The following is a 57,671-nucleotide window of genomic DNA, read 5'->3' as shown; positions in this document are numbered from 1 at the left end:
AGAACGGAGAAGTCACTCAACCTTGGGAGGAGCGATGAATGGAAGAAGCGGTAACACCTCTGATATTGTCGGTCAGGAGTCAAATTGTAGGGGGTGGTTGGTGTGAGCAGCCAGCAGCAGAACGAAGAGTCCCAAGAGAACTCACTAGACAGAGACGGAACTCCAGAACTCCGAACCATCGCGGCGCGGCTGGAGGCTCACTCGAAGCGGATCGAATCTCTCGAAGACGAACGTGAGGACGTGGGCAAGGAACACGACGCGCTCCGTGGCGAGGTCGAAGAGCTCCGACAGGAGAACGAGGACCTTCGAGCGGAGATCGAGCGCTTGGACGCGCGAACTGACCTGCTGTCTTTCGTCGAGAACAGCGACGAGATGACCGCGAAGCAGCGTCGTATCGCGCTCATCCAACATCTGAAGAAGGCGGCTGAGAAGGAGCGTGAGCGCGGCCGGGATGCGAAGGCGTCGATGAATAAGGAAGAGGCTGAGGCGGCGCTAAAGTACCCCGACATCGACCGCACGACGTTCTATGACGACCTTCGGAAGGCACCACGTCTCATCGGGATGAACGACGTCCTCTGGTACGAGAGCAACTCTGGCGGGGAGAGTCGGCTGAAGTTGAATCTGGAGAATGGTGATCTTCCTGGCGACGTCGTCGGTCACCCTAGGAGGAACGGAGGCGAGTAACTGTGGGAGCCCCACAACACCTCGGAGGTGGGAAGCCCCCGCCGACGGGGATGGTCTCAGACGGTATCCTCTGAGGCCTTAGAATTTGTACGGTAGAGTCGGTTGTAAATAAATGTCGGTTAGCTGACGGTATGCTCGCTGACCGCTCGCTCCGCTCGCTCCGGTCGAGGAACCGCACCCCGGCAAGGGTGTTGTGGGGCTCCAACAAATCGATATGAGAGCAGAACACCAAGAAATCACCGAACGTCTGATAGGATTCCTCCGGGACTACTACCGGGAGGAAGTTGCACAGCTCGCTCAGCACTACCCGCGAGAGCAACGCTCACTCCACGTGAGCTACGATGATGTTTTCCGATTCGACCCCGACCTCGCGGACGACATCCACGAGCATCCGCGAGAGATGCTGGAGTACTTCGAAGAGGCGCTCCGACTGTACGACCTGCCCGTGGACGTCAGCCTCTCCGACGCCCACGTCCGCATTCACGACCTCCCAGACAATGACGTTCTAGACGTCGCAGAGGTTCCGCGTCACGAGAACATCGGGAGGCTGCTGGGGATTCGCGGCCAGGTCCAGAAGGTCAGCGCTGTGAAGCCGCGCATCGTCGAAGCCACCTTCGAGTGCCAGCGTTGCGGGACCCAGACGAGTATCCCGCAGGCCGGCGACCAGCTTCAGGAACCGCACGAGTGTCAGGGGTGCGAACGACAGGGCCCGTTCCGGCTCAACTCGTCGGCCAGCACGTGGACCGACCACCAGTTCGCCCGCGTTCAGCAGCCGCCCGAGCGCACGAAAGGTGGTGAGGGCGAGACCATCGATGTCCATCTCGAAGACGACATCATTCAGGAGTTCGACGCCGGTGATCGCGTCACCCTCACCGGTGTTCTCGACATCGAGGAGCCGAAGGGTGATCAGACGCGCGACTTCGACACCACCGTAGACGGGCAGGCAGTCGTCCGAGAGGAGAGTTCGTACGAAGACATCGACGTCTCCGAGCACCTGGACGAGATCGAGGCCATTGCCGCCGGCGAGCATGGTGACCCGTACAACCTGCTGGTTCAGTCGATCAACCCGGAGCACGAGGGAGACGAGGACGTGAAGCTCGCCATCGCTCTCCAGATGTTCGGCGGGTGGTCCCGCGGTGGGCAGAAGCGCGGTGACTCCCACATCCTCCTGATGGGTGACCCTGGTTGCGGAAAATCGACCTTCCTTCAGGCGGTCGATGAACTCGCACCGCGCTCGACGTACGCCTCCGGAAAAGGGGCCACGGCGGCGGGGTTAACCGCGGCGGCGGTAGCCGACGACTTCGGCGACGCCGAATGGGGCCTCGAAGCCGGCGCTCTCGTCCTCGCTGACGGCGGCGTCGCATGCATCGACGAGATAGACAAGGTCAACGACAGTGTTGTCTCGTCACTCCACGACGCCCTGGAGAGTCAGCTGGTCCGGATAAACAAAGCGGGCATCAACGCGACGCTGAACGCCCGGACGGCGCTGCTGGCGGGGGGAAATCCGGAACACGGACGGTTCAACCCCTACCAGCCAATTGCTCAGCAACTCGATCTCGGTCCGACGCTGATGTCTCGATTCGATCTGATGTTCATGGTCTCCGACTCGCCCGACGAGGAGGCCGACCGAGAGGTCATCGACCACATGATGCGGTCCCGGCGGGCGGCGGCGAAGAAGGAGCTCGGTGAGAATCTCACCGAGGAAGAGCAGAAGAGCATCGAGCCGGAGATCTCCCGCGAGACGCTGCGTGCGTACATCGCCTATGCGAAGGAAGAGGTGACGCCGTACCTGCGGGAGACGGAAACGGAGGCGCGCGAGTACCTCCGTGAGGAGTTCCTGAAGCTCCGTCTCGCCAACGCCGACGAGGAGGACAACCCAGTGCCGGTGACCTACCGACAGGAGGAAGCCATCGAGCGCCTCGCTGAAGCGTCTGCACGAGTGCGTCTCTCCGACGAAGTCCGGCGGGAAGACGTGGATCGCGCCCTCTCACTGGTTCGGAAGTCGATGGAGCAGGTCGGTATCGACCCCGAGAGTGGGCAGTTCGATGCGGACGTCGTCGAGACGGGGCAGAGCAAGAGCCAACGCGACCGGCGAAAGCAGGTTCTTGCCGTCATCGAGGATCAGAACGGGGCAACCGTCGAAGCGGTCACAGACATCATCGACATGGACGAGACGAAGGTCGAGCGCGACATCGACTCGCTGAAGCAGCGCGGTCAGGTCTACGAGATAGACGGCGAACTGAGGAAGTCGTAGTCTAGAGCGGCTGGGTTCTGCTTTTCCCCGGGTAGACGTCCCACGATGTTCTTTCTGAGGCGGTGATAACCACCCGGTGCGACGACGTTGTCGAAGACACGTATCACGTTCGCGTCCTCACGATCCACGCGAGCAAGGGAGCCGAGGCCACGGACGACTGCTGCTTCGATGGAATCACAGGGGAGATTGCCCGCGAGATGGATCGGTCGGACGAGACGCGCCAGAACGAAGCCCGGACGTGGTACGTCGGCCTAAGTAGAGCGTCAGAGCGGCTGCACCTAATGTACGACGCCTTCCCCGGTGCCATCGATCATCTGCCGGGGAATCTCGCGCCGCAGGCGGCGGCGTCCGCTCGACGGCAGGCGAGCGAAGCGATGACGGACGGGGGTGCTGACGACCGATGACAACAGAGAGGAGTGCGTCGACACGCCCTCCAGACGCGTCGGCGGTCACGGGGAGTCCGGTACGCGTTGACGAGGTGACTGACGAGCACGTCGTGTTGGAGCTACCTGACTCGGTGCACGACGCCGACCGTGTGATTCCACAGGATCTGATCGGGTTCGGGCAGACGACCCGGAACTGGTTCTGCTGGGATCTGGAACAAAAGCAACCGCGTGCCCCATTCAACGACGGCTATGCAGGGACGGTGAAGTGGGGCCGGGATTCGGTTTCGTGGGACAACCGAGTCGGCGGACGGTTCGGCGACGTGATGGAGGCGCTGAACGGAACCGTGAACGGCCACGTCGATCCGGCGTGGTACCTGGGGGACGACAGACCACGGCGAGGCCGTGGAGCCACGTCCGTTGTACCCGATGGTGATCGTGCCCCACGCAGACTTCCAGCCTGACGACGGGCCGCTTATGCTCGTCGATCTGGACGACGTGATCGACGTTCGGGACGACGGCACGGGTATGATGACCCGGGAGGCGTGGGACATCATCCAGTCCCTCGGCGGATACGCGGAGGTGTCACCGTCGATGACACGTAGCGAGCGGAAGCCCATCCCTTTAGGGGTAGGTGTAAGCGACAGCATGGCTTGGCAATCCACGCGCTATTACTCGTCTGGAGGTTCCACCGCTTCCAACCCCGCTTCGATAATCTCCTGATAGGCTTCTTCGAGGCTCACGTCCTGCTGTTCGGCGTAGTCTTTCACGCGCCCGTTCAACGTGTGCGAAATGTCGATGTTCGGTCGCATCGCCTATGTCCAAAAGACATTTAGACATAGAACTACAAATGTCTGTTGTCGTGAGGCGAACCAACACATTCGCGGTGCGCCCGCTCTCCACGCAGGACGAGCAACTGCTCCACGAGCTGTTGGACGCCTCCGCCAGCCTGTGGAACGAACTCACCTACGAACGTCGCCAGAACTTCTTTGACGGCGAGTCGGTGTGGGATACCGCCGACTACCGCAAGCAGTACGTCGGTGTCCTTGGCTCTGCCACCGCTCAACAGGTCATCCGCAAGAACAGCGAGGCGTGGCGGTCGTTCTTCGCTGCCCGAGAGGATGGCGAGGACGCCGCCCCGCCCGGATACTGGGGCAACGAAGATGAGGGTCGGGAACTCCGCACGTTCATCCGCAACGACCAGTACACCCTCGAAATCGGCGAACGGAGCCGCCTCGAAATCCCTGTCGGCCAAGACTTAAAAGACGAGTACGGACTTGGCTACCAGGAGCGCCTACGCCTCGAAGTCGCTGGCAACCCGAAATGGGAGGGCGAACAGGGTCGGTTGGAACTGTACTACGACGAGGTCGAAGACACGTTCAGGGCCATTCAACCCGTTACCGTACCTGATTCTCGACGGGATTCACCACTAGCCGAGGAATCGGCTGCCTTGGACGTTGGCGCGAACAACCTCGTCGCCTGTACTACCACAACCGGCCAGCAGTACCTCTACGAGGGCCGCGACCTGTTCGTCCGCTTCCGCGAAACCACCGAGGAGATCGCCCGCTTGCAATCGAAACTCCGCGAGGGCCGGTACAGCAGTCGCCGGATTCGACGCCTCTACCGCAAGCGGACACGCCGACGCGACCACGCACAGGACACGCTCGTGCGGGACTTGATGGAACGACTGTACGACGAGGGCGTTGCCACCGTATACGTGGGCCACCTCAACGATGTGCTGTCGGAACATTGGTCGGCGCGAGTGAACGAGAAAACGCACCAATTCTGGGCGTATCGCTCGTTCATCGACCGTCTCGCCACGACCGCCGAGGAGTATGGCATCACGGTCGAAATCGAGTCAGAAGCATACACGACGGCGGAGTGCCCCGTGTGTGGCGAGCGAGACGAGACAGAGCGGGCCGGCGACGTGTTCCGGTGTTCGTGTGGCTACGAGGGACACGCCGACCTCGGTGCCTCGCGGACGTTCCTCGAACGACAGGCTGGCAAAGAAGTCGGGTCGATGGCACGGCCCGTGCGCCTCAAGTGGGACGACCATACGTGGTCGGAGTCGTCACGCTCTCCCGAGAGGGCAAGTCCCAACGAGGAGCGCACAAACCAGAGTACCGACGACGGGAAACTTGCCTCCGTGGGTACGGCATAGCCAACATCCCACCGGAGGAATCCCTCCCCTTTAGGGGTGGGAGGATGTCAAGAAGATCCGCCTACGGTAGCGTTGACAGGTGTTTGTGAGGTTCAGAACCTGGATTATTCAGAGGAGGGGCCGCTCGATAGCGGGACATACGAGATTGCTCGGGGGCTGTACGATGCGATGAGCTATTGATTACCAGGTGCCGTCGATAGCACGCTGATAGGCAGTTTCTGCCTGGGCAGCTACTGCGTCCCAGTCGTATCGCTGCGCGCGTTCGACGGGGTTCGTCGGTGGACGTTCACCACCTAATGCGGCGTCGAGTGTCTTCGTCAGGGACTCAACCGTAGGATCGACGAGGAAGCCTGCGTCGTCGATGACTTCGTCCGCAGCCGAATCAGGATGGTCGGCGGCGATGACGGTACAGTCGGCGGCCATCGCTTCGACGAACGTGATGCCGAATCCCTCGCGGGTGCTCGGAGACGCGAAGACGTCGGCGGCGCGCATATGGCCAAGCACGTCATCGTAGTCGTCGAGGAAGCCGAGGAATTCGACCCGGTCGGCGTGAGTCAATGTCTCCTGCGCTCTTTCGAGGCGTTCGCGTTCGGGACCGTCACCGACGATACCCAGCGTGGCGTCGTGATCGTCGGCGACTTGGTCGAAGGCATCCAGAAGCACGTCCACGTTCTTGTGTTCGATGAGTCTGCCAGCGAAGAGCACGTCGTAACCCTGTTCGGGGAGCGGGGCGCTTCTGACCTGATCGACGTCGATGCCGTTCGGAACGATTTCGATGGTCTCACGGGCGGGGCCAATAGCGGCGAGACGGTCAGCCGTGATGGACGAGATCGCTATCGGATGTTGTGGTGTGCGTGCGGTGACGTGCTCGGTGAGCTTACCGAACGGGGCGAGGTGACCGAGATACTCCTCCCAGTAATCGCCCCAGACCTCGTGCCACGTGGTTACGAGTGGTGTATCCGTGCGAAGACTGGCGAGTTTCGTGGCGAGCACCGGGAAGTACGGGAAGACGCTGGCGACGACGACGTCGTGTTCGTCGCGGCGGAGGTGTCTGCGGAGTTGGGGAAGTGCGCGAGCTGCGAAGTCTATGGCTTCCGTGATGGAACGTCGATCTCCGTCGTAGAGGTCGGCTTCGGGGGCGACTGCGCGCAGCGTCATTCCCTCGTGGGTGATCTGTTCGGGGCCGTCCCAGAAGTGGCGGCCATAGATGGTGACGTCGTGGCCCTCGTCGGCGAGTCGAGTGCCGATTTCGTGGATTCGCTTCTCGGCCCCGCCGGTGACGAAGGGGTAGACGACGTTCGACACGAAAGCCACGCGCATTATCCGATATGCTGGGAGTATGGGATAATGTCTTTTCGATGTGCCGACAGGCCAACGAATGGATCGTAGCGAAGAGTAACGCGGCTTGATGATTCTTGGTGGATATTGTTCGCGTAACACCTATGTCCCATCATGTTTTCCATCGATACAATGAGTGAGGACTGGGAGAATGTTATCTTGCTTTCTGCGGACGCGCTCCGCGCAGACCACCTCTCCTGCTACGGGTACCACCGCGATACGTCGCCCGTACTAGATGAACTCGCGGAGGAGAGTATCCGGTTCACGAACGCGTATAGCGCGAGTTCGCACACGCGAGAGGCAGTTCCAGCGCTTTTGACCGGGAAATACCCTGACGTCGCTATTGACTCGAAGTACCACCTCGCTTCTGACACTATTGCGTCAACGCTCTCCGAAGAGGGGTTTGCGACAGCAGGGTTTCACTCGAACCCGTTTGTCTCACGGGCGTACGGTTTCGACCGGGGCTTCGATGTTTTCGACGACGATCTCCATCTCGGCCAACACAAGCTAATCGCGCTTGCACAACGCGCGCTTGACAAGTTTCGGAACCGCCACTACGCGCGAGCTGAGGAGATCAACGAGCGTTCGTTAAACTGGATCGATTCACTCGACGACGGAGAGTCATTCTTCCTCTGGAACCACTATATGGACACGCACGGTCCGTACGAACCTCCTGGGGAATACGCGACGCTGTACTCGGACCAAGGCTTGTCAGGCCGGGACGCACAGTCGCTGTACCAGCGTGCTATTGACAATCCTGAGTCTATTACTGAGGAGGAACAGCAGCTGTTGATTGATCTGTACGACGCCGAGATTCGGTACAACGACGAGTATATCGGTGCGTTTCTAGACGAACTTCGTGACCGGGGATTACTGGAGCGGTCGCTACTTGTCGTCACGGCTGACCACGGTGACGCGTTTGGAGAACACGGCTACTACGAACACCCACGGTATTTACACGACGAAATTACCCACGTGCCACTGTTTATGCGACCTCCAAACGGCGATAGCGAATCAGTAGAGGCACCTGTGAGCACTCTAGATGTCGTGGCAACTATCGAAGAAACAGTCGGACGCGACAGTACCGATGGTGTATCGTTGTTCGACGCTTCAAGCGACAGGCGGGTTTTCTCCCAAGCTCGTGGAGAGGACGAACACAGTCATCTCCGGCGATACGCTGTTCGCACTCGTGAGGACAAATGTTTCTGCGAACGAGATCGGGATAGTGGCGCAATAGAGTTCACGGAGAGCTCTGACCGGTCGCTTCACTCCGAGCTTGAAGCGTATGTTGAACAGCGCGTTCGCATCGAGAACGGCGACGAGATCGGCGAGGATGAGGACGTTGACGAAGAGATTGAGCAACGGTTGAGCGCTCTGGGGTACAAAGAGTAGTATGTATGACACTCTACGCGTCTGCCTCATCTCAAAACAGTTTCCTCCAGGTGTCGGGGGTGCGGAGACGTACGCGCACGAACTCGCCAACGGGCTTGCCGAGCGGGGTCATAATGTGGACGTGTTTACGCAGTGGATTGACAGTCCGGACGAGAAGGCAGACGTTCATGAGAATGTCTCCGTTCATCGGATCTGTAAGGCAAGACGGAAGCTCGTCACGTTCGAGACGCTGTGGTTCAGCTTCACAGCACGGCGAGAAATCGATTTCGAGGCATACGATATCGTTCACGGTACGATGATGCCTGCCTCAACGGTCGCAGTGACAGCATTCAATGACATTGAGACGCCCGTAGTATTGACGAGTCACGGGACGTCAATCGGGGAAGCAAAGGCGGTCGCGCTAGAGACGCCCGCGGACTACTTGCTGAAGTACTTCTTCCATCCGATGAACGTCGTGATGGACTACGTGGCGAGTCGTGACGCTGACAAGGTGATTGCAATCAGCGATCACGCTTACGACCAGTTGACGACGAGCTACCGACTTAGTGAGGGCGATGTTGAGATGGTTCCCCACGGCGTGGACACGGACTGGTTCCATCCGCGTGAAGAGCGGCATCCAGCTGTTGATTCAGAGAAGATGTCGTTACTCTACGTTGGACGGCTCGGCGCTCGGAAAGGACTTGGCCTGGCGTTGCGGGCGCTCGCGCGAGTGGAATCCGACGACGTGGAGTTTCTCATCGCCGGTACCGGGCGGCATGAAGAGCGACTCCGTAAGTTGGCACAGGAGTTAGGAATTCAAGAGCAGGTACGTTTCCTCGGGTACGTTGACGATGGTGATCTCCCAGAGTTGTACTCTTCTGCCGATGTATTCATCCTCCCGTCCAAATATGAGGGGTTCGGACTTGTGTTGCTTGAAGCGATAGCCTGTGGGACGCCGGTGATCGGCGCGGATGCTGGTGGAATTCCTACGGCGGTTGATGACGGCGTAGATGGGTGCGTGGTGGAGCGAAACGAAGGTTCGTTAGCAGGGGCAATCAAAGAGATGATACAGGACGATCAGATGCGAGAGGAAATGGAAAAAGCATCAATTCAGGACAGGAAGTCACGTTCGTGGGATCGAGCGATTCAGCAGACTGAGAACGTGTACTCTGCGTTCACACGGAAGGGGACGCAGAAGGAGGCATGATAGAATGACTACTACCCGTGATTCCGTTACTGACTTCGTTGGATCCCTTGAGGATGATATATCTCGAATCGCCATCTGCGGGACGTCGTATAGCGATATCGGTGGCGTCGCACGGGTGATTGAACAACAAGCTGTCGAGTTACGTGATGAGGGGTACGACATCGAGATATTCACGCTAGAGGGGACGAGAAAACCGCCAGAAGATGTTTCCCTCCACGCCCTCGGTCATTTCGAGACAAGTCCGTACAAAGAGGTCGATAAGTTACTTACGCTCGCCAGTCTCAGTGCTCTCAACTTCGTTCGGTCAGCAAATCGTTTCGATTTGATTATTGCACACCGATTTCCGTTCTCGACGCTCGGGCATGCGGCCAAGGTGATTCACAACGTTCCTTACGTGTACTGGTCGCATCCGTCAGGATCGTCGGACGAACTCTTCGAAGGGCTGGCCCATATCTGGGCACGAGTCCAACATCACCTCGAAACCAAGAACTATGCCGTCCGAAAGGCCGATTACCTCTGTGCGGTGAGCGAGGAGTCCGGGGAGTATATTGAAGCGAAAACTGGACGTGAGTCAATCGTCGTTCCGAACACGATTACTGAATCGAGATTTGAGGATGTTGCGGATGAGGAGACGATTAACGAACGATTCGACCTCACACCCGAAGATACCGTCGTACTTCATGTTGGCCGGATTTCCCCCCGCAAGAACATCCATAGACTGATAGAAGCATTCCAAGCGGCCAGGGAAGAAGAGACCGAGTGTAAACTCCTCCTCGTCGGTGAAGAGAGTATGCCTGAGTACTCCGAGCGTGTCCGGGAACTAGCGGGCGATGATGTCGTCTTAACGGGATTCGTTGACGATGAGACACTCGCGGGGGTTTATAAAAGGAGCGACGTCTACGCAACGTGTTCACTCTCGGAGGGCTGGGGGCTTCCGCTCTCTGAGGCGAGCTACTTCGATTTAGAGATCGTTGCCTTCGAGTCGATCCCTGCCGTAAAATCACTGAGTAACACTCATCAAGTCGCCGAAGAGAACTATGGCGAGTTCAGCGAAAAGCTAAATGCCGTACTTGACGCAGGAACTATGACTACCGAAGAAGATGATTGAACAGCGGGCGTGCCTGCTCTCTGACAGGGGATCACAGTAATGGCAACCACCCAAGTAACTCGAACAGAGCTGTTCCGGACTGCCGTAATATCGGCCATTGCTCCGAACACTCATCAGTCAATTCGTTTCTCTGGGTTTCTAACGATACTCTACGCGGTGAGCGTTTTCCTTCCAGAACCGCTGCCGGGGACGACAGCTATCCAGGCGGCTCTTGGATTTGTCCTACTGACGTTCGTGCCGGGATTGCTGATCTTGCGCGTCATACGAGATCGATTCCGGCCGATTGATATGTTGTATGCGGTGGCGCTGAGCGTCGCCTTTTCGATGTTCGTCGCCTGGCTGGCGAACGCAGTGTATATGCAGTTTCAGATCATTTCGAAGCCGTTCAACGGGACCACTCTCGTCTGGATTTACGTCAGTGTAATCGGCGCACTTACTGTCTCAGCGTGGTATCTGACCCGGAATCAGTCCCCCGTTGATGAGATATGTCGCGTCTTTAGTTATGTCTACGAATATAACATCAAAGTCGTTTTATTATTGTTTACACTCCCGGTTTTCGGTATCTCTGGTGCGTTATTCATCAATCGCGTCGGCGAGAACAGCATAGCGCTCTCAGTCCTTGCTGCGTGTGCCGTTCTCCCTCTACTTGTCCTCCAATTCGACGGAAAGCGACGATATCTAGGACTATCGATACTGGTGATCTCCTTTGCTCTCGTGTTACAGCGTGCCCTCCTTGCGACGCATCTCGCCTTCGGCGACGGAATGGCTGAATATAGTATCGCTCAGAATATTCTCAGTACTGGCTACTGGGTCCCGACGGGAACGATAGGGGCGATGGTTCGGATCGGGCCGATGCAGGCCGCCTACAAGCTAGTAATGGACATTCCGCTTCTGAGGGTGTTCAAAATCGCCCATCCAGTTGTGTTCGCATTCACACCTGTAATCGGTTACCTACTTTCAGTGCGGTACTTCTCAAAGGAAGTGGCATTTCTCGGAGGGGTACTGTACGTCTTTCTACCGGAGACGTATCGGCTGCTCCCGCGAAATACGCGAACTGGTGCCGCGATTTTCTTTACTGCTATTCTCGTCGCCATCGTTCTCGATAGCGGTATTCAGAAGCGGTATCGGAATTTCCTCGCGCTCGCGTTCTTTTGGGCGTTGATTACCTCTCACTACGGGATCGGCCCCCTTGTGTTGCTGTTGATTATTCCAGCATACGTCTGCTATCGAATCCTCAGATATTTCGGGGGTGAACCGCAACCGATGGCTGAATTCACGGGGCTCACACTCTACGTCGTGTTGACGTTCGGGTGGTACGCCTACATAACTAGAGACACCTTCAGCTTCGTCGGTAGCGTCCTTATCGGCCGTGCACTGAGCTTTCTCACACCAACAACAAACACTGCCGCAACGAACGCGATTTCATTTGATATGCCCTCACTTTCGTTCAAGGTGTTTTTCTACTCTCACTTGATTATCGCTGCCCTCACGTGTCTCACAATCGGTGTCCTCTCGCTTGTCTACCTGCTACGGGTACTCTCAATAGAGCACCAAGTCATCACTCGGATAGAAGATATTATCGCGGACGATGCTTCTGGTGTAGTCCAAAATGGAGCGTATTTAAGTATAGTGCTCGGTCTAGCAGTGCTATTTCCGCTCTCATTCGGACCAAACGTTTTGAGCTCGGCACGTACGTTCGGGCTTCTGATGGTATTCTTAGGACCATTTGCGATTTTCGCTGTGTGCCTCCCCAAGTTAAGTCGAGGCCGATTTGTTCCGGCAGGTGTCTTACTTATGATTCTTATGTTGTTGTCGTCCGGGTTCGTCGCTGCGACGGTGACTCACGACGCGTCGCGGGTACCAAACTTCGATAGAGATCGAATTATACAGTCCGGCGATCCAATAGAACAATTCGCTCTATATCGAGTGTACACTCCTGAAAGTGGTCTATTCGCGTCTTCGTTTATTGCGGAATACATTCCCGACGAGGGTACGGTGTATAAGAGTAAGTTGGGGGCGTATTCAACAGAGCTTAAAGCACCTGATGAAACTGATCCCAATATTCAGAGTATAAAGGATCCAGAGGATCTTGATGAGGAGTATACGTACATCACTCAGGCAGATACGACGAGTGGAACAATAACAACGGGTTTCAACGGGTTTGTATACTACGAATACTTCGATCTGCCAAAGCTCACAACTAAAAACAAAGTATATACGAACGGTCTATCGAAAGTATATAGATAGCTTCCAAAATAAGAGAGCCTGTCATAGAACGCGTTACGTACGAAGCAGCAGGGTGCGGAAAGTGTGTCCAGCACAACCGCAACCCTGCAAGATGCAGCTTCGGGAGACGACTTCTTGAATGCGGCGGCAACCGAGACAGTAGTACCGCTGTTCGAGCACCTTGAGTTCGAGTTTCTACTGGAACACTCAATCAGATGAGTCGTAACTTCCACAAATGAAGCGTGCAATTGGTTCGACGCGATCCTAAGTTACGACTCATCGGTATGAGCGACACGCGAAACACCGACGACCCGAAAATATTGAGTATAAAGTCGCGTCGCTGAATATAGCGAAATGTTCAGCTGAAGCAATCGACGCTAGATGAGACGTGCGATCGCCGCCGGGAGCAGGTATTCCTCACGCTGTGCCACGCCTCGTCGTCGCAATCACCAACTATGAACGAGGAGGCAATCCGGGAAGTGCCGTGACTACGGTGTGAGAACTCTTCTATGAAACCATACTCTAGCCAGCCAGGGAGAAATAAACTGGTCTGAGAAGTTGTCGGGATGTCATTCTAATTGGTGGATAAATGAGCGCAACCCCTGTGTAAACGATTGCCCCAAAGGCGATAATGCCTGCCAGGTCGAACAGAGTATTAATCTTAGACACAGAACGTATGTAATGGACTAGAATCCCCATAATTATAGATGAGATTATACCCCCCTACCTCTTTTAGCGGGAGATTAATATCTATGAATCGGTTTAAGTAATAGATGTGAAGAGTAGTATTCGCGGCAAATGATATTGTTGTGGCGATTGCAGCTCCGACAATCCCGAACTCCCATATCAAAACTATATTTAGCAATAAATTCAACGATATTGAAGCGATTGTGGCATAGGCGGCCAAATCAGGCCGATCAATAGCTGTAAGAGCGCTACTAGCGAAAACATGTATAGACTGGAATATCTTTCGCCAGTCAGAATGATCAGTGCAACCCACGCTACGACGAACTCCTCTCCAAATAGAATTGACAAGATATCTTTTGAAAGAACTGTAGTGCCAACGAATGCTGGAATCACAAGCAATAATGAAGGCAACAATGCACGTGGTATAGCTGACTCAATTTTATGCAAAGCGCCTTCGGAGTCCCATTTACTGAATTGCGGGAATAAGACAGTAGAAACCGCCTGACTGAACAATATAACAACAAGAGACACACGCCACGCGTTTTCATACGCTCCAATTTCAGCACGCGATATACCAATTCCAAAAGAGACAAAGAATGTGAGAATGATGACGTCCATCCAGCTATACAAATACCCGCCAACCGCAGTTACAACACTAAACCTTCCATAGTCCAAAAGTGATCAGGAATGCTTAAGCGTCGGCCGTTTAATCGGCGTTGAAACTTTCCACCAGCCAGCAATCAGCATAAGGACTGAGCCGCACAAGTAGCCATAGACGAGAGAATATACCCCGTACCCATGGGTGTATAGAATATATCCGATTATAAGCCAGCTGAGTGGTTGGAGGACCTCTATGATGGCTGTCTCCCCTACTCTTAGCTCTCCACGAAGGACACTTAACGAGAACTGACCTGCTTCGTGAGCAAATAAAGTAAGAACTAACAGTATAGCAAGGTCAGCACCGAGGAATTCATTAATATCCTTCAAAGACAACAATTGATGCGGCGACAACCGCTATGAGAGGAACGCGTAGCGCAATTGAGGATCCAAGATACGAACCGGAGTCCTCTCCTTCACTGATTCTCTTCTGTGTAGCATTTGATAGCCCGAAATTCGCGGGGATGCCCAAAACCCCTAGTACCGCAATAAACGGGTAGTAAACTCCAAGTGGTGACGCTCCCAGCTCACGAGAAAAGATCACGACCGCGGAAAAGCTAGCCACGGATTTACAGATTCGCGCACCCATAATTTTCAGACTGGACTTGGCGATATTCATGCTAATCTAGTGGAGATTGTGCAGCAACCCTATGTCAGAAGCTGGCATCTTTATACATAAACCCTACTATCAGTCCCCGCCATCGTATTTATCACTCGTTTCCTAACAGAAGAGGACTTATTACGACGGCATAGCACACTCCCTACAATGGTTTCCAATCAAGATATCTGCTTCGTCCAGACAGCGGCGCCCGGAGAGGGTGGACATATGCACTCCATCCATCAGAAGATGGCAAATAGTGTCGGGGCCGACATTCAGACTGTCCATCGTCGACCACTTCCCGGTCTTCTGAATGGATCGGTCGTCTCAGATGCGTTATTCTCAGTTGAAGATTTTGATACTAACTACGACATTTTCGTTTTTGAGTCTCCGAGCACCCTGTACCTCCTTCCAAAATTATCCGATAATTTAGAGACTGCTGAAGTCGTCTATCTACATACTAATGTCCGATTCGCCGGTCAGAAGATGTATCCATTAATGGAACATAGCTTACTAGTTCGGTTGGTCGGGAAAGCAAACCAAACCATAGATGCACTCGTTTTGAAGTACTTAGCGAGAAAGCATGTTGACGGAATTATTACTGTATCAAATTTGTTCGCTGATGACTGCTCTGATTGGTTTGACGGGCCGATCTCTGTTGCTACTCCCTTTATCGAAGCAGAAAAAGAGCAAAAACTCTCCCAGACTAGTCCACAACTGGATGGTAAGCAAGCTGTCTATGTCGGCCATGATCGCGGTCACAAGGGGTTGGATATCCTGGTTGAGGCTTGGCCAGCAGTAAGACGCACACACCCCGAGGCAGAACTGCATCTGTATGGCGAAGATCATGCGGATTGGTATAACTCGTTTAACGGAGTCACAGTTCTGGGATATGCGGACTCTCTTTCAGATGCTTTTTCGGGAGCTAGTCTCTTCGTTCATCCCGCACGTCTAGATGCGCATCCCGTTACGCCAATCGAAGCCATGTATGGGGGTGTCCCTGCAACCGTGACTAGAAAGACGGGATCTCGTGGGGCCGTTTCTCAAGTCAGCCAAAACTTAGTCGTGGATCGAACCGATGCTGAAGAGATCGCGTCGGTCGTTAATTGGTATTTTAACCAAGAGTTGGAACAACGAAAACGGATGCGGAAGCGTTCAAAGCAAGTGGCCTCAAGGTTTACCGAATCAGCGCGCAAGAGTGAATTCAGACACGCGCTCCAAAGAGTGATAAAGTGAAAACTGAGCACTTTCGGGTAATTAGAGATTGTATCCCCTTTCTGAACTCAGCCTGTTTTATATTTGACAAAGGGGCTGATTTTGAATAGTTGTACGTGTTTAGCCCCGTCTGATTTCGTCACTGTCTCGTAGGTGGTGGCCTGTGACAGATACATGGTCTGTCAGCAGGGAGTCAGTCTACATTCTCAGGGATGGTCTCCGCTGCCCGGAGACCATCCCGTCGGCCCTGCTGTCGTCGTTTCGAGGTGGAATCGATGAGCTGGGACGATCTCTCCAAGGACGAACTCCTCTCGCGGTTTCTCCAGATGGAGGAGCGAATCGACGAGCTGGAAGAGAAGATTGCCCAGAAGGACAAGCGGATCGAGGAACAGAACGAACGGATCGAAGAGCAGCAAGAGCGGATCGAAGAGCAGCAAGAGCGGATCGAAGAACTCGAAACACGTCTCCGGAAGTACGAGAATCCACACACTCCACCCAGTAAGCGACGGTCGGGGACCGACGAGTCCCCGACCTCGCAGGACGACGAAGACGACGATGTCCGAACTGATGGTGGTACTCCCGGTCGAAAGGACGGTCACAACCCGGAGTGGCGCTCTCCGCCCGATCCTGATGAAGAAATCGAGGTCACCTCTGACTGTTGTCCCGAGTGTGGCGACCACTTCGACGAGTCGGTGGGCGTCAGCCCCCGACTCGTCGAGGAAGTCCCGGATCCACAGCCACCAGAAGTCACCCAGTACAACCGACACCGCTACCAATGCGACTCCTGTGGAACTGAGACGGTTGCGACTCACCCCGACTGCCCCGATGAGGGGCAGTTCGGGGTGAACGTCATCGCGCAATCTGCCCTGTCACGGTACGATCACCGCCTTCCCTACCGGAAAATCACGGACCGCTTCGAGCAACTTCACGGACTCGAACTCTCAGGTGCATCCGCGTGGCACGCGACCGAGCGCGCTGCGCGCGCCGGTCGCTGTGAGTACGAGCAGATCCGTCGAGAGATTCAGGAGGCTGAAATCGTCCACGTTGACGAAACCGGCATCAAGCGTGACGGTGACCAAGCGTGGATCTGGACGTTTCGGACGGACGAGCATACGCTGTACGCGGTCAGAGAGAGTCGTGGGAGTGATGTTCCCGCGGAAGTCCTTGGCGAGGACTTCGCGGGAACGGTCATCTGTGATGGGTGGACGGCGTATCCAGCGTTCAGCAGTACGCTTCAGCGGTGCTGGGCACATCTTCTCCGGGAGGCTGAAGACGTTGCTAGTGACCACGAGGAGGCAGAACCGGTGTACCGGTATCTCAAGCAGATGTTCGTCGGTCTCCAGTCGTGGCTGGAGACCGACCCAGATCCTCGTGCGAGAGCACAGATGCATCGAGCGTGTCAGGACGGCCTCAGATCGCTCGTTGAGCGGTCAGTGACCGACGAACCAGTGGCAACACTCCTCGGGAAGATCGAAGGTGGACTCGACCACTGGCTCACCTTCGTCGGTGAGCCAGCGGTCTCCCCGACGAACAATGCCGCAGAAAACGCCCTTCGTGAACCTGTTGTTCTCCGGAAAATCATCGGAACACTCCGGAACGACCGTGGCATGTTCGTTCACGAGACGATCTTGTCCCTGCTGGCGACGTGGCGCCAGCAGGGACGCAACCCATACGAGGAACTTACGCGGGTTGTCCACGACAACGAAATGATCTCACGAGAGCAGACTGTGCCGGTTGTTGAGACCTCGGGGTAAACACGTACGAATAGTTTTTAGAACACCGGTACTCCTCACTTGCCAAATCTGGGTTCCTAGTGTTAAGATGTAACTATTTATGAGTCGGCATACAAGCGCAGAGCATGAGCCTGGTATCCGTTATAATTCCCACATACTATCGGGACAGGAGCTTACGAGAAGCTGTTGAAAGCGCCCTTGCACAAACTTATGACGATATCGAGGTCATCGTCGTGGATGACTCCGGCGAGGAGTATGCGAAGCCCATCGTAGCTGGTTATGACGTCCGATATATCCCCCATAGTAAAAATATGGGCGGCAATCCAGCACGAAACACGGGATATGAATCCGCTCAGGGCGAATACATTCAGTTCCTAGATGACGATGACGTGATCCTTGATCGAAAAATTGAACAGCAAGTAGATTTGTTAGAACGGACAAAATCAGTTGGTGTGGCCTATGGTGGTATTATTGACCGCAATGGCTGTCAAATATCTCCGGATGAAGACGAGCGAGAGAACTCACTAGAATTAGCACTTCAGTTTTTCTGGCCCACAACAATTACCTCCTCATTGCTAATCTCAGACGAAGTCCTTGCAAATATCACCCCTCTTAAGAACCGGCCTGCAGCGGATGATATTGGTATGAAAATTGAGTTAGCAAAGGAGACGGACTTTGGTTTTGTAGACTCTATACTCACAAGAATCGGTGATTCTGTTGATAGCCGCTCGTCAAAGATTGAGTTCGCATATGAACTTGAAGATATTTACAATGAATATCAAGGGCTGTATAAAAAATTCCCGCCAAGAGTAGAGCGTAACGCGCTTGGAGGGGTGTACCATAGTAAAGCCCACTTTTTGATTGAAAATAGAATTTGGTCTCCATCCGCGATTTATTTTTACGCACTCGCAGCTAGGTATAAGGGATTACATAATCCCGTACTTATTCTGAGTATTTTTGCTGCATTATTCGGTAGGCCGGGGGTTCAACTGTCAAGACATATCTATGAAAGAGTAAAGGGCAACAACAGACCGGAATCCTAAACAGAAGTACTTTATCGGATGCGTCAGCATGACTTCGTATGTCTAAAATTGGGGTTCTCACGTTCCATAATAACGAAAACCGGGGGGCGATCTTACAGGCCTACTCCCTTTGTGAGGTTCTTGATGAGGTATTTTCGGCGGATGTTGAAGTAATTGAATACCGTACAAAAGCTAAGGAACATAGCCGTCGGAATCCTATATTTCTCACAAAGAGACCTTGGCGAAGTGTTGTCCGTTTCAAGGATCGACGAATTGTTGAGGAGTTCATCGACACAAAATTACCTACAAGCAGTGAATCCATTATTACTGATAACCATGGTCGCGCAGTAGATTGGTTAGAAAACCAAGGATATGATATGGTTATAACTGGAAGCGATGAAATTTGGAAAATCAATACAGACCTGGGTGGGGATTTTTTGCCACGTTTATCTCCAACACGTCCATTCCCGAACCTCTACTTTCTTGACCCCGACCTTTCATCAATTAAAGTAGCATACGCTGCCTCGGCGAATCAAACGAATCCAAGTGACTTATCTGAGTCAAAATTGAGCCAAGTCAAGACCCACTTATATAGTTATGACCATGTCAGTGTAAGAGACAACCATACCGAAGAACTGGTGACGAAACTCGGAATCAGTTCTGTTTATCGTGTGCCAGACCCAACACTAATGACAGAACTCCCTACCAGTAATGTTCGAGATATATTTGAAGAGAACGGGATCAATCTTGATGACCCAATCTTGGGTGTCCACAGCCATAACGATAATCCCACATTCAAGGAAATTTGCTCATATTATCGAGATAAAGGGTTTCAAATTGTCACCCCCACTTCTTCAAAATTCGTGGATCTTGAGCTAATAGGTAAAGTAGACCCGTTTGAGTACTATAGTACCTACGAACATTACGATATGGTTATAACAAGTAGCCTTCATTCAACAATATTTAGCCTTAAACATGGAACTCCGTTCACTACGGTCGATGTCAGTAGTATTTACGATAATATGGAGAGTAAGACGCACTCACTTTTAGAGGAATTTTCGCTCCTAAATAGACATATTAATGCTGTGAATGGGGATTTATCTGAGTTCTATGCCCGAGTAGATGATTTAGAGCGTAAGCCTGACGAAACCCATATTAACCGTCGAGTATCCGGGTTACGAGAGCAAGGCTTCGACTTTCTGAATATGGTAAAAGAGGACTATGAAACGAACGACTGAACCACTGGCCGAATACACGTGGCTTAAAATAGGTGGCCCGGCAGAGATTGCAGTCCCAGAAAGCAAAGAAGAGCTCGTGCAACTGCTGCGAGAGTGTCATACAGAGAACCGAGCATATCGACTTCTGGGGAACGGCTCGAATCTTCTCGTTTCAGATGACAGAATCAACGAGCTCATAATCAAAAACACCGTAGCATGTACTGACCGCCAATTTGACGGAAACGTTGTTTCCGCTGGAGCGTCGGTAATGGTTCCCCAGTTCATCAACGAGTGTATTCAACACGAACTCGGCGGCTACGAGTATCTATACTCGGTCCCAGGAACTATTGGTGGCGCAATCTATATGAACGCTGGACGTGGTGCGGCCCACGACAAGACAATCAGCGATTATTTGGTTTCTGTAGAGGTCTTTTCCGACGGCGATACGACCGAAATACCTGTTGATGATCTCAACTTCGACCATCGTTACTCGTCCTTCCAAGAACACGACGATTGGGTGATTCTCAGTGCAACATTTGAACTCCCCTCCCAATCTCAGGAGGAAGGGCGTGAAAAAGCGCAACAGCGGATGGAGAAGGTCAATGAACGGGACCGGTCAACGCCTAATGCTGGATCGGTGTTCAAGTCGGGTGCTCGACTTCCCCTTCATAAGATTCCACCTGGTGGACTATCTGTTGGGAACGCACGATTCATCGGACCGAACCGAATCGGTAACGATGGCGATGCAACGTTTAGTGATGTAAAGCGACTAGTCTCCCTAGCAAAATTGCTCAATAAGCTCGTCCCCCCCTTTCAAACTCCTGAAGTGGAATGGAAGATCTGGTCGTAGCCGAGTTTACTAACTAATGAGTAGCAAGACCATTTCTGGATTTGTCTCGGTTCTTAGCGGAAAGGTTGGTGGAATGCTTCTTGGTGTTGCGATTACACCATTGCTAGTGCGAATCCTCGGCAGCGAAAGCTATGGTGAGTACGCCTTCGTAATTTCCGCCTTTGCTATTATCGGAACGTTTGCTCGCGCGGGAATCTCAGCGGGTATTCGAAAGTATATCGCTGAAGATCGGTCTGAACGGGCGTGGAAAGAACATGTCTTCGTGTTCTACGCACGTCTGGCTACGGGCCTCGTACTACTCGTTGCAACGATATTGATTCTCTTCGGGTGGTACGGACCAGCTGATCGACTAGTCGGGCCAGGGTTTTCGACGTATATTCTACTTCTTGCAGCCATGCTAGTCACGGACCAGCTTTTCTACGTCACACGGTACACGTTAATGGGACTTCATCTGGAAAAATACTCCGAGCCGCTCTCTGTTCTCAAGCAGCTCCTATTCGGGATTTTTGGCTTGTCCCTCGCGTACATCGGCTTTGACGTTGCTGGTGCGCTTGCGGGAACAGCCATTGCGTCTCTGGTCTGTGCCTTCGTGGCAACGTGGATGCTCAGAGAACACATCGACATTACCGCAGTGTTTCGCTCGCTTCCTTCTGAATTTCCTCAAAGAGACCTGCTGAGCTTTAACATATTCAATACGGTGTTCATTCTGCTAACAATATCTCTGTACAATGTCGATATCCTATTGCTCCAGCCCCTAGCCGGTAGCCAGCAAACGGGACTATACAAGGCTGCACTCGTCGTAGCAGAATTCCTTTGGATTGCACCGCAGGCCGCCCAAATTGTCTTCATTCATTCCTCCTCCGAGCTCTGGTCTCGAGGGAATTTAGACGAAATTTCCCGTATGGCGAGTCAGGCAACGAGATATACGCTCCTGTTTACGGTACTGATAGCACTCGGAATCGCCGCCCTTGCATCCGAGTTTATGCAGTTGTATTTCGGTCCCGAGTTTGATGCTGCAGTTACACCGCTTCTCCTCCTTCTTCCAGGCGCACTCGGATTCGCCCTCGCTAGGCCGATATACGCAATCGGACAGGGAAAAGGAGATCTTCGGTCGCTAATTGTCGCGACTGGAACCGCAGCGGTAATCAATCTCGTTCTGAACCTCTTCCTTATCCCCCGGTATGGGATGGCCGGTGCAGCTACCGCTACGAGCATCGGCTATGGTTCGATGCTCGCATTTCATTACATCGTTGCGCGCCGTATTGGGTACAATCCAATCAGTGATCTTCGAGTTACCCGCGTTGGTTTCACCGCAGCGATATCCGCACCAGTCATTTTCGGACTAGCCTACGCTATCGATTCTTCCGTGTTTTCACTAGTCGTCGTCCCACCAGTTGGTTTTCTCGTCTATTCGACGCTCGCATTGCGGACCAACGCAATCGAATCAGAGGAAATCACCTCTATTCTCGATAATGCCCCGTCACCCATCTCACGGTGGCTTATCAACGGGATTCGATACATTAGTTAGTTGGGCCCCTTATGGCGTCGAAAATGACCGTTCAAGAAGACCGAGGGTCCGTCTCTACTGTTCTACAGGATCCTTCCCTTGGACCAACTTCTCCGCCCGGTCCCTGTCTTCGGGATACCCGACGTCCACACGCCACCCTTCGATGCCAATCGCATCAATCGTCCGCCCGCTCTGAATCAGCAGGTCGATAGCCTCGCTAATCTCGTACTCGCCGCGGTTCGACGGCTGCACGAGGTGACACGCGTGGAAGATGGCGGGACTGAACGTGTAGAAGCCGGTCATCACGAGGTTCGACGGCGGGTCCTCGGGCTTCTCCACGACGTCGGTCACCTCGCCGTACTTGTTCGTATCACACACCCCATAGCGACTCGCTTCGTCCCAGTCGACTTCCTCGACGAGGAACGCCGCATCAGCACGATCTTCCTGTTGACGCCGCACCACGTCCTCGAGGTTCGCGTCGAAGATGTTGTCCCCGAGGATGAGCATGAAGTCGTCGTCGATGTGCTCTTCGACGGTCAACAGCGCGTGTGCCAGGCCCTGCTGTTCGCGCTGGTGGGCGTACGTGATTGGGATGCCCTCGAATTCGTCGCCGTAGTGGTCGATGATGTCCTGCTTGCGGTAGCCGACGACGACGACGAGCTCGTCGGCGCCCAACTCGGCGAGCTGTTCGAAACAGTGCGTGAGGATTGGTTTGCCGTTGACCTCGACCATTCCCTTCGGTTTGTCTTCGGTGAGCGGGCGGAGCCGCGTTCCTTCACCGGCTGCTAGGACGACTGCTTTCATAACTACTGCGAGAGTGTCGGTCAACAATGATAGGTCTTTTCACCTAACCTTGAGGGTAGAGACCTCTTCCTCGAAGGAGGGAGTGAAGTAAATATCGACGGCTACCTTGCAAACGTCCGGAGTTTGGATTGCTAAATTATCTCCACACAACCTCGGCAGGGTATCGCATATGAATATGCTCAATCCAAGATTGATCACCCCGAGAAGATATCCACGTACTATGAGGGGTTCCTGGAACGAAGTCTTGCACGTGTCCTTCTTCCAAGCTACGACTGAAGAGGGCACTCATCTTCTCCCGCAGGGTTTCCTTCTGGGAATCAACTTGAAGGCCGTACGCTTTCGCCTCTCCGACTTCGAGGTCTTGCCAACTTGCCGGCTTTGGCTCGTTGAGGCGGTGCGAGGCGACTCTCGGTAGTATTAACTTCGCCTTCGATTAGTAGCTCACCTCGAATGATGCCTGCGTCTTCCTCAATGAGTTCTATTTTGAGGACGACAATTGAGGCTCTGAATCCCTCGTCGTCCTCTCGTTCATTGAGCATCAGTTCTTCCGCTCGTTCCTTGTCTGTTGTCAGACGTTGCAGTGAATCGGGGATAAATCCTTATCGTTCGGGTTGTAATGAGGACGGTTCCCGTTGAACGTCTCGTTTGTCAGCGTCAGGTTCCCCATCTTCGCTACGGTAAAGAGTCGCCAAAACGGAACTCGCCGTGAATTGCTCCCTCCCGCAATTTGGTAGCCTCGAAGCGACTCCTTGCCCTTCTTACTTCGGCCGTGGCAGTAGGGTTCGACCTTTCGATGATGCCCATCGTAGGTGAATTCGACCGCCTTTTGCTCCTGAATCGCTTTGCAGATGATATTGCTCATGATGAGTGTGCCCCTCACTTTGTCACCAACTGGCATGAATATCATCCATCCGGAGTGAAAGTGGTCTCGAAGCTTCGCGCTTCGGATTACGGGTTAGAGATCACTCGTTTTACCAAACCCTGAATAGTCACCCCGCGAATCCATCAGTAATGCGAGTCAGTATTGTCGGCAGCGGCTACGTCGGCACGACAACTGCGGCGTGTTTTGCAGATCTCGGCCACGACATCGTGAACGTTGACATCGACCAAGACATCGTCGACGCCATCAACGCCGGCCAGTCGCCAATCCACGAACCTGGCCTCGACGACCTCCTCGATGAACACGGCAGCGATGCCCTCACAGCAACCACGGACTACGCCGATGTTCGTGAGACGGACGTTACGTTCCTTGCGCTACCCACTCCGTCTCGCGACGACGGTAGCATTGACACGTCGATCATTGAGGCTGCAACCGAGACCCTCGGTGCCACGCTCGCTGACAAAGACGATGAGCACGTCGTGGTCACGAAGAGCACGGTCATCCCCACAACCACGACGGACACGCTCGCTCCCATTCTCGAGGACGCGTCCAGAAAAACGCTCGGTGAGGACCTCCATGTGGCGATGAATCCCGAGTTCCTCCGTGAAGGAACGGCTGTCGAGGACTTCCAGCACCCCGACAAACTCGTCTTCGGCACCCAGGACGACACGGCACTCGACACCCTCTATGACGTCTTCGCGCCGCTCATCGAACAAACCGACGCTCCCGTTGTCGAGACAGACATCGCAGAAGCGGAGATGATCAAGTACGCGAACAACGCGTTCCTCGCGTCGAAAGTCTCCTTGATCAATGACCTCGGGAATATCTGTAAGGAGTTCGGCGTTGATGCCTACGAGGTGGCGGACGCGATTGGGCTTGATGACCGCATCGGTGAGCGCTTCCTCCGGTCGGGGGTTGGCTGGGGTGGAAGTTGCTTCCCGAAGGACGTCAACGCCATCATCGCCGCCGCCAAGAACAAGGGCTACACTCCTGCACTTCTCGAGGCCGCCGTCGCGGTCAACGACACCCAGCCCCAGCGACTCCTCGACCTCCTCAATGATTACGTTGACGTCGCCGGCGAGCGCGTCGCCGTGCTCGGCCTCGCATTCAAGCCCGGCACCGACGATGTCCGCAACTCCCGCGCTATTGAGGTCATCGAGGGCCTCCAGAATCGCGACGCCACCATCGTCGGCTACGACCCCGTCGCCACGGAGAACATGCGCGAGCGATTCCCCGACATCAAGTACACCAGTTCAGCCGCCGCTGCGCTCAAGGACGCTGTCGGTGCCGTAATCGTCACGGACTGGGACGAATTCGCGACCCTCGATGAAGAGTTCACCACGATGCGAGAGCCGGTCGTGGTTGATGGCCGCCGCAGCATCACCCCCACCCCGGACATCACCTACGAGGGCCTTACCTGGTGACCCAGGGAGTCTCAACCGCTCCCCATCACGTCCCCCTGTAGCCGCCGCTCGACATCGTAGTATTTCAATAGGTTCATTACGCCGTTTCGTCACGACCTACCCACTGATGGCTGACTTCCCAGCATACCTCGATGTGGATTACGACGCAGGCACCGGCGAATCCCCAGAGGATTATCCGACGCTCCAGGACAAGATCGAGCAAGCAATCGAGATCACTCGCACGGGCCTCGAGGAGTACGAGAATCCGGCGATTATGTGGACCGGCGGGAAGGACTCGACGCTCACGCTGTACTTCGTTAAAGAGGTCGCCGAACAGTTCGACCTCGACGTTCCCCCCGCAATTTTCATCGACCACTTCCAGCACTTCGACGAACTCCACGACTTCGTCGAGAGGTGGGCCGACGAGTGGGATCTGGAGGTCATCTATGCCCGGAACACCGACGTCGGCGACTACGTCGATGCCAACGGCCTCACGCCAGGCGACGACATCCCCATCGACGAGCTCTCAGAGCACAACCAGCACCACGTTCGCGACCTGCTGGAGTACGAGGAGGACACGTTCCCGTTCCTGCTGGACACGTACGTCGGCAACCACCTGTTGAAGACGGTGGCGTTGAATGATGCGCTCGAAACTCACGACGTTGACGGCATTCTCTCCGGCATTCGGTGGGACGAACAGGACGCGCGCGCCGACGAGACGTTCTTCAGTCCGCGCCACGACTCCGAAATCTATCCGCCCCACGACCGCATTCAGTCCATCCTGCAGTTCGATGAGGCCGCCGTCTGGGACGCCTTCTGGTACTACGTCGTCCCCGAAACCGTCGCGGAGTTCCCCGACGATGGGTATGTCCCCCAGAGCTACGACGATCTTCCGGGAGACCTCACCCACGAGGACATCCCCGTCTCCCCCAAGTACTTCAAGGGCTTTCGCTCCCTGGGGAGTGAAGTTTCCACGGACAAAGCCGCTGAAGAGCCCGCCTGGCTCCAGGATCTTGAAGACACGACCGAGCGCGCTGGCCGCGCCCAGGACAAAGAAGACCTCATGGAGCGCCTGCGCGACCTCGGGTACATGTAGAACCCGGGGCCGCGCGACCGCCCAGAATCACTTGGCTTCTGGCTGAAGACAGAGGCATACACTATCGGACTGTATCACAGGCTCGTAGTTTGCTAGTAGTCTGTACGCAGAACGGCGAGGAGTCAGCAACGCGCTAGTTCCGGGTGCAGTCGTCGTAGATATAGTAGACACTAGAAGTAATTGCTCACTTTAGGAACAGAGAGTTTGTCGAGAGCGGTGTCGATCGCTGTTGTTAGCTCGTTGAGCGAGTCAAAGAAACGGTTGCTAAGAGCCTTTTGCAGCTGTCTCCAGCATTCTTCGACCGGATTCAACTCCGGTGAATACGAGGGTAACGTCACGAAGGCGAGGTCGTCACGGGCCGCTAGGTCCGTGACGGCCGACGCCTGGAAATACGGCGCTCCATCAAGCACCACGATCAAATCATCTTCGAACTCTTCGCATAATGCCAAAATGAAATGTTTTGCGTGGTCGGCGGTGACGTACTCCTCAAATCGGGAGAAGAAGCGATCACCGTCCTCGGTGATCGCGCCCAACAGACACGTCCAGTCGCGTTGGCCAGAGAGTTCGACAGAGGGCCGCGTGCCACGCGGAAACCACGCGGCACGCGGCTCGACTTGCACGGATTTCTTGGTTTGATCGATACAGACTACGGTGGCGTCCATCTCCCGCCGCTTTTTTTGAGCTCGTTGCGGAACTCTTCTTGCTCGTCTTCATCGGCTTCGGCGGCTGAACGGCGCGGTTTCTGGTAACTCAATCCCGCCTCTTTCAGCAACCGCCGACAACTCGGGATTGAGTACTCGACTCCGTAGGTTTCTTCGAGATATTCTTGGGCGAGCGCCGGCGTCCACGCAGGCGCGTCGATCCCAACTTCTTCAGGAGACTTGTGTACAGTTTCTTCAAATTCCTCTTGCTGTGTTTCTGAGAGCTTTCGCTTTCTCCCAGTTCGCTTATCATCAGAAACAGCCTGCTCAAGCGACTCGTCGGTGTCGAGTCGCTTGAGCCAACTATAGATCGTCCGCCGCTGAACGTCGTACCACTCGGCTAATTCGGTCTGCGTCACACCATTTTTGTACGCAATCGCCGCCAGTAGCCGCTGTGTCGGCTTCTTTCTCTCCACCTTGTCGAGAGCATCTTGCAGCTCTTCGACGGAGGTTTCGTCAAGGTGATCCACTACCTATTGCAACAGTCTACGGGTAAAAAGTTCTAACGGTTACTATAGCTATTGAAACGGTGGCTGTGTCGACATCGAGGTTGTCGAGGCGAATTGTGATCGTCTCTTGGGACTGGAGGCGGGAATCGACGCTCCAGTATTGGTCGCCTCCGGCACGGGCGATTTTCGAGATTGAGACCGCATCTGAGAAGGTGTCGCGAACCGCTGATTCCGAGGGGGTGGCCGGCAACTGGATGTTACTCTGAATCTCACAAATAGGTTCTCCAGTCCACTCCACCGACATCACTGACGTGACCTGGTACCCAGCGTCTCGTGTTGCCTGCACAACCCCGTCCGGATCCGTTGTTTCGACGAACGCGGTTTGGCGATTCTCTCCAGTAAGGATGGCGGGAACCGACGCGCTGTGGAGATCGACCAACTCACTCGCACTGGCACCGCGCACGCTAATACGGACGCCCTGCCATGGAGACCCTGGACTCCCAGGCTCCGATGCCGTCTCACTGGTACTACCCGGTTCGTCGCTTCCACTAACGGGAAGCGACTCAGTGCAGCCTGCGAGTGAAATTGCCCCACTAACCCCAAATGCCGTGAGGAACCGCCGTCGATTCATACGCAACGAATCCTGTGAGTGAACTTCAAAGTTGCCAACCAAACAAGATGATAACCGGCTGGTAGGCTCAAGGCGGCATCACCCCCTTCACCACGAATGAGCAGTAGTAGCCTTGAAGTCGAGGACGTCCTCTACAACCCACCTGCTCGTGTCGACGAAGGCGTCCAGCCACAAATTCCGACGTGGCCCAGAAGCACGCCGGTATATCCTATATCAACGGTAATCCGGGTAGGGTGACATCCACGCCTTATCGTTGCAAGTCGGTAAAAAAAGCTGCTTGCGTTGGAAGGACGATTTAATCGTCATAACGATTCTCGTTAGTCGCCTCTGTGTGGCTGTGAAACGGGAAACTGCTTCCTGCCAGCACGTCATTCATTATCCATTCAAAAAACGATAATATTATAACATTATCAAAGACATAGAATTAACTGTGAATCGTCGTTCCCTGCTTCGGTCAGCGCTTGTCGGGAGTGTCGCCGCCCTCTCCGGATGTAGTTCTTTGTCACGTGACTCACCACAGACAGCCTCGACGACCTCCAATCCACCACCTGATACCCCTCAACCCGAGATAGAATGGCGCGAGGAACTCATCACAGACGACCAGTACCGCCTCACGATAACAGTCCAGCTCGACCAGGCGGACGAAGTCGTCGTGGAAACAGTCGGCGGCGGGACAATCACGACGCTCACGACGAACGGCGAGCATATCGTCGCCGGATCAGAAACCAATCACGGGCCGCTTACGCTGGGTACGAGCGTGAACGCCATCCTTCCTGATACTCCGGTCGATCGAATGATTGGGACGTACTCGGTCGGGTCGCAGATCCAGCCGACAATTCCTCTCCATCTCAACGGCCTGACCGGCGGCACACACCCGCCACAGGACGTCCAGGGTGCCCACTCCCGGACATACACCCAGACCGTTGGCAACCAGACAACGCGTCTCTCGCTTACCGTGCCGAAGGCGCTCTACCAGTATTACCAGCGCCGGATGCGAGTCGGTGACTACGGCGCGTATGTCTCCGATACGAACGACGATGAGTACATCACTCGACTCGCCGAGCAGTTCAAAACCTTCCGCGACCGGAACAATCTCTCCGACCGCGAGATGATCGACCACGTCACTGGGTTCGTCCAGCAACTCCAGTACACCAGAGATGAGCCAGCGACGGGATACAACGAGTATCCGAAGTTTCCGACTGAAACGCTCGTTGACCAGGGCGGCGACTGTGAGGATACCTGTATTCTCCTGTCTTCGATTCTCGAGCGGACCGCGAGTGGACCGACCGGCGTATGATCATGACTGTCGACGAACTCGCCGGCGTCGCACACATCCCGAACAACGAGATCGAGACGCCGAATATCGACTGGCGCTACACCCAGCGCGGCGACCGCGTCCCGGCCGATACGGACCAGTACGAACGCACTGCGACCAGAGGGCGGTCTGACGAGCGACCGGCCAGACAGGGAGGTGAGGGTAGTGTTTGATCGCTTCTTCGGTCGCGACGACGCCGACCAGGACGCTGCGTCGGATGCAGACGCGTCCGCATCCGACCCCTCACGCAACGAGGATTCCCCGCCCGAGACGAAGACTAACGGGAACGGTGCGACCAGTGGGGATGCACCGTTCGAGACTCGTTCGGGTCCACAGTCACTGCTTGGCGAAACGTACGATATCGCCGAACAGGACACGGACTACGTCGGGAGCAAGCCCGTCGTCACCGAGACGCTGAACGAGGGCACCGTCGCCGGATCACACGTCCGCGAGATGCTCGAATCAGGCGTCGATACAGCTCCATCGCCGCTGTGGATTGGGTACGACGAGGACGCCCAACGAGGGTTCCGCGAAGCCCCGCTCCGCTTCGAGTCGCTCTTCCGCCACATCTGGATCACCGGCACCACTGGCTACGGGAAGACCACAGAGTTACTGAATATGATGGTCCAGTGGGCGTATTCAGGGTATGGATTCGTATACTTCGATCCGAAGGGCCGCGACTCGCGCGAACTCCTGCGGATGCTTCCCGAGGACCGGCTCGACGACGTCGTCTGGATCGAACCCGGCTCATCCGAGCACGACAAGACGGTCGGGCTGAACTTCCTCGAAGTCCCCGACTGCGAGACTGAAGAAGAGCGTGAGAACGAGATCGAGAACCGCATCGAGAATCTCAAGGCGATCTTCGATACGGACGAGTACTGGGGGATCAACATGGAGTCGATCACCGAGTCGATGGGCCGGGCGATGATGCAGTCCGATCAGCCGTTCTCGGTGATCGATATGTACTTCACGCTGTTGCACGCCGAGCGGCGCGAAGAGTTTGCCCTCGACGTCGACGACCCGTACGTGCGTGAATTCTGTCTCGAAATTGCACGGATGGACGATGAGACAGTCCGGCCGCTGCTCAAGCGGATCAAATCGTGGGTCGAAAACTCGGTCATCCGGCGAATCATCTCCCACCGCGAGAGCACGATCGACTTCCGCGACATCATCGACAACGACCGAATCGTCATCGTCCGGACGCCCGTCGAGAACACGGACATTAAGAAGATGGTCACGCTCGGTGTAATGCGGAACCTCTGGAGTGCGATTCAGCAGCGATCGTACGAACGCGATACTGACCCAGAGCCGTACTTCGTGCTCTGTGACGAGTTCGACGACATCGCGAGCGACAACCTCGATATCGAGTCGATGCTCGCCCGCGCCCGGTCGATGCGCCTCTCCGTAACCCTGTCCTCTCAGTACCCCTCGCAGTTCGGTGAAGACACGCGCAAGGCGATGCAGAACAACTGCGACAACCTCATCACCTTCTCCGTGAACGACGTCGACGACGCCCAGCTCCTGATGAAGCGATTCCGCGACTACACAGCAGAGGACCTCATCTCGACCGACCAGTACCAAGCCTGGACGAAACTCCCACTGGAGGGCGGTCGGTACTCCGAGCCAGTCCTCCTCCGGACGTTCCCGCCGTATCCTCCGCTACGGTCATCGGATGCGGTCGACGACATCATCGAGGCGAGTTTGGATCGCTACGGGACTGACCCGCTGACTGACGCGGAGATAATGCAGAACCTCATCTACAGCGACGCCAATAAAGCAGCGAACCCAACGCAGATACTGGGCGAGACGATGGCCGAGGCGGTTCGAGCAGTGCAGTTGCGGGAGGGCATCCGAGACGAGAACGGCTGGGTAGACGTCGTCGATGTCGACAAGGAACTCTCGATTCGCCTCGAGAACAGCCATCCCGATATTGAGTATGCGGACGACGATCTGCCAGAGGTGCGGGACGCGTCACCGTTGATCGATGTCGAGTTACAGGACGGCGATATCGTGGCTCGACTGTCCGAGGAGGGCGAAATCGAGGTAGAGCCAGAAACGGGCGGAGTGGAGTCGGCAGGCGGATCGGACCACGATGCAGTGCTCGTTGATACCGAGCAGGCGCTCACCGAGCGCGGGTTTAGCGTCGACATCCTCGAACAGGACGGTAGCGAGCAACCCGACGCGACAGCCACGCACCCAGATCACGACGTTGTGTTCAACATCGAGGCCGAGACGACGACACCGGATCGCCCCGCGAAAGTCTTGCAGAACCTCAAACGAGCACAGGACGCAGATCGCATCCCGCTCTTCGTGGTTCGCTCTGGCGACCCCGAGACGGAGTGGGCAACGCGACTCGAGAATATTCTCTCGGTGCCGCTGCAAGAGCGGGCGGACGGTACCGAGCAGTTCTACAACTGTGACGAGGTCGTGACCTTCGGGGGTGGCGCTACGGCCCACGGCGGGGTAACTGCCGTTCGACCCCGCACATCCGAGACGAATCGGACAGTCTGGACGCGTGACGACGGTGAACGTGTGCTGTCAGATGGTGAGAGGGAATTCACTCGCGTTCCAGACGAGGGAACACTCTCGAAAGACGGCGTCCCGGCCTACTACAGCTACGATCACGAAACCGGACAGTACACAGTGCATAAACCCGGCGAGACGCAGACGTATGGCTCGAAAGACGGGTTCGATGCAGAATGGACGCCGATCAAGCGACCATTCATTCCCGATGTCGAACTCCCAGATCCGGACTATTCGCGCGACAGCTACATCGTGTTGCTGCTTCCGGAGGACGGTGCTCTCAAAATATTCCAGCAGGGGGAACTGTATACACTCTCCGAGAGCCCAGACGAGGAGGACTTATGGCTGGGCGTCCCCGCCAATGAGCACTCACAGGCCACGATATCGATGGATGCCGGTGAAGAGACGCCATCGACGGAGTCTACCGCACCGTCAGATGAGTCGGTGGAGATCGACCCGAGTGGTGACGGCATCGAGGCGTTCGCAGCGATGTACATCAGAGAAGCTGAGGGAGCACAAGTGCCAAAGGAAACGCTGTTTCAGGCGTACTCGGCCTGGACTGATCAGCACGGTATTGATGGGACAAACGCGAGTTGGTTCGGTCGAAAGCTCGCAAACGTCGTCGAGTATGAAAATGATCGGGTCAGAGACGGCGACGATCTGGTGACGGTCTACAGCGGTGTCGACCTCACGCCAGACGGCTCGAAGTTCCTTGAATAATGAGAGTTATCAGATATATGGATGAAATCCAGGTGGATGGTATTCAGGTCAATCATACCCAATCACCGAAATCACAATTGTCGCGATATATCCGTTTCTTCCCCGTATATCGAGTTCATACCATAGATTGTTCAGGGCAAAATTACTGTTCAGGCCAAGGGATTGATGAATGTTCATGGGAAAACCGCATTACGGGAGCAGTGTTCAGGGCAAAACGCGGGTCAAAACCAACTAGTATACAACGGGTAGCACCCGTTGGACAGGGGACTGGACAAGCCACCGGTCGCGAGGACTTCTATCAGGATAGTGAGAAAGAGAGTGAGATGACTCACTGGAGACTCATCGAGAGGGATACCGATGGAATCTGAGCCGCCACTTGTAGTCTCGGAGTGTCCCAAGAAGCTACGCGAGCGCGAGCAGTGGGTGTGCTGGCGGGAAGAGGAACGGGACGACAAACTGACGAAGATCCCGGTGACGCCAGCGACAGGCGGATTCGCGTCGTCGACGGACCCTGAGACGTGGGGCAGCCTCGAAGCAGCGCTCGAATACACCGAGACGGAGCACGCAGATGGCGTCGGGTTCGTGTTTACCGACAACGACCCCATCGTCGGCGTCGATCTGGACGACTGCCGCGATCCCGAAACCGGCGACGTCGACGATGACGCACAGGACATCATCGCACGACTCGACTCGTACACGGAGGTGTCGCCCTCTGGAACCGGCTACCACGTCCTCATCAAGGGTGACCTCCCTGACGGCCGGAACCGTCGCGGGAGCGTCGAACTGTACGACACGGCACGCTTTTTCACCGTCACTGGCGACCACGTCGGGCGAACGCCCACACGTGTTGCACGCCGACAGGACGCGCTCGACGCGATTCACCGCGAGTACGTCCAGAACATCGAGCGTGACACGACTCCCGAATCCAGGCAGCGTGGTGACGCTGACGGCCAATCAGCGACGAATGATGCAGACGACGTCGACCTTGAGGACGAGGAACTCCTCGAGAAAGCGCGAAACGCGTCGAACGGTGAGAAGTTCGAGCGGCTCTGGAACGGGAATATGGGTGGCTACGACAGCCAGTCTGAGGCTGATATGGCGCTGTGCTGTCTGCTGGCGTTCTGGACCGGCGGCGACCGGACGCAGATGGACCAGCTGTTCCGTCAGTCAGGGCTTCACCGCGAGAAGTGGGACGAGGTCCACTACGCCGATGGGTCGACGTACGGCGAGAAGACCGTCGAGCGAGCGATTGCGAACACCTCGGAGTTCTACGATCCGGACACCGGCGATGATACCGAAGACCGCGACACCACCTCTGCCGAATCATCTGTCGACACCCGTGACAATTCAGAGCGGAGTCGCGCGTACCTGACCGAAAAGAATCGACTGTTGAGCGAGCGCGTCGACGAACTTGAAGCGACGCTCGAACAGAAAGTCGAGCGGATCGACACCCTCGAAGCAGAGGTTGAACGGCTCACCGACGAACTCGCTGCCCGCGACCGAGAGCCCAAGCAACCCCAAGACGAGCAAGCCGTTACTGCGAACGAGAGTGAGGATGAGTCAGCGACTCGCTCCGTATGGGGGCGATTATTCGGCGGCAGTTCAGAATAACGATGTAACCGCGATAGAGCGTTTTTCACCCCGTTATGGGTGACGGGGTTGTCGAACTGCCCCGGAACAACACATGTATTCTGAGCGACAGCGAGACCCAATCCGTCGTATCGACCCCCACCCGGACGAATCTGACGCAGCGACAGCGCCATGGGCCGACCTTCGACTCGACGTCCCCAACGACCGGCGTGACGAGTCGATCGTGGCGTTCGTCGAGTGTGTCCTCGTTGAGCTCACCCACGAGGACGTCGGTGCCGAGTACCGGTCCTCGAACGCGTGGGGTGCTAAAATCGATCAGTACGTCGCCGCCGAGGCGACTGGCCAGCAGTTCATCAAGCGTCGGTACGACGAGCGCCTCGGGTGGGACGAGACGCAGATCACGCGTGAAGCGGTCCGCGACAAGCTGGTCTGGCAGCTCTCACGCTCCGAGTCGCTGGCAACGAATCGAAGCCACGCCAAGCCGGCCACCAACCCCGATACGTTCGTTGTGAAGCCCACGCAGCAACTGCGAACGGATTCAGGATGCGAGGAGTGTTAACCAACAAATGCGAGAGACTTCAGCGATTGTTGGTTAATCATAGAGAGTCCAAGTCAGCCACCTGCCTGTCCGCTCTCTCCAGCCTGCGAGTTTATCCGCGCCGGAAGGCGTGAGGCGCGCTCGAAGTGCGTGCCATAGTTGAGTTCCCATGACTGGATCCGATATCCTCGACGACACGACAGCCGATCACGAGCGGCTTGAAACCGAACTTGTTGCACAGGACCGGGATGCGGCCCGGGTCGCGACGGCAGACATCGACGAGCGGAGTGCCCGCCGTCTCGTGAATGATCTCATCGAGGACGATATGGTGAGGCCGATCCCTGACCAGCATGTCCTGGTTCACGACCCCAGCGGCGAGGCCTTCGACTCGATCACCCAGCTCGCCGTGTTCCATCGCGGCTGGCGGGCCGCCAGAGACGCGGAGGACGACTGATGCAACAGACGCTTGCTGGGTGTGCCTTCTGCGATGCACGTCCCGATACAGAGATGGGCGAGGCACATACCTGGGGGAAAGACGAACGGATGACGCACCCGATCTGCGTCGACTGTGCGCTCCAAGAGCGGCCTGATCCCGAGGAGCGCGATCATCACGCCTGCGACGGGTGTGGCCTCGTCGTCGACGCCCTCGCGGCGCTCACGCGGTTCCGGGTGGAACTCGGCCATCTCGAGGGGCCGTTGCAGCTGTGTGGGCGATGTAGTCCCGGCGGGCCCGCGACGTACTGGACGCGAGATTTCGAGTTACACGTTGTCGAGTAGCCGGTTAACTCGGTGGAGCGTCCCTCAGCGTCCGTTCACATAAGCCAGTAGCACGTCACTTGCCGCACCGATAGTCTGAAGTACACGGACTTCGGACTAACTCCTATGGCTCCTGATCACGAGCACATTCGCCCAGATGGTGGAATCGACACGCTGGACCCGCCACCGATCGACATCCTCACCGAAGACACGCTCGAGCCGGAGACGCTGGCCGAGAACGCGCCCCGGCTCGAAACAGTCGTGGAACTGCTCAACCGCCCAGCACTCGCCCGCGTCTACATCTACATCTGCTACTGGGGCCCGGTCACCCCACCGGAAGCTATGGAGGCGCTCGATCTCTCGAAATCGACGGCCTACGAGTACGTCGACCGACTGGTCGATCTCGGCCTCGTCGACCGCGACGACTCGACACGCCCCCAGCAGCTGACCGCCGACCCGATCATCATCGTCGAGCAGTACGTCCCGATCGTCATCACGCCGACCGCCCTCCACGCCCTCGGGCTCCAGGAGGTCGATGAGGACATCAAGTACTTCGTGGACCGGTACGGCCTCGGGAAGCTCATCGCTGCATTGCGCGGCGCCGGGCTCCACTTCGCGGGGAAGACGACTCAGCGGATGGTCGCCAGCGACATCGACGTGCGCGAGACGGAAGCGATGATGATCATCTACGCGCTCAAACCCGCGCTTGCCGTCGGCCGGGAGCACGATCCGTTCTTCGAGTACCTCTTCCCGGATGTGCATGACGAGATGGATCTTCCCGATCTTGACGAGATAGCTGGTGCCCCGACGGATTCGTCGGACCCCGATAGGTGAGTTCATCGGATGGGTCGAGACACGCCATTATCCGCTGACCAGGACGTCCTCGTCGACGCGAACATCTTCTACGCGATCGGCCAGCCCTCGAATCCGCAGTACCAACGATTTCGCCGAGCCATCCAGCACGCCGGCGTCGTCTGCAAACTCCCCCGGCGCGTGATCGGCGAACTCGGTGGCTCAGAGACGGATCGTGTCCGGACGGCGCTCGACGAAGGATGGGCCGAGATCATCGATGCGCCATCACCAACGGACGGGGACGCTGTCGCGGCAAGCGATATCGCCAGACGGACCATCGCGAGTGAAACGACTAAAGCCGAGCACGAGGTCGAGAAGACGGACGCAATTCTTGCGGGCCTAGTCATTCAGTATGTGAGAGACCGCTCGACAACGGGTGTCGTCGTGCTCACAGACGATCAGCCCGCCAGGAAAGGCATCAAAAATGCCGTTCGAGCGCAAGGGTACACGGACGCGATCACGGTCTACGGCTTGGCGGACATCATCGGCGACGACCCGGGCGACTCGATGCGGCTGATCTAGACCGAGTAGTGACCCTCATTCCGAAAGCCCTCAGCCGCTCGGCATCCCACGCCCCACGCTGCGCGCCTCGTCCCTCGGTGCTTGCGGAGTCGGGGGACGACCGAAGCGGCCTCGCCCTTTCTGAGTCCACCAGGTAGTGGCTGGAGCACAGAGCGTCGAGAGTGGATGAACAGGTGATTCGTAACGGCTCGCCCCGCTCGCCGCTGCCGCCCTCCGCGTCGCTCGCGACCGACCATTCCGGGCGTGCGGGCGCTCTCCGCACCGTGAGCGCCCGTTCCGGGCTAAAATGGATGTGCCCTCGGCGCCAGCGGGTATCCCCGTCGGTTGCGCCCCTTGCGGGCTTTCGCGTTCCAGCGCTTTGTGCCGCCTGCGCTGGCGCGCGCCACACCGCGGCGCGCGTTCTCGGCGACAGTCGCCCTGGACACGGACCCGCGTATCGGGCCGGACACGAGCGGGCATATCCCGCTGGCCGCTCGCTCCGGGCGGGTCGGCGCGCGGTGCTGGTTGGGTGGCCTCCCTGAGGCGCGCTCTCGCTCGCGCCCAGGGGCGCTCGCGAAGGCGCGAGCGAGAGCGCGCGATGGGTGAGTTGGTCGTTGTGGACAGCCACGGCTGGAGAGTCGTGGTGTCGGAAGAAGACGCCGAGTGAGCGCCTTCGGAATCAGGTCCGATTCCAATGTCAAGTAAGAACGTCTCCAGTGAAGTAGTTTCGGTCGATGAACAGGCATTCGAGAAACACGATGAAGCGGCGGTCGATGAGGATGGCTTCGAGGTCGTCGATGAGACCCCGGAGTTCCAGGCGACGGTCGACATGGAAGTGCAGGCGAAAGTAGATTCAAATCATCCGGACGCGCGAGTCGAGGAAGGACCGGATCACATGTTCGGGAAGACCCTCGAACAGGAAGAGCGCATCAAGGCGCGGGAGGCTGAGCTGGAGCGCATCAGTGCCCAGGCTGAACTCGGAACGCAGGAGGGTCGGGAGATGCGGACGCGAGATATCGCGGTAAAACGAAGTGCGATGCGACGGACGGAGTTCCAGAAGCGGCGAGCGAGCGTGGACCCGATGGCGGACCCAGAACGGGACGACCCGCGTGTGGAACTCGAACAGGAGCAGTTGGCGGCTGTGAACGAACAATCGATGCGGCTGGCCGAAAAGCTGGATGGGTGGTCGCGGGCGGCGATCAGTCGGCGGCTGGCCGAGGCGGTCATCAACGGGAAAGACATGATGAGTGCGGTCGTCAGCGTGTTCGAGGAGCTACAGACGGCGCCGGGACAGGTGATCCCGATAGGGAAGGTCGAGGACGTGAACCGAAAGGAGGTGAGCATCGAGGGAACCGTGACCCAGTTGTGGGATGCGGATTCATCGGCGATTCGGCAAGTCGGGCTCATCGAGGACGAAAGTGGACGAACGAAGTTCACGTCCTGGGTTGCGAGCGACCAACCGTGGATGGAAGAAGGCGAACGCGTGCGGATTCACGGGGCGGCGCGGAACTGGTATCAGGGGCGCGTCTCAGTGGCTCTGACCGGGTGGAGCACCGTGCTGTTCCCAGAGCGCGGTCAGTGGTGGGAGTAGTCGGCTAACGCGGCCTTCTTTTTTGCTTATGCCCGTTCACCCGCTTCCCGCCGCCCCACCCAACCTCCACGTTCCGGGCGGCTCACAGAGCCGCCGGGCTTTCGCCACAGTATCGCACTGCGCCGGCTCCGTACCGCTGGGTGTTTATCTGCCCCTGGCGGGTGAGGGGCGTTCCGAGATGCACGATCTGCGTGATTCCCCTCGTGAGAACCATGGCAATCAGAGACATCTACGAGACGGCATTTGACGAGAACGTACAGACTGACTCCAGCGCGAACCAGTGTCCCGAGTGCGGCGGCCGGGTCACCACCAATGCGGTCGAAACCGTCTGCGAGGACTGTGGCCTCGTCGTCGACGAGCAGCGCATCGACCACGGGCCAGAATGGCGAGCGTACGATGACGATGAGCGTGAACGGACGGGTGCGCCGCTGACGGCGGCGCGACACGACCGGGGCCTGTCGACCGAGATCGGACATGGAACGGACGCAAACGGAAATACGCTCTCTGAACGGAAGCGGCGGCAGGTGGCCCGGATGCGGCGTGAACAGTCTCGTGGCAGGTTTCAGTCGAAAGCCGAGCGCAACCTCGCACACGGTCTGGGGGAGGTCCGCCGGATCGTGAGCGCGCTCGAGCTGTCCGAGGCGATTCGTGACCAGGCGTGCCAGCTCTTCCGGAGCGCCCAGAACGACAATCTCCTGCCGGGTCGGTCGATCGAAGCGATGGCCACAGCGAGCGTCTACGGCGCCTGTCGGTGTAATGGCCTCTCGCGAACCCTCGACGACGTCACCGACCCGGCACGCGTTGAGCAGTCGCGCGTGACGAACGCGTACAAGACGCTGAACACGGAACTCGGCCTCCCGGCCCAGCCCGTGACGCCCAGTGCGTTCGTTCCGCGGCTCGCGTCGGAACTCGATGTCTCCGATCGAATTCGGCAACGAGCACGGAGGTTAGCGGAGGGCTCGGAATCAACGGGAGTTACGACGGGCGTCTGCCCGTCAGGGTTCGCCGCAGCTTGCCTGTACAAAGCGGGGCACGAACAGGGCCAGTTGCTTACACAGACGGACGTCGCAGAGGTCGCGAACGTCTCTCCGGTCACCGTCCGAACTCACCGAGAAGCGCTGGACGAACTGGCTGTCTAACGACGCTCCTCCTATTGGTTTGCGTGTCTGTAGATGAATTGACGTGAGAGCTACCCTTTAAAACCGAAGACGAAGCATGCTGCTATCAGACTACTCTATGACCGAACGTTACTCTGACTACGAAGAGCTCCGGCCGCTTGGCGAAGCGACGCATATCCCCGACGAAACACTCTCCAGCAGTGGCGACGGAGAGTCCCGACGTCAACGAGCGGATAGAGTCGATGAAGGCTATCCAGACGATACGATGGCAACGACGACCGAGTGTGCCTCTTGTGGGGCGTCAATCCCCGCCAGCCAGACGAAGTGCCGGTTCTGTCTATCGAACCATCTCGATGCACCCACCGATGACCAGGACACCCCTGATTCGGAGTGTGATATCCTCCATGTCATCCACGCGCTCGTCGAGTCGCGGACGTTCTACGGCGCCGTGGCAAAGGGATCCGCTGCGGCCTCTCTCCTCGCGAAATCGGCTTCCGACCCTGCGGTCGACGACTGCCAGCTCATCTACGATCTCGACGAGGAACCTGCAGCGCAGCTTGCCGACCAGTGGCCCTCGCTTCCTTCGGCGACACGGGTCTCATCGGAGTGCGGCGAACAGCTGCTCGCGGCCGCTCGTGAGCGGACGACGTGGACAGACACGACGCAATCGCGTCACGACGGCGAGCGCGCAACGTTCCTCTACGACGAAACCGGGAGCGGCGTTCGCGACGAGAATCGTCTTGCGGCCCTCCTAGAGGACGCAGACGATGACGTCTGGCTGGTGCCGGCGATTGCGCTTCAGCGATTCGTCACCGACGCCAGTACCGGGAGCATGCGACGCGAGAGTCCGAACAGGGAGCACCTCGAGTGTCGGGAGTGCAACCAGGAGACTGAGCATCGATTCAACGAATACGAAACCGTCCCTGACGATGAGTGGACTGGGCAGCCGATGTGGGAGTGTCAGGTATGTGGAACTCCTCGATACGGGCCGGAGCCCGAAGGAGCTCGGTAGGCGGGAAGTCAAGCTTAACCACCGTAAAAGAGTGGAGTTCTGGAATCGTTGGTTAACTAAAGACCAGTCCAGGACCATTTCGGAGATGTCCTGCTGTTCGCTCGTCTGCGTTTTTCTGCGCCGTAAATCGGCGGAGGCGTACACATGGACCCACGAGACACCCCCGGCTACCGGATGCACCGCGCTCTCAGCAATCTCAGCAGTATCGACGTCGATCAATTGGATTCCGACGATCAAAGGCGGATCGACGCAGCGATGACGCTCCTGGAGCAGGTGAGTCTCCTCACCCGACCAGCTGCCACGGAAGAGGCCAACATTCAGATAGAGTCCTGACTGCACAAACCGTCGAGCGGCGCTCGAACGGAGGAGATGGACGTCTCATTGCTCAGGAAAGGTGGTGTGTACGAGGTGCAGTCGGCGTCGGGGAACACCTACGAGGTCGACGTCGCGAGCAAGACGTGTACGTGTCCGGATTTCACGAAGCACCAGCCGAGCGGTGGCTGTAAGCATCTGCGGCGGGTCGACATCGAAATTCGGAGTGGACACGTCCCACGACCCGATGGTCGGCTTCCGGCGACAGTAGGCGTGGCGGAACAGCTCGCAGAAGCAGTTCACGATCTTGACCGAGAGATAGAAGAGCGGGAAGCGAAACGTCGAGAGCTCCAGATAGCACTGGAGGTTCTCGAAGAGTATTCGAACTAAGGAACGGAGAAATGCGGTTAACCAACGAAAGTGATTACATCCGTGGAACGTTGGTTAATCCCTCACCGAAAGTACGGAGCTAAGTCAGACGCTCGTCAGACCCCAGCATTTCCACTAATACACTGACAGGATTCGGATGAAGAGTTACGGCCCGACACTCTCCCCCCATCGTTTCCAGTAAACCTAGAATCGGAGCGGAAGCGGCACTCGCTAAAGCTGATTTCACTAGATTCCTTCTCTAGTAAACTGTTGTGTTTTCGAGGCTACGGACCAATTAGAAGATAAGAGTGATAAATCTTTCCACTAGTTCAGTATTCTTTCTGAATTGGTCGGATACCTCTACGTCCTATTACTGGAAATAGTGGGGAGGGGGTGTTACGATACCGTTCTTCATTACTGCTATCCGCCTTCCCCCGATTACATTCTATAAGCCGATTAGTGGAAACGGTGGTGTGTTGTCCCTTTATAAAGAATCGTTTACTGGAAATACTGGAACCCGGTGGTCTTTATTCTCATTCTTTCCGTGGTCCAAGAGAATTGTGATTTACTGGAAATCGTGGGGTGTGGCGGCCAACAGTACGACCTCGTCCTTTACTGGAAACGGTGGGGTGTGTCTCTTCACGAGAACAGAATCTGAATCATTTCGTTCCTCTCCTTCAATGCCAAACCCAGTGATAGCCCTCCTTTATTGGAAACAGCGGGGTCTTGATCCGATATCGGGACGCGTCCCCCATGGTGGTTATACTGGAAATAGCGGAAACGATGGTCGTAACCATTATCATGCCACAATGAATCATTGAGGACATCATGGGTCCTCGGTTCCAACCCGACGATACGCTCTATAAACGACGCAACACGCTCAAGGTAGAGTACGTCCCGGATGACATCGTTGGCCGGGATAACGAGATCGAAGAGTACGAAGCCGCCCTTCAGCCAATCATCAATGGGGAGTACCCCGACAATATTTTCATCTACGGGAAGACTGGTGTCGGGAAAACTGCCGTCACGAACTTCCTTCTCAATGAACTTCGGGACTCCGCGGAACACTTCGCTGTCGACACTGCCTTCGTTACCGTCAACTGTGACGGCCTTAGCACGAGTTACCAGGCCGCAATCAATCTCGTCAACAATCTCCGTGACCCCGAAAACCACATCGCCGAGACCGGGCACCCCCAGTCCAAAGTCTATCGTCTTCTCTGGGACGAACTCAACAAACTCTCCGGGACAGTTATCATCGTCCTCGACGAGATCGATCATATCTCTGACGATACGTTCCTCTATCAGATCACGCGTGCCGACAACAACGGATACATCGACAACATCCAGCTCGGTCTCATCGGCATTAGCAACGATTCGACATTTCGAGAACAGCTCGATGCAAAGGTTCAGTCATCGCTCTGTGAAACCGAGATTTCGTTCCCGCCATATGGAACAGAAGAACTCCAGAAGGTGCTTGAACAGCGGGCCGAAATCGCGTTTCACCAAAACGCACTTGAGGAAGATGTAATTCCACTCTGTGCTGCACTCGGCCGACAGGATGGCGGTGATGCTCGACGGGCAATCACGCTTCTCCGGAAAGCCGGCGATCTCGCCCGAACAGAGAACGCATCCACAGTCACGACTGATCTCGTCGAACGCGCCCAAGAGAAACTTGAGGCTCAGCAGAGCATGGATATCATGCGTGATCTCACCGAACACGAACAACTCACACTGTACGCGCTCACAACGCTCGCCGCCGAGGACGAAACCCCGGCGCGGTCACGTATCGTCTACCAGCGATACAAGGAACTCTGCGAGTTCCAGGCTCGGGATCCCCGTACAGCCCGTCGGATGCGGAGCTTCCTTTCTGACTTCGAGATCCTCAATCTCACACTTTCCCACAAGGAACATCGTGGCCAAGACGGCGGTACGTACCGCGAACACGAGATCAACCGCGACATCGCGACCGTTGTCGACGCTCTCCAGACTACAATTAGTGAATTCGGTGCTCACCGGAGTATTGTCGACTATCTTCCCGATTCCGGTGAAGAGTTCGCCACGATGTAGGGCGAGGCATTCTCCGTTTTCCATCAAGTTTCCTATGTGAGTGACTCCGCCCTATTCGTCTTAACCAACAATACTATGGAATTTGCCGTCGATGTTGGTTAATACGGCAGTGTCCCATGTCCTACTCTCCACCGACCCCGCCGGAGGAACTCCCTGACGACGTCGTCGAGACGCTAGATGAGTGTTCACCCGACCTACTCCGGCACATCGGACGTTACGCCGAGGAACTTGCCGAGTATCGGGAGCGCGAAGCACGTCTTGCTGAACAAGAGGACGAGGAAGACCCGGTCGAGGAGCGACCTGAGGACCTCCCAGACGATGTCCCCTCTAAAGCCACGATCACAGTGAAGGAGATCAACGACAACCGCTACTATTACTGGCAGTGGCGTGAAGGAGATTCGATCAAATCGGAGTATAAAGGACCAGTCCAATCGAGCGAATAGGACTTCGATGTTGAAGTAGGCCAGGCGTCGGAATATAACTCACTCGTCAATTCCGAGTTCAGCCCGGAGGTCCTCTTCATTCTCAAGCACTGTTCGAACGACCGCCGGATAGAAATCCCAGTGCTTCTCTAAATCATCGCTTTTCGATCGGGAGTATTCGAGGTCCATGAGTTTGAAGAGATCGTTGAGATCCCGCTTCAGCTCAGGCGGGATGTAGATATTCACATTGTCGTATTCGTCGACGAGACGACCACGAGACGAATCCTCGCTACTCGTGGTAGCGTTGTCCTCAGTTGACTCGTACTCCCCTTCAGTATCTGCCGGTACATCTTCGCCAGTCTGCTCTTGTTCCGCTGACCCGTCTCTCTCTTCTATTTCTGGCGTACGGTCTCCTTCTACTGTTGGGGATGTTTCTGACGTTTCTAATGCTTCATCTGCTTCTGATCTCTCATCCCCTTCTTCGGTAGTGGATTGCTCGGCGACGCTTTCGCTCGCGTCTTCCTCGGTATCAACGTCTTCCTCGTCCTGGTCGTCCGTCTCGCCACTCACGCCGAACGCAGCTGCTCGCTCTTTTGTTCGCTCCATTTCGTCTTCGAGGTCGCTCATGCTTCGATCTCTCGTGATCGGATTTCATCGGTGGATTTCTGACGCATCGCCTCGACGTCGCCGTTGAAATCAGGCGGTGACGTTTGATCTAACACGCGCTTGACCACCGTATCGAACTGTGGGAACTGGTCGTTTTGGAGTGATTCGTCGTGGACATAGATGGAGCCAGCTTCCCATTTTGCGCGATCGAACGCGGCGCGGTCGTCGATTTTCACTCCTTTCTCACCGAAGGTATCGTCGAACCAGTCCAGTACCTCGCGCATTTGCTTCGTTTCCTTTGTCGAGGTGTACGTCATCGTGAAGGCGAGATACTCGATGTCGAGATCGTGCATCATCCCGAGGGTGTCGTACATGTCGAACAGGAGGTTCGTCGAGTGAACCATCTCCGACCGTGGCACCATCGGGACGACCACGTTTTCACCGGCAGTGACGGCATTCTTTGCAAAGGCGGAGAAATCGGGCGGACAGTCACAGACTACGTAGTGATAGTCAGTTTCCAGTCGCGTGAGTATCTTCCCGAGTCGCTTCTCTCCGGCGTCAGCAGAATCCAGTGGGGTCTTGTTACCTGTGTATGTCGAGTTCGCGGGGATCACATCGAACTCGTCGTGTTCGATTACGAGATCGGTGATCTGGTCCCACTTGTTGACGTCAAGCAGCACTTCGTCAAGTGAGAGCCTGTCGAGATCATCGAACAGTTCACGATGACCGAGGTTTGCAGTAAGCGTTCCCTGAGGGTCCATATCGACTAGGAGAACCTCAAAACCTCTGGCAGCGAGACCGCCTGCGAGATTCATCGCTGTAAACGTCTTTCCGGTCCCTCCTTTCTGAAACGACACCGCGATCACCTCTGGGATTGAATCCGCCATTACTAACGCCTCGAACAGTACTGCTGTTTCTAACGTTAAAAATCTACGTCAGACGATTGGCAGCGTTTCTAACGTTAGAAATGGCGTTCAGCCGCGTGATACTGCCCATACACTACAATTCTAGCACTGACAAGCAAATTCATTCTTGTGTTTCTAATGGTACTTATAGAAATAACATTTCTAATATTAGAAATACAGTACCCGCTTACTCAATTTCGTCTATCACTTGCATCCCTTCCATTAGAAATATTTCCTATGTTGGGGATGTTACCAACAGTAGGAGCATAATCTACGTTCCCAATATTAGAAATGGTGGCACCGTTGCTGATATGGGGGCGGATCGCCTTCAATATTAACCAACTTCAACGCCGATCGTGCTGGATGTGTTGGTTAATCTGACGTGCTCGATTGTGATGTTTCATCGGAAACATCATCGAGAGCGGATTAGAGGCTTGGAGGGGCTGTCTATACATTCTCACTCAATAGACGGCGCCACTAACGGTCAAGAGACTCGATATTACGTGATCTCTGCAATCAGCTCAAAGCCGTCTTTGAACGTGATTTGCCCGTCGAACCCATGAGCTTCGATTGCAGTGACGACGCCGTTCCCTGCATCGTCATCTGTCGTGAGGACACAGATAGACGCGGCTTTCCCGCTCTCTAAGAGGTGGGCTGCGACGCCACCAAGTGCGGTATCCGCTTTCTCGATGTTGTCCTCGGAGCGATTCGACTCACGTGCAATGAAGCCACGCACACCGTCCATAACGCTAGATACCGTTGGATTCGTGTAATCTAATTCATCAGCGACGGTCACCCATCCAGTATCAATCGCGCTATTAATCGGTGTCTGACCGGGCGTACTGCGGTCTGGCGCACCGCCAAGTTCCTCATACACCCGCTGTGGAATCACAAACGTAATCTCGTTCCGCTGGGCGAACCGTTCCAGCGCTGTATACTTGTTCCGCTGTTGGCTGACGAGGCAGACCGGAGTCGTGCGTATCTGGCGGAGAAAAACCGCTTGTTGAGTAAGCGCGTCGACGAACTCGAGGCAACACTCGAACAGAAGACTGAGCGGATCGAAACCCTCGAAACAGAGATCGAGCGCCTCACCGACGAACTCGCAGCCCGTGATCAGGAGACTGCGCAATCCCACGAGGAAGACTCCGGTACTGCGATCGAGACCGGTGATGACTCAGAGCCATCCTCTCTGTTGAGTCGATTCTTCGGTGGCCAATCTTAGTAGCGGCGCCGCTTCACCGCCATCCGAAAACCTCTCTCGAGCGTTCTGATTCTGCGAGCCGAGAAGATTAACCAACAGACTCGCTATATCGCGCTATTTGTTGGTTAACCACGCTCAATCTCGCCGCAAAACGGGGGAGACTGTACTTCAGGAAACTATTCCTCGAAGTAAGAAATATATCCTTCGCGCTGCAATCCTGAATATGTCCGAGACAGACGCCGCCGATGGCCCGCCCCCCTTCGGGGAGCCGTTCAGCAGCGACGACGTCGAACAGCGCATCTACGGAACCATCCTGCAGACCCGCGAGCCGACGACGGCGAGCGCGATCGCCGACAGCGCCGACTGTGACCCCAAGACCGCCCGGAAGTATCTGGGGTGGTTCGACGACCTTGGCATCGTCACCCGACACGATGGCCATCCAGCCACGTACGAGCGCAACGACGCGTACTTCGAGTGGCGACGCATCAACCAGCTCGCAGCCGACCACTCCGTTGAGGAGCTTCAGGATCGCGTTCGTGAGCTGACGACGCGCATCACCGAGTATGAGGAGGCGTACGACGCCGCGTCACCGGCGGCCGTCGACGCCGTTACCGCCGCGGAAGGCAGCGACGAGCGAACCATCGACGACGTATACAGCGACCTCGGCGACTGGGCGACCGCCCGCGAAGAGCGAGACCGCTACGAACGCGCACGCCAGCAACGCACGGGTAGCGAACGCGAACAGGCATCCGGGTAGCCCGCTCTATGTCGACTGTGCCGTCCAAGAGCGGTCGGATCCCGAGAAGGGCGATCGCCACGCCTGCGACGGCTGTGGGCTCGTCGTCGACGCGCTCACGGCACTTACCCGGTTCCGCGTAGAAATCGGCCATCTCGAGGGCCCGCTCCAACTGTGTGCTCGCTGTAGCCCCGGTGGGCCCGCCACGCACTGGACGCGTGACCTCGAAGAACATCTTGTGATCGAGTGCCATTTGGCCGAGTGAGGCTCAGATCGTACACACAAAAACGGATAACTGCGTTGGCCCACAATGTACACATTATGAGCACCGATAAGAAGCGCGTGCAGTTTCGGGCCCCTGATCGGCTCATCGACCGGGCCGACGCACTGGCCACAGTCCTCGGGGAAGACCGGACCGACGTTCTCGTGACCGCGCTTCGGGAGTACCTCCAAGACGCCGCTCACGACGACGCACTCACCCAGGAGATCGCTGCCGCCTATTACGACGATGAGATCACCTTCGATCAACTCAAAGCGCTCGTCGGCGCCGAGGAGGCGGCAAACCTCCGAGTATTGAAACAGCAGTTGGACGAGGACTTCATCGACGAGGTCGCCGACGTGTAGATGTCGCGGCTTATAACCTGAACAACTGGTACCGTCAAACTAACAACCGCTCTATTGATTGTCGGACGATGGTCGAATCGACCTCAATGAGTCCAGCTGTCCTGTCGTAGAGGTCGTCGCTCGTCATCGACTCGAACGCTGTAATGTCCTCGTCGGTCAGGCGTGCTCGAACTGCCGACCGAATCTCGGTATAGTCGGTCACGTACCAGAGGAGGGCGTGTAGGTCGGCGAGATCCTTCAGTTGCTTGTGGCTCTTGTCGCGGTCCGGGAACGCCCGGACCTTCATCACGGCGAGGAGTTCGGCTGGGGCGATGAAGGCGTCAGGCGGGTTCTCCCAGTCGACATAGTCGGCGAGCGGCTCTCCCGCGTCTGCCTCGAACACTGGTTCGAGCAGGGGTTCAGCCGGTGGGCGAAATCCAAAGGTGTTCTGGAAGACGTCGAGTGTTGTCGTATCCGGAATGATGTCGATGTCAACCCGGAAAACGTTGTGTGCCGGCTGGTCGCGCGCCGCTGTGTCGTCGAGGCGCTCGTGTGTGTCCCTGTGGAACTGCTGGTAGAAGCCGAATCGACCGCGGCTGTACCCGAGGTCGTTCTCGATACGCTCGAGCGTGGTTGTGACCGGCGCTGTGTGTAGTTCGTCAGTCGACCACGAGGGGTCGATGTGGATCCCAAGGTCGATGTCCCGGGAGCCAATATACGCACGGTCGTGGGCGGCTTGGAAGCCGTCCGTGACCTGGAGGTGGACCGCCCACCCGCCGAGTAGACAGACGGGTGGTTCGGCAGCCGAGAGGACGTCCTGCAGTTCGCCTTCCGAGAGGGATGTCACCGGCTTGGCGTACTGGCTGCGATCCGCGTTACTCATCGGTCAGCCCGTGGTATTGCTTCAGGAGGCGATTCGCGGCTTCGACTGCCGGACCGTCCTCGTCGAGCAGATCGACGATCAGTTGTGGGATCGAGACGGTCGTGACCTCGTCGACCGTCTGCGTATTGTAGAAGACGTGCTCGTCGGTCGCGCGAAGTTCGGTGTTCCCGCCGCCGACGAACCCCTTCTGTTCGATCACGCTCAGCCAATCGTTGATATCCTCCTCTCGCACGTAGAGTGCCGTCGTCGACGCGAACAGGAATCCTTGGTGAACCTGTTCGGCTTCGTCGGTCGTGAGCGCATAGTCGAGGCCTGCCTCGCGAACCGTCTCCAGGGGTTGTTGGAGCGAGACGCGAACCGAGTTCGGCTCGATCCGCGTCTCCACCCAGCGGTCATAGAGCGCTGCTGGGTCGAGGACGCTGGTGTCCTCGACGAGCCCGTCATGTTCGAGTTGGTCGAGATAGTCGTACGTCCACGAGGTGGAAACGTCCGCGTCATTGGCGACTGCATAGCAGCTCATTTCCCCAGCAGCGTGATTCAGCAGCACTCGATGGAGGCGTTCCTTCTTGAACCCGCGCTCACGCGCTGGTTTCTCGAGTAGCATTATGTCTAGGTTATCGGCTACACTTATATATGTAACCGGAATTCCGGTAATATAGTTTACTTATATACTGAAGCGGAATTGTTTCAGGCTCTCATCTCTGTCCAACTCATTTTGTTCTGCGTCGGCGAGCGGGCGCTTGCGAGCATCGAACGCGGCAGCGACGACCTGCAAAAAATTTGACCAGTTCGAGGAGCGCGAGGGTGCGCTTCGCGAGCGACTCCAGCAGGCGATGAACTAGCGAGTCAGATTCAACTTTCTTCCTGTCGACCTGCTATGACTGACGAAGCGTCTGAAGAGCGACGCTGCCCGGTCTGCGATGAATCGGTGGCAAGCATCACTGTCATCGGTCCGGGCGAGGCTGTCGTCGCACCGTGCGGCCACCACATCGCCCCGGGCGTCTTCGATTGAGACAGGAGTCGACTCGACGAAAAGTGCTAATCAACACTCGCGGCGTCCATCGCGCGGATATTGGTTAATCACGGAGAAAATGCCCGCCTGATCATCGGTTACCGCCCGCGAATGAGCGAGAGTGACTCCTGATTTGACTTCTGCGGTAGTCTCCCTGTGCCTCATAAGGATACCCAGTAGAAGCGCCGCCGAGAGTTGTTGCTCGCGCCCGCGAGGGGTGAAGGCGCTCGCGAAAGCGCACGAGATCCTGTAGTCAGTGCTGTACATTTGGATGTCAGAGATCCGCGATGTGGTAGCATCGCGGTGTCGGGCGCTGTGGTGAGCGCCTTCAGGAGACTGCAATATTGAGTAACAACGCGAGCGAAAAGACGGTTTCGGACGTACAGAGTACGACCACCGAAGAACGCGGTCACGAGCCGACGGTCGAACACGAACCGTCGAGGCGGTCGGCCTGTCCCGAGTGTGAGGGCCAGGTGATCACCGAAGACGAGCAGTCGTTCTGCACGGACTGCGGGCTGATCGTCGCCGACGAGTGGGTGGACCTGAGCCCGACGCTGAACGACCTGGGCCTGGTCGGGGATGCCGACCAGAGCATCGAGACAGTGGACCCACTCCGGACGGACAAGGGCCTCCACACGAAAATCGGAAGGAGCACTGATGGGCACGGCAATCCCCTGAGCAACGAGCAGTGGGAGAAGGTCCAGCGCCTCCGGAAGTGGCACAAGCGGATGCAGTTCGGCGAGAAGCGCAAGCGGACGAAGCGGCTCAACGAGGGGCTGCGGGACGTCGAGATGATCGGCGGCAACCTGAACTTGCCGGACCACGTCGTCAAGATGGCGGCACAGTTCCTCCGGAGCGCCTCGGAAGCGCGGCTACCGGGTGGGCGGATGGCCTGGGAGGCACTCGCCGGCGGCGCCGTCCTCCTGGCCGCGCGAGCCTCATCGGTCGACCGGGACGAGATCGACGTCGCGGTCGCGACGCACACCAAAGCGCCCCACGAGCGGGTGTGCGCTGCGGCGCGGAAGATCCGGTGTGAATGCGGGTTCGACGCGCCACTCATCAGACCCAACGCCGTGATGAAGGTCGTCGACGCGCTCGATGACGACGCCATCCCCGGGGCGCGAGCCGTGCGGACGTGGCGGCTGGCTCAACACCTGATGCAACTCGGTGACCAGGTGCCGGTCGGGCCAGGAACGCCACGGTGCACCGTCGCGGCGTCGGCGCTGTACGCGGCGGATCGGCTGCTCTCGCGCAAGCACCTCACCCAAGAGCAGGTCGCCGCGGCGGCGAGCACGATCGTGCCGACGTCCCGAAACCGGATCGCGCGGTACAGTCGGGAGCTCGTCGACGCCTACGAAGCCGAACACGGCACCGACGACCCGGGTGTCGGGCTCGAAGAAGAACGGGACACCCTCCGCTGAGCGGGGCACTCCCCCGTTTTTTGTGGCGACCACCGCCCGTGGTCGCCCCACCGCCCCACCCACCGCTCCGTGCTCGCTCCCTCCGGTCGCTGCGCGCGCAGCCACGACCTCGCTAACACCAGTATGGAGTCTCAGCAATGGGGATGGCGGTGTGTGGTTTGTCGTATCCAAGAAGGACGGGGTAAGAGACGAATGAACGCTGTTCCATCGTACACAGTCGATAGAGAGACTGCAGCGACGCTCCGAGAATGGTTGTTCGAGCACGCTGTCGAGAAACACGGGGAGTCCGAGATTTCCGAGCCACTCGCCGAACTGGCGGCTGCCATCGACGGCGTGCTCTACGAGGAGGCAGAGGCCGTCGAACTCGGTGCGTGGGCACAGACGGATCCTCTGGGTCACCGAGATGCGTCACACGTCAACAGTAGCTCAGTTGATGGATCCCGATCAGACGACGCACGCGAGCCAGCCGAGCCTGGTGTTCTCGATGGAGGCGTCAGTAAGCCAAATCGCATTTTCGAAACGCTTCCCGATTCGGCCTGGCAGCTCGATCACGACCAGTCCGAGACACCCCGAGAGGACACATCGACGTCGACAGCAGCGTCAAACCCACACCCACGGCGACAACACCACCGTCCGTCAGTCCGGTATCGTACCACGTTCGAGTGCTCCGTGTGCAGTGGCATTCGTGAGGTAGAAACCCCACTTCGAGTCTGTGCGTTCGTCGACGAGTGTACAAGATGTGGAGCGGTCGCTCGCTTTACTGCAGGCGGGATTCCCACGCCGCTCAAGAAGGACTGATCACCGGCGAGACGCGCCTGTCGTTGCTACAAGTTCGTCGATGAACGTCGTGAGAAGGTCGACAGGGTCACGATCGAAATCCTCTACTGGCGGCTCCCAGAGTGCAGCATCGAACGCCCGTGCGGCCGTTGTCTGGCCTTCAGTAGCCGTGATCATAAGAATGGCACTCTGGTAGATCACGATCGTCCGATGCTCGTCGACATCGAGATACTCGATCGCAGCTGCCTCAAGCGCCTTCGGGAGATCCAGCGCCGTATCCAGCGTACACTGCTACACCGGCGCTTCGTCGTCCGTCATAGTAGCCGCTACTACTCGTTTGTACAAGTATATCCGGACGCCGTGACGGCTAAACAACCGACGTGTATAGTTCTCATCAGCGACGATGGATTTCACGCCCACAGGCACTGCCGTATCCGCTGCACCTCGTAGTCCGAGGAGTTACACAGGTCGCCAGCAAACGGACGACCATGGATCAAACACCCGACGCGTTCGCCGCTGCGCTGTCTTCGGGTGACACCGACCGCGTGAACCGTGCAATCGACTCTGTCGACGACATGGAACTTGAAGAGCGAGCGGCCCTGTTCGATGACTGCTTCGAGCGGTGTCGTGACCTCTACGCGAGTGACAATGGCTATCAGCGTAAGTCTGTCGTTCGCTTTGCGGCCGCCCTGTATCCGGGGCTTGCGTTTCGAACGGTCGGAGCTGATCGCACCGACGCAGTATTACCGGACGACTGGACGCTCGATGAGATCGCGACGCATCGTCACCGACTTCGCGAGTTCTACCTCGACGCGCTCGTCGACGACGATGGACGGGTGCGACGCGCCGCAGCCAAGGGCCTCAAGGAATTGGCAGTCGCAGCTGAACTGATCGGCGCTGAGGACGAACTACAGACGATGCTGGCTGAGCTAGAGACGCTGGCCGAGAACCACAACGACGAGAGCGTCCAGAAGCACATCAATCAAGCTCGCGAGAACGTCGCCTTTCACGCGCAGAAACCGGGCTCGTTGCTTCCAGAGGGTTTCCGAGATGCCTTCGAGTAGACTGCTCCAAGAGCAAGACTGGAGATCCAGAGACTCCTGAACACCCACAGATGACCGTGCTTGTTCCGTTGTGTCGCTTTCTTACCAAACAGAGTCTTAGAATGTCGAATGTATAATTTGGTAAGATAAGTATCCATACAGAGCGGCAGTCCACTCGTCAGTCATACCAACGGTTCCGAAGAAGACACGGAGTTTTGTGGCCTCAGAATCATATGAGGGATATGACGTACAGTGCGAGGTGGCATACCCTTCTCGAAGAAGCCGAGGAACTCGCCTCAACTGCCACCCTCGTCACGCCACTCTCGGACACGCGATTTCACATCACCGATACCCAAGAGCACCGCATCATCATCGAATTCCTGGAGTCGGGCGATTCCCAACCACTCCAGCGTGAGCAGTTCGAAACGCTCTATCGACGGCTCCAAGATACAGCCGGTGGCTTCGACCTTGATCGGCTCCCACCGGACGCCGAGCCGTACGCGGCCGTCCTCACGCTCCATCCTCGCATCGAGATCGATGTAGACGCCGGCGTGCTCCGCGAAACCGACGCTCCGACCACAACACACGGTCTCAACGACGAGCCATCGGAGCAGACAGACAGAGCCGAACCCGACATCGATGTTTATGCGGATGCGCTCCTGCTGATCGACGCCCTAGAACGCCACGATCCCACCGCGATGGCGGATCTCGAGACGGATGGACTCATCGACCTCTATACGCTGCTGTCGGACGTTCAGCGTGGCGCGGATGATCTCCGACAAGACGTCGCGGACGTCTTACTCGACCGGGTACAACACGGCCAGCCGGTACACGCTCAGTACGGCTCGATCCAGCGCACGAGCCGGCGTTCGAAGTCACTGAAAGACGACGAGGAGGTTCTCGCTGTCCTCGAGGACGCGGGCATCGATCGCGAGCGGGTCCTCGGTATTGAGCCGGACAAGGTCAATGACGCTCTCGACGTGACCAATCTTCGGGAGGAGGACGTCTACGACGTTGACGAGCGGGCCTACGTCCGGAAATCCGAGGTTGACGAAGACGTGAAAGAGACGCGCCTGCAAGGGCTCAAAGAGCAGCTGGCAGCGAGTGAGAGTGAGGAAGCTGCGGAACTGCGCGACGAAATTGAAGCTCTCGAAGCGCGGATTGAGGATCTCACCGGCTTCGATTCAGCAAAAGAATTCTATGCCGATTCACAGGCGGGACGAGGCGGATGCCCCGACCCTTGAGGTCGGGGAGGAAGCTGACACCCGATGACACAAACCACGCTACGATGGCGGGACGACTCCCCGACGTATAAGTAACTTCGCCCGTATATGTGAAAATACAGTGGAGTACCGCCGTACCGCCGTCATCAAACTCGACACTCCCGAAGGGGCGGACGCCTCTCTTCGAGAGACGGTCGAGCAGTTCAAACACTGCGCCAACACCGCATCGGAGTGGTGCTGGCACGGCGACGACGGATACCACGTCACCTCGAAAGCCAAAGCCGAACACGCCCTCTATGACCAACTCCGCGACGAAACCGACCTTACCGCCAACCTCGTTCAGAAAGGGATTCGTAGAGCGGTTGAAGCCGTCAAAAGTGGCGTCGAACGCCTCAAACGTGGTGAGAACACGTCGAAACCACACTTTTCGGCAGACAGCGCAGTTTACGACAAGCGGAGTGCGACGTTCCACCGAGATCATGTTTCCCTTTCAACCGTAGACGGGCGCATTGAGTGCGACTACATCCTCCCTGACAGCTCGGAGACACCACCCACGAAGTACGTTTCTGACGAGGCCTTCGAGTTTCGGATGGCACACTTGCAGTACCGCGATGGTGACTGGTACCTCCACGCCTCGATGCGGAAAGTCGAAGCAGACGAGGAATCGTCTAAATCCGAATCCAAGCACAGAACAGTCCTTGGTGTGGATTTAGGCGTCAACAACCTTGCCGTCGCTTCGACTGGGCGGTTCTGGTCGGCAGACGAGTTCAACCACTGGCGCAGAGAATACGAGAAGCGTCGTGGGTCGCTTCAGCAGTGTGACTCTCGGTACGCCCACGAGAACATCGAGAGCGTTGGACAGAAAGAGTACGGACGCTTCGAAATATACTTGCACACGGTGGCGAACGAACTTATCGAAGAGGCCGTTGAGAACAGCTGCTCGCATATTGTGTTCGAGGATTTGACCCACATCCGAGAGAACATTCCTGAAGCGACGTGGCAACACATCTGGGCGTTTCGACGCCTCTACGAGTACGTTGAATACAAGGCCAAAGAACACAGCGTCGAAGCTGTACAGGTAGACCCGCGTAACACGTCGAATCGGTGTTCGACGTGTGGGTTTACCCACGACGATAACCGGAACGAGGAGTCGTTCAAGTGTCAGCAGTGCGGTTATGAGAACCACGCCGACTACAACGCTGCGAAAAACATCGGTTTACAGTATCTCCGACGTCGGCAAAACGCAGGCGACGGAGGCGCACCCGTAGATGTGCGCTTGAATCGCGGGACGTTGAACGTGAGTGGGGAGTACGTGCCCCCTGCTTCGGTTGAGGCATAGAACGGGAGTCCACGCGAAAGCCTCGGGGCTTGACCCCGAGGCAATTTACAGGCAGATCGGTAACGCGCTGATGTCGTGATCATCCTTTTTTCGACGATGTTGCGGATAAACACCTCTGTCGCTATGTCTTTGTATCTTACCAAACAGATGTATAGGTATTCCACCGGTGTTAGGTAAGAGCCTGAATCAAGTGACATTACCTTCTGACGGAACAAAATCACCAGCACTGATCATCCCAAAGACACACACCACGGTTACAAGTGAAGCACACCACAGCTGCGAGTGAACACAGTCAGAACTGACCACACCACTATTGCAAGTGAACAGGCAAAATCACTCGACAGCAGCGACTTCACTTGCAAGAGTGGTGTGTCTATGCGACGTTGTTCATCGACGCGATTTCTCGGATCGTCTCTATTTCGCTTTCTAACCGCAGAACGTCGGACATCGCTTCAATCGCACTTGTGAACGGAACGTCCAGTTCATAGCTGTAGTAGTTCCCACGAGAACCGCTCCGGTTCTCGTAGGCCGACAGAATCCCGAGCATCCGAAGATCGGACAGATGATTATGCACGGATCGTTGGGCGAGCGAGTCGGTCCCAGAGGAATCACAGAGTGCGGTGTATTCCTCGTAGATCTCCCGCGTTCGGGATGGCGTCTCGTCCTTGGCGGCTTTCGAGATAACGGCTAACAGTGCGAGACGCCCGTGCGTCGTCAGTTCTCGCATTCCTTCCTCCACACGTTCCTGTTCCAGACGAGATCGTGCTGCCTCAACGTGGTCACGCTCGATGAGATCCGCTTCGCGATTTTCCGCAATCTCGCCCGCTAATCGAAGGAGGTCAAGCGCTTGTCGGGCACTTCCACTGTCGCGAGCAGCGAGAGCCGCACAGAAGTTCAACACACCCTGCTCAACGGCACCCTCGGCGATTGCGATTTCGGCACGGGACTCGAGAATGTTCTCCAGCTCAGGCGCATCATATGGTGGGAACTGCAGTTCCCGTTCACAGAGTGTGTCTTGAACGCGAGGATCCAGCTGATCGCGGAATTTGAAGTCGTTACTGATTCCGATTACACCGACTTTCGTCGAGTCGAGGTTGTTGTTCGCCCGAGCTCGTGGAAGTTCGTACAGCAATTCGTCTCGATCACCAATCGAGTCGACCTCGTCCAAGACGATCAGAATCGTCCCACCGATTGCCTCGAGTTCCCCGTACAGTTTCTTGAAGACAGTTTGTTGGGGATAACCAGTAGAACTGATTTCACCGCCAGCAGGACGAAGCTTGTTCACGAGTTCTACGGCGACTTGATAAGAGGAATTCAGTGTCTTGCAATTCACCGATATAACCGACAGGTCAACGTCATCGTAGTCAGCGACATCGTCCTGGAGTCTGTCGAGAAGGTAGTCGGTGACGGCGGTCTTCCCGACGCCGGTATTCCCGTAGAGGAAAATGTTGTTCGGTTCCCAACCGTCAACGACGGGTTGGAGGGCGTCCATGTACTCCTCGATCTCCTCATCTCGCTCCTCGATTTGGTCGGGTTGGTAGGATTCTCCAAGGGCGTCTTTGTTGCGGAAGATGTTCTGCTTCCGCTCGAATCGACGCATGTCACCGCTTTCTCACGTCTCCTATATAAAACCACCCCTACATCTGTTTCAAGTGAAGGACACAGACACACCACTGTTACAAGTGAAGCACTTAGACTAGTAGTGACTAGAGCAACAGTCCACAATTTCAACTAAAGCGCTGACATATCTGGGTGGTGGTGTTGTAAGAATTCACGTCCTAGAGGCTCTCTTTGTGCTGGTACCGACGTTTGTATCCCCGCAACTGCTTCTCTGTACTACTTTGTCCCCTGTCTCGAATTCTGGGCTTCACTTGCAAGAGTGGTGTGTCTCTGTCTTCCTACCACATCCCGTGGTAATCTCAATCGCGGCCCGGTCTGGTTTCTATGTCCCGTACCCCTCCTTCGATCATCGTGGTTGGTTCGAGCGGTCACACCCACCACCGTTTCAGCAATTTTCGTCGAATATGCTGATTTGCTATACTCTTCTGAGGATC

The 57,671-nt window shown here is 56.5% G+C and carries 49 protein-coding genes and 7 pseudogenes; 44 read left to right on the top strand and 12 right to left on the bottom strand.

Translation table 11 applies throughout. The features are described from left to right. Positions 1–102: 102 nt before the first annotated feature. The 4 genes and pseudogenes from NATPE_RS18635 to NATPE_RS21605 all read left to right on the top strand — a co-directional run bounded on the left by NATPE_RS18635 (position 103) and on the right by NATPE_RS21605 (position 3,785). The gene (locus NATPE_RS18635; protein WP_241432805.1) at positions 103–684 is read left to right on the top strand and encodes a hypothetical protein; all 582 of its coding nucleotides are present in this window, start codon (positions 103–105) and stop codon (positions 682–684) included. A 214-nt stretch (positions 685–898) separates the two neighbouring features. Further along, positions 899–2,938: a minichromosome maintenance protein MCM gene (locus tag NATPE_RS18630; protein ID WP_015310248.1), complete on the top strand. Its 2,040-nt coding sequence runs from the start codon at positions 899–901 to the stop codon at positions 2,936–2,938. A 59-nt stretch (positions 2,939–2,997) separates the two neighbouring features. Continuing rightward, positions 2,998–3,342, top strand: a pseudogene (locus NATPE_RS18625) (3'-5' exonuclease); the annotation flags it as partial. A 74-nt stretch (positions 3,343–3,416) separates the two neighbouring features. Next, a complete protein-coding gene (locus tag NATPE_RS21605; RefSeq protein ID WP_157557366.1) occupies positions 3,417–3,785 on the top strand; it encodes a hypothetical protein in 369 nt (122 codons plus the stop codon). A gap of 207 nt (positions 3,786–3,992) precedes the next feature. Here NATPE_RS21605 and NATPE_RS22845 read toward each other — a convergent pair whose 3' ends face one another. After that, positions 3,993–4,133 carry a hypothetical protein gene (locus NATPE_RS22845; protein ID WP_015310246.1) on the bottom strand — a complete coding sequence of 47 codons (141 nt, stop codon included), beginning with the start codon at positions 4,131–4,133 and terminating at the stop codon, positions 3,993–3,995. A 38-nt stretch (positions 4,134–4,171) separates the two neighbouring features. Here NATPE_RS22845 and NATPE_RS18615 point away from each other — a divergent pair, with 38 nt between their 5' ends. Then, positions 4,172–5,482: an IS200/IS605 family transposon protein TnpB gene (locus NATPE_RS18615; protein WP_015310245.1), complete on the top strand. Its 1,311-nt coding sequence runs from the start codon at positions 4,172–4,174 to the stop codon at positions 5,480–5,482. Positions 5,483–5,662: 180 nt separating this feature from the next. Here the strand turns inward: NATPE_RS18615 and NATPE_RS18610 are convergent, their stop codons facing one another. After that, complete coding sequence (locus NATPE_RS18610) at positions 5,663–6,802, bottom strand: glycosyltransferase family 4 protein (RefSeq protein WP_006183585.1); 1,140 nt, start codon at positions 6,800–6,802, stop codon at positions 5,663–5,665. 150 nt (positions 6,803–6,952) lie between these two features. Between NATPE_RS18610 and NATPE_RS18605 the strand changes: the two genes are divergently transcribed. The 6 genes and pseudogenes from NATPE_RS18605 to NATPE_RS22440 form a co-directional block, all read left to right on the top strand. Continuing rightward, positions 6,953–8,212 carry a sulfatase gene (locus NATPE_RS18605; protein WP_006183584.1) on the top strand — a complete coding sequence of 420 codons (1,260 nt, stop codon included), beginning with the start codon at positions 6,953–6,955 and terminating at the stop codon, positions 8,210–8,212. A gap of 1 nt (position 8,213) precedes the next feature. Next, positions 8,214–9,398 carry a glycosyltransferase family 4 protein gene (locus tag NATPE_RS18600; RefSeq protein WP_006183583.1) on the top strand — a complete coding sequence of 395 codons (1,185 nt, stop codon included), beginning with the start codon at positions 8,214–8,216 and terminating at the stop codon, positions 9,396–9,398. A 4-nt stretch (positions 9,399–9,402) separates the two neighbouring features. After that, positions 9,403–10,506 (top strand): glycosyltransferase family 4 protein, encoded by a 1,104-nt coding sequence (locus tag NATPE_RS18595; protein ID WP_006183582.1) that lies wholly within the window; start codon positions 9,403–9,405, stop codon positions 10,504–10,506. Between the two features lie 39 nt (positions 10,507–10,545). Then, entirely contained in the window at positions 10,546–12,753 is a 2,208-nt protein-coding gene (locus NATPE_RS18590) for a DUF2206 domain-containing protein (protein WP_015310243.1), read from the top strand. Positions 12,754–12,816: 63 nt separating this feature from the next. After that, positions 12,817–12,945: pseudogene (locus tag NATPE_RS22445) on the top strand (IS5/IS1182 family transposase); the annotation flags it as partial. A 77-nt stretch (positions 12,946–13,022) separates the two neighbouring features. Continuing rightward, a pseudogene (locus NATPE_RS22440) lies at positions 13,023–13,231 on the top strand (IS5/IS1182 family transposase); the annotation flags it as partial. Positions 13,232–13,602: 371 nt separating this feature from the next. Here NATPE_RS22440 and NATPE_RS23095 read toward each other — a convergent pair. Together NATPE_RS23095 and NATPE_RS23090 are read right to left on the bottom strand one after the other, a co-directional pair. Next, positions 13,603–14,406: pseudogene (locus tag NATPE_RS23095) on the bottom strand (oligosaccharide flippase family protein). Next, positions 14,393–14,695, bottom strand: coding sequence for an MATE family efflux transporter (locus tag NATPE_RS23090; RefSeq protein ID WP_206538406.1), 303 nt, complete (start codon positions 14,693–14,695; stop codon positions 14,393–14,395). The pseudogene NATPE_RS23095 and the gene NATPE_RS23090 overlap by 14 nt, the downstream one beginning before the upstream one ends. 147 nt (positions 14,696–14,842) lie before the next feature. Here NATPE_RS23090 and NATPE_RS21595 point away from each other — a divergent pair, with 147 nt between their 5' ends. The 6 genes from NATPE_RS21595 to NATPE_RS18575 all read left to right on the top strand — a co-directional run bounded on the left by NATPE_RS21595 (position 14,843) and on the right by NATPE_RS18575 (position 22,239). Continuing rightward, positions 14,843–15,910 carry a glycosyltransferase family 4 protein gene (locus tag NATPE_RS21595; protein WP_015310242.1) on the top strand — a complete coding sequence of 356 codons (1,068 nt, stop codon included), beginning with the start codon at positions 14,843–14,845 and terminating at the stop codon, positions 15,908–15,910. Between the two features lie 254 nt (positions 15,911–16,164). Then, complete coding sequence (locus NATPE_RS18580; protein WP_015298760.1) at positions 16,165–17,643, top strand: IS66-like element ISNpe8 family transposase; 1,479 nt, start codon at positions 16,165–16,167, stop codon at positions 17,641–17,643. A 104-nt stretch (positions 17,644–17,747) separates the two neighbouring features. After that, positions 17,748–18,665, top strand: coding sequence for a glycosyltransferase family 2 protein (locus tag NATPE_RS21590; RefSeq protein ID WP_006183579.1), 918 nt, complete (start codon positions 17,748–17,750; stop codon positions 18,663–18,665). Positions 18,666–18,703: 38 nt separating this feature from the next. Beyond that, complete coding sequence (locus NATPE_RS21585) at positions 18,704–19,882, top strand: polysaccharide pyruvyl transferase family protein (RefSeq protein ID WP_015310240.1); 1,179 nt, start codon at positions 18,704–18,706, stop codon at positions 19,880–19,882. After that, positions 19,866–20,711, top strand: a complete 846-nt coding sequence (locus NATPE_RS21580) for a UDP-N-acetylmuramate dehydrogenase (protein ID WP_006183578.1) — start codon at positions 19,866–19,868, stop codon at positions 20,709–20,711. Before NATPE_RS21585 ends, NATPE_RS21580 begins: the two co-directional genes overlap by 17 nt. Before the next feature lie 16 nt (positions 20,712–20,727). Next, on the top strand, positions 20,728–22,239 hold the full coding sequence (locus tag NATPE_RS18575) for a flippase (protein WP_015310239.1): 1,512 nt from the start codon (positions 20,728–20,730) through the stop codon (positions 22,237–22,239). A gap of 54 nt (positions 22,240–22,293) precedes the next feature. On the opposite strand, the gene aglF is transcribed toward NATPE_RS18575, so the two are convergent. Next, positions 22,294–23,022: a UTP--glucose-1-phosphate uridylyltransferase AglF gene (gene aglF, locus NATPE_RS18570; protein WP_015310238.1), complete on the bottom strand. Its 729-nt coding sequence runs from the start codon at positions 23,020–23,022 to the stop codon at positions 22,294–22,296. A gap of 1,011 nt (positions 23,023–24,033) precedes the next feature. Here aglF and aglM point away from each other — a divergent pair. Both aglM and NATPE_RS18550 read left to right on the top strand, forming a co-directional pair. Beyond that, positions 24,034–25,326: a UDP-glucose 6-dehydrogenase AglM gene (aglM, locus tag NATPE_RS18555; RefSeq protein WP_006183573.1), complete on the top strand. Its 1,293-nt coding sequence runs from the start codon at positions 24,034–24,036 to the stop codon at positions 25,324–25,326. Between the two features lie 106 nt (positions 25,327–25,432). Next, positions 25,433–26,401: a phosphoadenosine phosphosulfate reductase family protein gene (locus NATPE_RS18550; protein ID WP_006183572.1), complete on the top strand. Its 969-nt coding sequence runs from the start codon at positions 25,433–25,435 to the stop codon at positions 26,399–26,401. A gap of 170 nt (positions 26,402–26,571) precedes the next feature. Here NATPE_RS18550 and NATPE_RS21575 read toward each other — a convergent pair. After that, a protein-coding gene (locus NATPE_RS21575; RefSeq protein ID WP_076611240.1) for an IS630-like element ISNpe3 family transposase occupies positions 26,572–27,572 on the bottom strand; the annotation gives its coding sequence in 2 pieces (ribosomal slippage) (positions 26,572–27,080 and positions 27,080–27,572; 1,002 coding nt in all). 1,109 nt (positions 27,573–28,681) lie between these two features. Between NATPE_RS21575 and NATPE_RS18530 the strand changes: the two genes are divergently transcribed. The 16 genes and pseudogenes from NATPE_RS18530 (at position 28,682) to NATPE_RS18455 (ending at position 43,889) form a co-directional block, all read left to right on the top strand. Continuing rightward, positions 28,682–29,479 (top strand): hypothetical protein, encoded by a 798-nt coding sequence (locus tag NATPE_RS18530; protein ID WP_152422623.1) that lies wholly within the window; start codon positions 28,682–28,684, stop codon positions 29,477–29,479. After that, positions 29,449–29,670 (top strand): annotated as a pseudogene (locus NATPE_RS18525) (hypothetical protein); the annotation flags it as partial. The gene NATPE_RS18530 and the pseudogene NATPE_RS18525, both read left to right, overlap by 31 nt. Next, positions 29,663–32,740 (top strand): TraM recognition domain-containing protein, encoded by a 3,078-nt coding sequence (locus NATPE_RS18520; RefSeq protein ID WP_006183566.1) that lies wholly within the window; start codon positions 29,663–29,665, stop codon positions 32,738–32,740. The pseudogene NATPE_RS18525 and the gene NATPE_RS18520, both read left to right, overlap by 8 nt. Positions 32,741–33,097: 357 nt before the next feature. Beyond that, a complete protein-coding gene (locus NATPE_RS18515) occupies positions 33,098–34,351 on the top strand; it encodes a phage NrS-1 polymerase family protein (protein WP_015310234.1) in 1,254 nt (417 codons plus the stop codon). A gap of 73 nt (positions 34,352–34,424) precedes the next feature. Further along, positions 34,425–34,889: a hypothetical protein gene (locus tag NATPE_RS18510; RefSeq protein WP_006183564.1), complete on the top strand. Its 465-nt coding sequence runs from the start codon at positions 34,425–34,427 to the stop codon at positions 34,887–34,889. A 148-nt stretch (positions 34,890–35,037) separates the two neighbouring features. Beyond that, positions 35,038–35,322, top strand: coding sequence for a hypothetical protein (locus tag NATPE_RS18505; RefSeq protein WP_006183563.1), 285 nt, complete (start codon positions 35,038–35,040; stop codon positions 35,320–35,322). Further along, the gene (locus NATPE_RS18500; protein WP_015310233.1) at positions 35,322–35,645 is read left to right on the top strand and encodes a DUF7558 family protein; all 324 of its coding nucleotides are present in this window, start codon (positions 35,322–35,324) and stop codon (positions 35,643–35,645) included. Before NATPE_RS18505 ends, NATPE_RS18500 begins: the two co-directional genes overlap by 1 nt. 105 nt (positions 35,646–35,750) lie before the next feature. Continuing rightward, positions 35,751–36,458, top strand: a complete 708-nt coding sequence (locus tag NATPE_RS18495) for a DUF7437 domain-containing protein (RefSeq protein WP_006183561.1) — start codon at positions 35,751–35,753, stop codon at positions 36,456–36,458. 9 nt (positions 36,459–36,467) lie between these two features. Further along, positions 36,468–36,998: a hypothetical protein gene (locus NATPE_RS18490; RefSeq protein WP_006183560.1), complete on the top strand. Its 531-nt coding sequence runs from the start codon at positions 36,468–36,470 to the stop codon at positions 36,996–36,998. Between the two features lie 673 nt (positions 36,999–37,671). Next, positions 37,672–38,568 carry a hypothetical protein gene (locus tag NATPE_RS18485; protein ID WP_006183559.1) on the top strand — a complete coding sequence of 299 codons (897 nt, stop codon included), beginning with the start codon at positions 37,672–37,674 and terminating at the stop codon, positions 38,566–38,568. Positions 38,569–38,780: 212 nt separating this feature from the next. Beyond that, complete coding sequence (locus NATPE_RS18480) at positions 38,781–39,707, top strand: transcription initiation factor IIB (protein WP_006183558.1); 927 nt, start codon at positions 38,781–38,783, stop codon at positions 39,705–39,707. 97 nt (positions 39,708–39,804) lie between these two features. Then, the gene (locus tag NATPE_RS18475) at positions 39,805–40,698 is read left to right on the top strand and encodes a biosurfactant protein 1 (RefSeq protein ID WP_049804987.1); all 894 of its coding nucleotides are present in this window, start codon (positions 39,805–39,807) and stop codon (positions 40,696–40,698) included. Positions 40,699–40,842: 144 nt separating this feature from the next. Beyond that, the gene (locus NATPE_RS18470) at positions 40,843–41,031 is read left to right on the top strand and encodes a hypothetical protein (RefSeq protein ID WP_006183556.1); all 189 of its coding nucleotides are present in this window, start codon (positions 40,843–40,845) and stop codon (positions 41,029–41,031) included. A 36-nt stretch (positions 41,032–41,067) separates the two neighbouring features. Then, the gene (locus NATPE_RS18465) at positions 41,068–41,400 is read left to right on the top strand and encodes a hypothetical protein (RefSeq protein WP_006183555.1); all 333 of its coding nucleotides are present in this window, start codon (positions 41,068–41,070) and stop codon (positions 41,398–41,400) included. An 807-nt stretch (positions 41,401–42,207) separates the two neighbouring features. Then, positions 42,208–43,446 carry an orc1/cdc6 family replication initiation protein gene (locus tag NATPE_RS18460; RefSeq protein WP_006183554.1) on the top strand — a complete coding sequence of 413 codons (1,239 nt, stop codon included), beginning with the start codon at positions 42,208–42,210 and terminating at the stop codon, positions 43,444–43,446. A gap of 116 nt (positions 43,447–43,562) precedes the next feature. Further along, the gene (locus NATPE_RS18455; protein WP_015310231.1) at positions 43,563–43,889 is read left to right on the top strand and encodes a hypothetical protein; all 327 of its coding nucleotides are present in this window, start codon (positions 43,563–43,565) and stop codon (positions 43,887–43,889) included. 39 nt (positions 43,890–43,928) lie between these two features. Here NATPE_RS18455 and NATPE_RS18450 read toward each other — a convergent pair whose 3' ends face one another. The 3 genes from NATPE_RS18450 to NATPE_RS18440 form a co-directional block, all read right to left on the bottom strand. Then, positions 43,929–44,495 (bottom strand): hypothetical protein, encoded by a 567-nt coding sequence (locus NATPE_RS18450; protein WP_006183552.1) that lies wholly within the window; start codon positions 44,493–44,495, stop codon positions 43,929–43,931. Continuing rightward, positions 44,492–45,361 carry a ParA family protein gene (locus NATPE_RS18445; RefSeq protein WP_015310230.1) on the bottom strand — a complete coding sequence of 290 codons (870 nt, stop codon included), beginning with the start codon at positions 45,359–45,361 and terminating at the stop codon, positions 44,492–44,494. The genes NATPE_RS18450 and NATPE_RS18445 overlap by 4 nt, the downstream gene beginning before the upstream one ends. A gap of 517 nt (positions 45,362–45,878) precedes the next feature. Next, entirely contained in the window at positions 45,879–46,361 is a 483-nt protein-coding gene (locus NATPE_RS18440; RefSeq protein ID WP_049804986.1) for a hypothetical protein, read from the bottom strand. Here NATPE_RS18440 and NATPE_RS23590 point away from each other — a divergent pair. From NATPE_RS23590 to NATPE_RS18430, 4 genes and pseudogenes are all read left to right on the top strand, one after another. Next, positions 46,335–46,601: pseudogene (locus NATPE_RS23590) on the top strand (hypothetical protein); the annotation flags it as partial. The gene NATPE_RS18440 and the pseudogene NATPE_RS23590 overlap by 27 nt on opposite strands. Before the next feature lie 202 nt (positions 46,602–46,803). Next, entirely contained in the window at positions 46,804–47,337 is a 534-nt protein-coding gene (locus NATPE_RS18435) for a DUF7342 family protein (protein ID WP_006183549.1), read from the top strand. Position 47,338: 1 nt separating this feature from the next. After that, positions 47,339–47,581 (top strand): annotated as a pseudogene (locus tag NATPE_RS23085) (DUF7558 family protein); the annotation flags it as partial. Between the two features lie 56 nt (positions 47,582–47,637). Beyond that, positions 47,638–47,940, top strand: coding sequence for a hypothetical protein (locus tag NATPE_RS18430; protein WP_006183548.1), 303 nt, complete (start codon positions 47,638–47,640; stop codon positions 47,938–47,940). Between the two features lie 34 nt (positions 47,941–47,974). On the opposite strand, the gene NATPE_RS18425 is transcribed toward NATPE_RS18430, so the two are convergent. Further along, the gene (locus tag NATPE_RS18425) at positions 47,975–48,802 is read right to left on the bottom strand and encodes a nucleotidyl transferase AbiEii/AbiGii toxin family protein (RefSeq protein WP_006183547.1); all 828 of its coding nucleotides are present in this window, start codon (positions 48,800–48,802) and stop codon (positions 47,975–47,977) included. Next, positions 48,795–49,406 (bottom strand): hypothetical protein, encoded by a 612-nt coding sequence (locus NATPE_RS18420; protein WP_006183546.1) that lies wholly within the window; start codon positions 49,404–49,406, stop codon positions 48,795–48,797. The genes NATPE_RS18425 and NATPE_RS18420 overlap by 8 nt, the downstream gene beginning before the upstream one ends. Positions 49,407–50,158: 752 nt before the next feature. Between NATPE_RS18420 and NATPE_RS18415 the strand changes: the two genes are divergently transcribed. From NATPE_RS18415 to NATPE_RS18395, 5 genes are all read left to right on the top strand, one after another. Further along, complete coding sequence (locus tag NATPE_RS18415; RefSeq protein ID WP_006183545.1) at positions 50,159–51,235, top strand: transcription initiation factor IIB; 1,077 nt, start codon at positions 50,159–50,161, stop codon at positions 51,233–51,235. Between the two features lie 192 nt (positions 51,236–51,427). Further along, positions 51,428–52,033, top strand: a complete 606-nt coding sequence (locus NATPE_RS21560; protein WP_152422622.1) for a hypothetical protein — start codon at positions 51,428–51,430, stop codon at positions 52,031–52,033. Between the two features lie 467 nt (positions 52,034–52,500). Continuing rightward, entirely contained in the window at positions 52,501–53,076 is a 576-nt protein-coding gene (locus NATPE_RS18405) for a hypothetical protein (RefSeq protein WP_006183542.1), read from the top strand. A 221-nt stretch (positions 53,077–53,297) separates the two neighbouring features. Next, positions 53,298–54,299: a hypothetical protein gene (locus tag NATPE_RS18400; protein WP_006183541.1), complete on the top strand. Its 1,002-nt coding sequence runs from the start codon at positions 53,298–53,300 to the stop codon at positions 54,297–54,299. Between the two features lie 100 nt (positions 54,300–54,399). Next, positions 54,400–55,617, top strand: coding sequence for an RNA-guided endonuclease InsQ/TnpB family protein (locus tag NATPE_RS18395; RefSeq protein WP_006183540.1), 1,218 nt, complete (start codon positions 54,400–54,402; stop codon positions 55,615–55,617). A 373-nt stretch (positions 55,618–55,990) separates the two neighbouring features. Here NATPE_RS18395 and NATPE_RS18390 read toward each other — a convergent pair whose 3' ends face one another. Further along, entirely contained in the window at positions 55,991–57,217 is a 1,227-nt protein-coding gene (locus tag NATPE_RS18390; protein WP_006183539.1) for an orc1/cdc6 family replication initiation protein, read from the bottom strand. Positions 57,218–57,671 lie beyond the last annotated feature (454 nt).

The organism is Natrinema pellirubrum DSM 15624 (assembly GCF_000230735.2).
GTDB lineage: Archaea > Halobacteriota > Halobacteria > Halobacteriales > Natrialbaceae > Natrinema > Natrinema pellirubrum.
The sequence above is the reverse complement of the archived record's forward strand: the minus strand, read 5'-3'. Positions and strand labels throughout refer to the sequence as shown.

What these genes read in the sequence shown, in the direction of transcription:
- NATPE_RS21560 (WP_152422622.1), top strand. Translation starts at nt 51,428, where the DNA reads ATGAACGCTGTTCCATCGTACACAGTCGATAGAGAGACTGCAGCGACG.
- NATPE_RS18600 (WP_006183583.1), top strand. Translation starts at nt 8,214, where the DNA reads ATGTATGACACTCTACGCGTCTGCCTCATCTCAAAACAGTTTCCTCCA.
- NATPE_RS18400 (WP_006183541.1), top strand. Translation starts at nt 53,298, where the DNA reads ATGACGTACAGTGCGAGGTGGCATACCCTTCTCGAAGAAGCCGAGGAA.
- NATPE_RS18390 (WP_006183539.1), bottom strand. Translation starts at nt 57,217, where the DNA reads ATGCGTCGATTCGAGCGGAAGCAGAACATCTTCCGCAACAAAGACGCC.
- NATPE_RS18460 (WP_006183554.1), top strand. Translation starts at nt 42,208, where the DNA reads ATGGGTCCTCGGTTCCAACCCGACGATACGCTCTATAAACGACGCAAC.
- aglF (WP_015310238.1), bottom strand. Translation starts at nt 23,022, where the DNA reads ATGAAAGCAGTCGTCCTAGCAGCCGGTGAAGGAACGCGGCTCCGCCCG.
- NATPE_RS18610 (WP_006183585.1), bottom strand. Translation starts at nt 6,802, where the DNA reads ATGCGCGTGGCTTTCGTGTCGAACGTCGTCTACCCCTTCGTCACCGGC.
- NATPE_RS18575 (WP_015310239.1), top strand. Translation starts at nt 20,728, where the DNA reads ATGAGTAGCAAGACCATTTCTGGATTTGTCTCGGTTCTTAGCGGAAAG.
- NATPE_RS18630 (WP_015310248.1), top strand. Translation starts at nt 899, where the DNA reads ATGAGAGCAGAACACCAAGAAATCACCGAACGTCTGATAGGATTCCTC.
- NATPE_RS18500 (WP_015310233.1), top strand. Translation starts at nt 35,322, where the DNA reads ATGCAACAGACGCTTGCTGGGTGTGCCTTCTGCGATGCACGTCCCGAT.
- aglM (WP_006183573.1), top strand. Translation starts at nt 24,034, where the DNA reads ATGCGAGTCAGTATTGTCGGCAGCGGCTACGTCGGCACGACAACTGCG.
- NATPE_RS18615 (WP_015310245.1), top strand. Translation starts at nt 4,172, where the DNA reads ATGTCTGTTGTCGTGAGGCGAACCAACACATTCGCGGTGCGCCCGCTC.
- NATPE_RS21580 (WP_006183578.1), top strand. Translation starts at nt 19,866, where the DNA reads ATGAAACGAACGACTGAACCACTGGCCGAATACACGTGGCTTAAAATA.
- NATPE_RS18445 (WP_015310230.1), bottom strand. Translation starts at nt 45,361, where the DNA reads ATGGCGGATTCAATCCCAGAGGTGATCGCGGTGTCGTTTCAGAAAGGA.
- NATPE_RS23090 (WP_206538406.1), bottom strand. Translation starts at nt 14,695, where the DNA reads ATGAATATCGCCAAGTCCAGTCTGAAAATTATGGGTGCGCGAATCTGT.
- NATPE_RS18515 (WP_015310234.1), top strand. Translation starts at nt 33,098, where the DNA reads ATGGAATCTGAGCCGCCACTTGTAGTCTCGGAGTGTCCCAAGAAGCTA.
- NATPE_RS18495 (WP_006183561.1), top strand. Translation starts at nt 35,751, where the DNA reads ATGGCTCCTGATCACGAGCACATTCGCCCAGATGGTGGAATCGACACG.
- NATPE_RS22845 (WP_015310246.1), bottom strand. Translation starts at nt 4,133, where the DNA reads ATGCGACCGAACATCGACATTTCGCACACGTTGAACGGGCGCGTGAAA.
- NATPE_RS18425 (WP_006183547.1), bottom strand. Translation starts at nt 48,802, where the DNA reads ATGAGTAACGCGGATCGCAGCCAGTACGCCAAGCCGGTGACATCCCTC.
- NATPE_RS18510 (WP_006183564.1), top strand. Translation starts at nt 34,425, where the DNA reads ATGTATTCTGAGCGACAGCGAGACCCAATCCGTCGTATCGACCCCCAC.
- NATPE_RS18475 (WP_049804987.1), top strand. Translation starts at nt 39,805, where the DNA reads ATGACCGAACGTTACTCTGACTACGAAGAGCTCCGGCCGCTTGGCGAA.
- NATPE_RS18480 (WP_006183558.1), top strand. Translation starts at nt 38,781, where the DNA reads ATGGCAATCAGAGACATCTACGAGACGGCATTTGACGAGAACGTACAG.
- NATPE_RS18580 (WP_015298760.1), top strand. Translation starts at nt 16,165, where the DNA reads ATGAGCTGGGACGATCTCTCCAAGGACGAACTCCTCTCGCGGTTTCTC.
- NATPE_RS18435 (WP_006183549.1), top strand. Translation starts at nt 46,804, where the DNA reads ATGTCCGAGACAGACGCCGCCGATGGCCCGCCCCCCTTCGGGGAGCCG.
- NATPE_RS18505 (WP_006183563.1), top strand. Translation starts at nt 35,038, where the DNA reads ATGACTGGATCCGATATCCTCGACGACACGACAGCCGATCACGAGCGG.
- NATPE_RS21585 (WP_015310240.1), top strand. Translation starts at nt 18,704, where the DNA reads ATGTCTAAAATTGGGGTTCTCACGTTCCATAATAACGAAAACCGGGGG.
- NATPE_RS21595 (WP_015310242.1), top strand. Translation starts at nt 14,843, where the DNA reads ATGGTTTCCAATCAAGATATCTGCTTCGTCCAGACAGCGGCGCCCGGA.
- NATPE_RS21590 (WP_006183579.1), top strand. Translation starts at nt 17,748, where the DNA reads ATGAGCCTGGTATCCGTTATAATTCCCACATACTATCGGGACAGGAGC.
- NATPE_RS18405 (WP_006183542.1), top strand. Translation starts at nt 52,501, where the DNA reads ATGGATCAAACACCCGACGCGTTCGCCGCTGCGCTGTCTTCGGGTGAC.
- NATPE_RS18590 (WP_015310243.1), top strand. Translation starts at nt 10,546, where the DNA reads ATGGCAACCACCCAAGTAACTCGAACAGAGCTGTTCCGGACTGCCGTA.
- NATPE_RS18490 (WP_006183560.1), top strand. Translation starts at nt 36,468, where the DNA reads ATGGGTCGAGACACGCCATTATCCGCTGACCAGGACGTCCTCGTCGAC.
- NATPE_RS18465 (WP_006183555.1), top strand. Translation starts at nt 41,068, where the DNA reads ATGGACGTCTCATTGCTCAGGAAAGGTGGTGTGTACGAGGTGCAGTCG.
- NATPE_RS18420 (WP_006183546.1), bottom strand. Translation starts at nt 49,406, where the DNA reads ATGCTACTCGAGAAACCAGCGCGTGAGCGCGGGTTCAAGAAGGAACGC.
- NATPE_RS18455 (WP_015310231.1), top strand. Translation starts at nt 43,563, where the DNA reads ATGTCCTACTCTCCACCGACCCCGCCGGAGGAACTCCCTGACGACGTC.
- NATPE_RS18430 (WP_006183548.1), top strand. Translation starts at nt 47,638, where the DNA reads ATGAGCACCGATAAGAAGCGCGTGCAGTTTCGGGCCCCTGATCGGCTC.
- NATPE_RS18450 (WP_006183552.1), bottom strand. Translation starts at nt 44,495, where the DNA reads ATGAGCGACCTCGAAGACGAAATGGAGCGAACAAAAGAGCGAGCAGCT.
- NATPE_RS18485 (WP_006183559.1), top strand. Translation starts at nt 37,672, where the DNA reads ATGTCAAGTAAGAACGTCTCCAGTGAAGTAGTTTCGGTCGATGAACAG.
- NATPE_RS18605 (WP_006183584.1), top strand. Translation starts at nt 6,953, where the DNA reads ATGAGTGAGGACTGGGAGAATGTTATCTTGCTTTCTGCGGACGCGCTC.
- NATPE_RS18595 (WP_006183582.1), top strand. Translation starts at nt 9,403, where the DNA reads ATGACTACTACCCGTGATTCCGTTACTGACTTCGTTGGATCCCTTGAG.
- NATPE_RS18550 (WP_006183572.1), top strand. Translation starts at nt 25,433, where the DNA reads ATGGCTGACTTCCCAGCATACCTCGATGTGGATTACGACGCAGGCACC.
- NATPE_RS18470 (WP_006183556.1), top strand. Translation starts at nt 40,843, where the DNA reads ATGGACCCACGAGACACCCCCGGCTACCGGATGCACCGCGCTCTCAGC.